Here is a 55,681-nt window from a genome sequence, read left to right on the forward strand (position 1 = left end):
CAACCCCTCCGCCTTGTGCAGCCGACGGATCTCGGCCCAGTCTTCCACTGAAATCATCCCTCCAGAATGACGAGGGGGGTCAACTTTCACCCGTCGTCTGGGGGTCAGTATTCACGCGTCGTCGACAGCACCCTTGTCTCGGTCTCGCCCCCTCAGCAACAAGGGCGAGAACGAGGAACGGGGCGGAGAGGGCGACGACTCGGAGTCGGGTGACTCTGATCCGGTCGTGCCGTTCCGGGCGTGGGCGTGGGCGTGGTCTCGACTCCGCGGGTCCTGAGCATGCGTGGCCGACCGAAGCGACGACACGCGGTCGAGGGGCGACCATCATGGCCGTCGCTCGACTATCGCAGGCTTCGCTCGACCATCGCGGCTTGGCTCGACCATCGCGGGCTTCGCTCGACCGTCATGGGTGCCGACCGTCATCGGAGTTCCGCACGGCCGGGATGGGTCTCGCCGTCGCTCGACGAGCGAGGGCCGCGCTCAAGGGGTAGATGGTGTCGCTCCGTGTCACGGAGGCCAGGCACCCATAGCTCGCTCTCGCCCCCTCGGCAGTGGGGGCGAGAACGAGCTACCGGGCGATGAGGCGAGGGGCCACGACACGGAAGATTCCGTGCCGGCAGGCCGGTGCTACGGGGTGAATGGGACCGGTCAGGCGGGCACGGGGTCGGTGGAGGCGCCGGCGTCCTCGACTGCCTCGGTGCGGGCAGCGGCGGCCGTCGTGCCACCGAGGACCGAAGAAAGAGCGAGCCGTCCCGGGCCGAAGAACACCAGAAGCAGGAGGGCCCAGCAGAAGAGTGCGGCCGAGTCGCCGTCGTTCTGGATCGGGAGCAGGCCGTCGCCCTGGTGCATCCAGAAGTAGGCGACCGCCATCGCGCCGGAGCCGAGGAACGCGGCGGCCCGGGTGCCGAGGCCGAGGACGATGGCCGCACCCGCGACGAACTCGATGAGAGCCGCCCACCAGGACGGCCAGGCGCCGATGTCGGCGGTCCGGCCCCCGTACGGGGTGACGAACCATCCGAACAAGGTCGACGCCCCGTGGCAGAAGAACAGGAAGCCGACGACCACCCGGAACGCCGCGAGGACCCACGGCTGCACACGATTTAATATGGTTAGCATTACCTAATGTTGACGAGTGATCGGGAATCGGCCAAGGGCATGTGACCGCTCTCACTGCTCGACCGCGAGCCGGTGGTCTCCCGGCCGAGGGTGCGTCGTGGCACCGGGCCTGCTCATGCTTAACTTTTGAGATAGCCGTGTCCTACCGGGAGGCGGGGGACCGAACTTTCGGAGGCGCAACATGTGGAGTGCTCTGGGCAGCACGTTCGGGCTGGCGATGGGCCTGGCGCTCAGTCCGCTGGCGATCACCACGGCCCTGATCCTGCTCCTCGGCGACCGCGGCAAGCTGCGCGCGGTCTTCTTCGCCGTCGGCTGGTGGGTGGCGATGTTCGGGATCACCCTGATTCCGATGCTGGTGACCGACGGCGCCGAAGAGGACGACCCCAGCGGGACCTCCGGTGGCATCGACATCCTGCACCTGGTGTTCGGTGTCCTGTTCTTCGTGCTCGCGGCGCTGACCTGGATCAAACGACCGAATCACGACCGGGCCGTCAAGGTCGACGAGGCCGAGGAGTCGGCCCTCGAGGTGGTCGAACAGGAGATGCTCGACGTCGAGCCGGCGGGCAAGCCGGGCATCCTCGACCGCCTCGACGGCCTCGGCGTCTGGGCCTGCCTGCTGGTCGGCCTGGCGCAGGGCGTGCTGATCATCAAGAACATCCCGCTGGGCATCAGCGCTGGCGCGCAGATCGGTCAGGCGCAGGTGCCGCAGGCCGAGCAGTGGGTGATCGTCGCGATCTTCGCGGCCATCGCCACCGCCGGCGCTCTCATCCCGCTCCTCACCGCGGTGGTCGGTGGTCGCCGTGTCGAAGCCGGCCTCTACGAGGCCCGGCACTGGATCGAGGCCAACATGACCGCCATCACGCTCGTGGTGCTCGTCGTGGTCGGCGGGATCTTCCTCGGCGAGGGCCTCGGTCTCGCCGACTGACGAGCGCTATCGCAGCTCGCGCTTGAGGATCTTCCCGGAGGCGTTGCGCGGAAACGCGTCGACGACGACGACGGATCTCGGGAGTTTGAAGTTCGCGAGGTGCTCGGCCGCAAAAGCCAGGATGTCGTGCTCGGTGACGCCGGCGCCGGGCAGCGTCGTCACATAGGCGCGCCCGACCTCGCCGAGCCGATCGTCGGGCACCCCGACCACGGCGGCCTCGGTCACCCCGGGCACCCGCGTCACGACCTGCTCCACCTCGGCCGGATAGACGTTGAATCCGCCGGAGATGTACATGTCCTTGAGCCGATCGGTGATCGTCAGGTTGCCGCGCGCATCCAGTCGCCCGACGTCGCCGGTATGCAGCCAGCCGTCGGCGTCGATGGTCTCGGCGGTGGCCTTCGCATCGTCCAGATAGCCGCGCATCACCATGGCGCCCCGGGTGAGCACCTCGCCGTCGTCGCCGAGCCGGACCTCCATGCCGTCGAAGGCCCGGCCGCAGGTGGTCGCGACGGTGACGGCGTCGTCGTCGGCCGTGCAGGTGGTGATGAAGCCGCTGGTCTCGGTCTGGCCGTACGCGGTGATCACGGTGTCGACGCCCAATTCGGTTTGCAGGCGCTCGATCAGCACGACCGGCACGATGGTCGCGCCGGTGACGATCAGCCGCAGGCTCGACAGGTCGTACGCGGAACGCCGCGGGTCGTCGAGAATCGTCTGGAAGATCGTCGGTGCACCCGGGAACACCGTGACGCGCTGCGCCGCAACCGCTTTCATCGCCTCGCTCGGTGAGTACACCGCGAGCGGCAGCATGGTGGAGCCGAACAGCACGCAGGGCAGGATCCCGGCCTTGTAGCCGAAGGTGTGGAAGAACGGATTGACCATCAGATAGCGGTCGTCGGGGCCGAGGCCGCCGTTCGCGCCCCAGGCCCGCGCCCCGGCGACGGTGTGCCGGTGCTCGGCCAGGACGCCTTTCGGCGCCCCGGTGGTCCCGGAGGTGAAGAGGATGTCGGACAGGTCGTCGGGCCGGACCCGCTCGGCACGACGGCGGGCGAGTTCCGTCGACTCCGGCGTGGCGGAGGCGAGGAAGCGCTGCCAGGTGAGGCTTCGACGGGGCTCAGCCGGCATGACGTCGCGCTCCGCCGGCGTGACGTCGCGCTCCGCCGGCGTGACGTCGCGCTCCGCCGCCGCGACGACGTCCTCGCCCGGCGGACTCAGCGGAATCCCGATCACGGTGCGATGCTCGGCGATCGGGGAGTCGAGGACCTCGGTGAGCCGGTCGACGCCGGCGAACTCGCCGGCCGCGACGATGACCAGTGCCCCCGACCGGTCCACGATGTCCTGCGCCTCGCTGACCGTGTACCGCGTGTTCAGCGGCACCAGCACCGCTCCGGCGCAGTGCGTGCCGAGTGCCGCGATCGGCCAGTGATAACTGTTCGGCGCCCAGATCGCGACGCGGTCGCCGGGTTCCACCCCGAGGGCCACGAGCGCGCCGGCAAAGGCCTCCACCTGCTCGGCGAGCGCGGTCCACGTCAGTTCGACGGGTGTGCCCCACTGCGCGTCGTGCACGGCGATCGCGTCCGGCCATTGCGCCCGGGCGCACGACAGGGCGGCGGGGGTGGTCATCGGGAGCGTCGTCATGATCAAAACCTAACAAATGCTTGGTAGGTTAAGCTAGCGATCATGACCCTTCCCCACGGACCGGGCGACGCGCCGGCGGTCCTCGCCGATCGCGGGCTCGACCTCGGCGAATGGGCCGCGTCCACGCCCGGCGCCGACGCGGTCTTCGCCGCCGCGGTACGCCGATGGCTCGACGACAACCTCACCGGCGAGTTCGCGCACCTGCGCGGGCGCGGCGGACCCGGCAGTGAGCACGAGTTCTTCGCCGAACGGCTGGCCTGGGATCGCCACCTCGCCGCCGCCGGCTGGACGTGTCTGGGCTGGCCGGTCGCCCACGGTGGGCGCGGGGCCACCCTCGCGCAGCGCATCATCTTCCATCAGGAGTATGCGCGCGCGAACGCACCGGCGCGGGTGAACCACCTCGGTGAGGAACTCCTCGGCCCCACCCTCATCGAGTACGGCACGCCCGCGCAGCAGGCGCGCTTCCTGCCGGGCATCGTCGGCGTCACCGAGCTGTGGGCGCAGGGCTACTCCGAACCGGGCGCGGGCAGCGACCTCGCGGGTATCGCGACGACGGCGGTACGCCGCGGCGACGACTGGGTGATCAACGGCCAGAAGATCTGGACCTCGCTGGCGCACCTGTCGCAGTGGGCGTTCGTGCTCGCGCGCACCGAGCCCGCCGACGGGACGTCGTCGCGTCACCGGGGCCTGAGCTTTCTGCTGGTGCCGCTCGACCAGCCGGGCGTCACCATCGTGCCCATCCAGCAGATCACCGGCACCAGCGAGTTCAACGAGGTCTTCTTCGACGACGCGGTGACCGAAGCGAGCCTGGTCGTCGGTGAACCCGGTGACGGCTGGAAGGTGGCGATGGGCCTCCTGCAGTTCGAGCGCGGGGTCTCCACGCTCGGGCAGCAGGTCGGCTTCACCCGCGAGCTCGACGACCTCGTCGGGCTCGCGAAAAGCAATGGCGCGGTGAACGATCCGGAGATCGCCAGCCGACTGCGGCGCGCCCGGATCGGTCTGATGGTGATGGACGCCAACGCCCGACGCACCCTCGCCGGGGACGTGGTCTCGGCGACCGGGGCGGCGTCGGTCGCCAAGCTGCTCTGGGCCGGCTGGCACCGCGATCTCGGTCAGCTGGCCGCCGACGTGGCCGGTGCCACGGTCCTGCTCGGCCCGGCCGCCACCTCCGAGGGCCGGCCGAACGACATCTACCGCCCCGATCACGTCGAACTCGACGAGTGGCAACGACTCCTGCTGTTCACCCGCGCCGACACCATCTACGGCGGTTCCAACGAGGTGCAGCGCAACATCATCGCCGAGCGCGTGCTCGGCCTTCCCCGAGAGGCACGAGGATGACCCGACCCGTCTCCCCGCTGGCGGCCGTTCCGGACGAGACCCCCGGGCACGGACTGCTGACCGGACGTCACGCCGTCGTCACCGCCGCGGCGGGCACCGGTATCGGCTTCGCCACCGCGCGGCGCCTGTTGCTGGAGGGCGCCGACGTGGTGGTCTCGGACTTCCACGCACGACGCCTCGCCGAGACCGCCGACACCCTCGCCGCCGAGTTCCCCGCGCGCCGGATCGAGGCCGTCGTCTGCGACGTCACCAGCACCGCGCAGGTCGATGCGCTCATCGCCGACGCGGCCGCCCGCCTCGGCCGGATCGATCTCCTGGTCAACAACGCCGGCCTCGGCGGGGAGACACCCGTCGCCGACATGACCGACGACCAGTGGGACCGCGTTCTCGACGTCACCCTCACCAGCTGCTTCCGCGCCACCCGCGCGGCGCTGCGCTACTTCCGCGACGCCTCGTGCGGCGGCGTGATCGTCAACAACGCGTCGGTGCTCGGCTGGCGGGCGCAACGCGGCCAGGCGCACTACGCCGCCGCGAAGGCCGGCGTGATGGCGCTGACCCGCTGCGCCGCGGTCGAGGCCGCCGACTACGGTGTCCGGATCAACGCCGTCGCGCCGTCGATCGCCCGCCACCCCTTCCTCGCCAAGGTCACCAGCGACCGGTTGCTCGACGAACTCGCCGAACGTGAGGCCTACGGCCGTGCCGCCGAGGTCTGGGAGATCGCGGCGACCATCGCCATGCTCGCCTCCGACTACTCCACGTACCTCACCGGCGAGGTGGTCTCCATCTCCAGTCAGCGCGCCTGAGCCGTCTTCCCTTCTCCCCGAGGAGCTTTCCCGATGTCCACACCCCAGGCCTACGTCGTCGACGCGATCCGCACCCCGGTCGGCAAGCGCGGCGGCTCGCTCGCCACGGTGCACCCCGCCGACCTCGGCGCCCACGTCATCACCGCGATCGTGGAGCGGACCGGCATCGACCCGGCGGTGGTCGACGACGTGATCTTCGGGTGCGTCGACACCATCGGCCCGCAGGCCGGGAACATCGCCCGCACGGCCTGGCTGGCCGCCGGGATGCCGCTGGGCGTGCCGGGCACCACCGTCGACCGGCAGTGCGGATCGAGCCAGCAGGCCATCCACTTCGCCGCGCAGGCGGTGATGAGCGGAACGCAGGACGTCGTCCTGGCCGGCGGTGTCCAGAACATGAGCGCGATCCCGATCAGCCAGGCGATGATCGCCGGCCGCGAGTTCGGATTCCCCACGCCCACAGCGGGATCCGTCGGCTGGGAGCGGCGTTTCGGCGATACCGAGATCAGCCAGTTCGTCGGCGCCGACATGATGGCCAAGCGCTGGAACCTCGGCCGGCGCGAGATGGAGGAGTGGGCGCTGCGCAGCCACGACCGCGCTCGCGCGGCCCTCGCCGACGGCACGTTCGACGCCGAGGTCGTCGCGCTGGGCGACTGCGTGGCCGACGAATGCCCGCGGGACACGAGCCTGGCGAAGATGGCCGCGCTCGATGTCCTCCTGGACGGCTCCGACCTCACGGCGGCGATGGCCTCCCAGATCTGCGACGGGGCGGCGGCCACGCTCATCGTCTCCGAGGGCGCCCTGACCCGCTACGGCCTGACCCCGCGGGCGCGCATCCACCACATGACCGTGCGTGGCGACGATCCGGTGATGATGCTGTCGGCGCCGATCCCGGCGACCGCGCATGCCCTCGACAAGACCGGCCTGTCGATCGACGACATCGACGTGGTCGAGATCAACGAGGCGTTCGCGCCGGTGGTTCTGGCCTGGCTGAAGGAGACCGGCGCCGATCCCGAGCGGGTGAATCGGCACGGCGGGGGCATCGCTCTGGGGCATCCCCTGGGGGCGACCGGTGCCAAGCTCTTCGCCACGCTGCTGAACGAGCTCGAGCGCACGGGCGGTCGTTACGGGCTGCAGACCATGTGCGAGGGCGGCGGTACCGCGAACGTCACCATCGTCGAGCGGCTAGGCCGCGCCTCCTGAGTCTCTTTCCGGTCCTCGGCGGCCCGCTGAACGCCTGGCGGCGTTGTCGTCGGTCGGCATAGCGCCGCCATGCCTCCGCCTTGCCGGCCGCCCAGCGGATCCACCGATGCCTTCGGAGAAGCCTCAGGAGACACGGCCTCGGCTGAATCGGCGCGTCGCGCCGATCGGGCGGTGCGCCGGGAGGTGGTCGGTGGCGCTGACGGTCAGCGCGGCCACCACGATCCCGACCACGATGCCGATCAGGGTGTCGGCGATCCGGTCGAGCGCGACGGTCGGGTCCAGTCCCGCGCCGAGGGCGGTCAGTAGCAGGGCCATCGGGGTCACCGCGATGCTGCAGAGCGTGTAGTTCACCGGTGCGGTGATCTCGGCGATGGTCTGGAAGACCACGATCGCCAGGACCGCACCCCAGTACCCCAGCGGCAGCATGAGGAGTCCGGCGGCGATACCGGCGCCGACCACGTTGCCGAGCAGCCGGGCGATCCCACGGGAGACGGTGAGGTGGAAGTCCACGCCCTGCAGCGCGGCGACCGCACCCATCGCCGCCCACATCGGATGCGCGAATCCGGCGGCGCCGGCGATCAGCGCGCTCGCCGCCGCGGCGGCCGTCATCCGCGCCGCCGTGGCGGCCAGATGCCGAGGCGGGATCCGGAACAGTGCCCGCCGGACCGGCTCGTATCCGGTCTCCTCCGCCGCGGCGGGGCCGCGGCCGAGCCGGTGCCGGGCGCGGGCGTACAGCCACGGGCTCAGTGCGGCCGCCATCCCGATGACCGAGCCGAGCGCCGTCGCCGTCGTCGCACGCGCGAGATCCCCTGCGCAGGAGACGAATCCGGCGCCCGCGGTGGCGGCGAACACGAAGACCACGGCCCCGGGACCCGCCGCCCGCAGGGCTCCGACGAGGAGCGCCGCGCAGCCGGCGAGCAATGCGATCACCGCGGTCTCGATGAGCAGGGAGTCGCCCGCGAGACCGACCAGTCCGCCGATCGCGACGGAGGCCGTGACGGCCACGCTCAGCGCCGCGAGGCGGCCGGCGCGCATCCGGTACGGATCGGGACGGCAGAACGCCGAGACCAGCGCCCCGAGAGCGGCGATACCCGCGACGTCCTTCGCGCCCAGCAGCCCACCGACCATCAGGACCAGGCCGACGGCCGCGCCGACGCGCACCGGCGCCCAGTAGCTCGCCTTGCTCGGATCCAGCGTGAGTGCGCTGCGCCAGCCGGGGCTGCGCAGCGGATAGGTGAGCGCGGCGGAGCGGGCCGGCGGGGTGCGGGAGTCGGACGGGATCACCAGATCATGGTAACAGTGTTTTACTAGTAAAATAAATAGCCGGAGAAGCCGTCGGCGTAGGCTCGGCCGCGTGTCCCAGGATCCGTCGGAGAGTGAGCGTGGTGACCTCGTCGACCGCATCCAGGCCGAATGGGCGCAGGCTTACCCGCAGTACGACGTCGCGCCCATCGCGGTGCTCGGCCGGATTCAGCGCGTCGCCTCGGTCGCCAGCCAGCGGCTCGATCGGCAGCTGGAGCAGCACGGCGTCACTCGTTCGGAGTTCGACGTCCTCGGCGCCCTGGCGCGCGCGGGGCGGCCGTTGCGGGCCAGCGAGGTCGTGTCCACCACCACGCTCAGCGGCGCGTCGATCACCAAGCTCACCGAGGCCCTGGTCCGGCGCGGACTGGTCCGGCGCGGCCGGTCGCCGGTCGACGGCCGGGTGGTGCTGCTCGAGGTGACCGATGCGGGGCGCGGCGTCGTCGATCAGGAGCTGCCGCGCCGACTCGCCGACGACGAGGCGGTGCTGGCCGGGCTGTCGCCGCGGGAGCGCGAGACGCTCGTCGTCCTGCTGCGGCGCGTGGCGCGGTCGCTGGAGGATTCGCCTCGGCCGTGAGAGTCGCGTAAGTTATCTTATGTGACGCGGGCAACGTCTGCTAGTACCGTAGAGACGAAGGCGTGTGTCCGTCCCAAGCGCCGACATCCGAACTCACGGGGAATGTGGAGAATCCGATGACCAAGCCAGCCGATGTGACCACCCGGCCCGGAGACAAGGTGTCTTCCGAGTCGCACACCCTGGGCGAACTGCTCGAGATCCAGAAGGCGGCGTTCCTGCGGGACGGCATCCCGGACGCGAAGACTCGCATCGACCGCATCAATCGCCTCGGGCAGATGCTGCTCGACAACGAGAAGGCGATCACCGAGGCCCTGAACGCCGACTTCGGCACCCGACCGCGCGAGCTGTCCATCGCCACCGACGTCGCGGGTTGCCTCATCGACCTCACCCACCAGCGCCGGCACGCCGCGGAGTGGATGCGCGAGACCAACGTCGCCAAGGTGCAGGGGCTCCTCGGCTTCAAGCAGCGCCTGCGGCACGACCCGCTCGGCGTCGTCGGCATCATGGGCCCGTGGAACTTCCCGCTGCAGCTGACCATTGTGCCGGCCGGCTCGGCGTTCGCCGCGGGTAACCGCGTCCTGATGCGGCCGTCGTCGATCACCGCGCGGACCACCGAGGTGATCGCCCGCGTCGCGCCCGACTACTTCTCGATCGAAGAGTTCGCGGTGGTCACCAGCAAGCACGGCGGTGGCAGCGACTTCGCCAAGCTGCCCGTGGACCACATGTTCTTCACCGGATCGCCCGAGGTCGGCGCGTCGGTCGCGCAGGAGGCCGCCAAGAATCTGGTGCCGGTCACCCTGGAACTCGGCGGCAAGAATCCGGCGATCGTCGACATCGACACCGACATCACCGAAGCCGCGAACTTCCTGGCCGACGCCCGGATGATCAACGGCGGCCAGGTCTGCCTGTGCCCCGACTACGTGTTCGTGCCCGAGGCGAAGGTCGGCGAGTTCACCGAGAAGGTGATCGCCCGCTGGACCAAGAACTACCCGACCATCGTCGACAACTCGCAGTACACCTCCACGATCAACGAGAAGAACTACAACCGGATCGTCGGCCTGATCGACGACGCCGTCGAACTGGGTGCCACCAAGCGCCAGGTGATCCCGGCCGGTGAGGATCTGCCGAACGCGGCGACGCGCAAGATCCCGCCGACCCTGCTCACCGGGGTCAAGGCCGGTATGAAGATCGAGGAGGACGAGGTCTTCGGGCCGGTCCTCACCGTGTACCCGTACCGCAACCAGGCCGAGGCCATCGACAAGATCAATGCCGCCGGGCACCCGCTCACCCTGTACTGGGTCGGCAAGGACAACGAGCGGCTGGCGCACGTCGCCGATCACACCCGCAGCGGCTCGATCAGCGGTAACGACTTCGCGCTGCACCTGCTCTCCGGCGGCCTGCCGTTCGGCGGCGTCGGCCGCTCCGGCATGGGCAACTACCACGGTCACTTCGGATTCGAGACGTTCAGCCACGCCCGCGCGGTGACCGTCTCGACCATGCCGATCAAGTTCGCCGAGCTGGTCTCCGCGCCGTTCACCAAGAGCGACACCCGCCTGACCGACGCGCAGATGAAGATGTGGCGCTTCCTCCAGGGTCGCGCTTCGCGAAAGTCCGCCAAGCGCTGACTCCCGCAGAACCCATGATGGTCGCACTTCGACCGCGCGTCGTCGCAGGCTCCGCCGCGCATGCTCAGCACCCGCGGAGTCACCCATGATGGTCGAGCGGAGTCACCCATGATGGTCGAGCGGAGTCGAGACCACACTCGTGTCGAGGCGGGTGATCTCGACTCCGCTCGATCAGCTTGACGGGTACGCTCGATCAGCTTGAGGTCCGGCTCGATCGGCTTGAGGTCCGGCTCGACCGGCTTGAGGGTCCCGCTCGACCAGGTTGAGGTCCCGCTCGACCGGCTTGACGGGTACCGCTCGATCAGCGTCTGGTTCCGCCCGGCGATTGCTGTGCCTGCCACGACCAAGCACTTGCTAGGGTGGAGCGGTGACAGCGAAGGCGCAGGTGCGCGCGGGATCCCGGCGCGACGAACTCCTCGGCATCGCCGGGGAACTGTTCGCCGAGCGCGGTCTGCGTTCGACGACGGTGCGCGACATCGCCGACGCCGCGGGCATCCTGTCGGGCAGCCTGTATCACCACTTCGACTCCAAGGAGTCGATGGTCGACGAGTTGCTGCGCGGATTCCTCGACGGACTCTTCGCGCGTTACCGGGAGATCGCGGATGCCGGCCTCGGTGCCGCGGACACGTTGCGGCAGTTGGTGATCGCTTCGTTCGAGTCGATCGACGCGCAACATACGGCGGTGGCGATCTACCAGAACGAGGCGCGGCATCTGGCCGGCGAGGAACGCTTCGCCTACATCGGTGAACGCAACGTCGAGTTCCGGGAACTCTGGGAGTCGGTCCTGCGTCGCGGTGTCGACGACGTCGAGTTCCGCCCGGATCTCGACGTCGACCTGGTGTACCGGTTTCTCCGCGACACCGTCTGGATCGCGGTGCGCTGGTACCGGCCGGGTGGCCCGAAGTCGGTGGACCAGATCGCCGACCAGTACCTCGCGGTGGTGCTGGAAGGCATCCTTCCGCGCTGATCGAACTTCGGTTAGTCGTCATTCACTGAATTTCCGGAATCGGCGTCGCCGTGGTGTGGCATGGCGCATACTGGCGCCATGAGTGAACAGTCGCGGGACATCGCGGACCAGATCCGGCAGTGGCTTGAGGTGTACGGGGCATCGGACGCGAGCGCGGCCCACCTGCTCGTCGACCGGCACGACCCGTCCCAGGTCGCCTTCACCCAGATCGACGTCGATCCGGCGGGCGGCCTGACCGGGGAGGACATCACCTACGGGCAGCTCGCCGATGAGTCCAGGAGGCTGGCGACCGTGCTGGCCCAGCGCGGGATCGGCCGCGGCGACACCGTCGGGGTGCTGATGAGCAAGCGCCGCGAACTCGTGGTCACCCTGCTCGCGATCGCTCGGCTCGGCGCCGTCTACATTCCGCTGTTCACCGCGTTCGCATCGCCCGCGATCGAGATGCGGTTGCGCGGCGGCGACGCCGCTCTGGTGGTCACCGAGCCGGGCCAGGCCGACAAGGTCGCCGGGATTCCGGAGGTCGACACCCTGGTGACCGGGCCGGAGTTCGACGCGCTGATCGCCGCGAGCGAGCCGTACGACCAGTCGGTCGCCGTCGGCGGCGACGGTGCGCTGATCCTCTTGTTCACCAGCGGCACCACCGGCAACCCGAAGGGAGTGCCGGTCTCCGTGCGGGCGCTCGCGTCGTTCCACGCCTACATGCACTACGGGCTTGACGTCGCCGCCGACGACGTCTTCTGGAATGCCGCCGATCCGGGCTGGGCGTACGGCCTCTACTACGGAATCCTCGGACCGCTGGCGACCGGCCGCCGGAATCTGCTGCTGCGCGCGGGCTTCTCGCCCGCCACCACCCTCGAAGTGCTGAAGCGGTGGGGTGTCACCAACTTCGCCGCCGCGCCGACCGTCTATCGCAGCCTGTCCAACGACCCGCAGTTCACCGGGATCCGGTTGCGGCACGCCTCCTCGGCCGGCGAGCCGCTGACACCCGATGTGATCGACTGGGCGGGCCGTGCGCTCGGGACCGAGGTCCGCGACCACTACGGCCAGACCGAGCACGGCATGTTCATCAACAACCACTGGAACGAGGCGTTGCGTGAGCCGGTGATCCCGGGCTCGATGGGCTTCGAGATGCCGGGATTCAGCTGCGGGATCGTCAACGGGGAGATCGCGATCGACACCGCGGCGAGCCCGCTGATGTGGTTCACCGGCTACCTCGACGCGCCGGAGAAGACCGCCGCGCGGTTCACCGGCCCCGACCGCTCGGGCTGGTACCTGACCGGCGACGCCGGCCGCCGGGACGACGACGGCCGCTTCTTCTTCACCGCCCGCGACGACGACGTGATCATCATGGCCGGCTACCGCATCGGCCCGTTCGACGTCGAGAGCGTCCTCATCACCCACCCGTCGGTGATCGACGTCGCCGTCGTCGGCCGTCCCGACCAGCTGCGCGGCGAGGTACTGGAAGCGTTCTGCGTCCTCGCCGACGGCGTGCCCGGCACCGATGAGCTGGAGAAGGAGCTGCAACAGCTGGTGAAGGACGGCTTCGCCGCCCACGCCTACCCCCGGACCGTGCACTGGGTCGACGAACTCCCGAAGACCCCGAGCGGCAAGATCCAGCGGTTCAAACTCCGCCAGCAGTGAGAACTCGTCCTCCGCGATATGCCGAGAACGGTACATCGCGGAGGACGAGTTCCACGGGGCTCACAGTGCGCGGATCAGGGGCGCGGTCCACCGTGGTAGGCGAGCAGGCCGCCGTCGGCGACGAAGGTGCCACCGGTGCAGTAGCTCGACGCGGGACTGGCGAGGAACAGCATCAGCTCGGCGATCTCGCGGGGTTGCGCGTACCGTGCCATCGGCGGCGCTTGGGCGAAGGCATCCATGACCGCCTGGGGATCCTCCGGGTTGGCGTCGGTGTGGAGTCCGCCCATCATGGTGGTGTCGGTCAGCCCGGGGTGAACGGTGTTCACCCGGATGCCCTCGGTGGCCAGTTCCACCGCGGCGTTGCGCATGATGCCGACCACCGCGTGCTTGGAGGCGGTGTACGGCGTGGAGCCGTAGTATCCGCTGAGTCCCTGCGTCGACGACGTGATCACCAGGCTGCCGCCCCCGCGCTCGCGCAGGTGCGGGACGGCCGCGCGCAGGCCGTACCAGACGCCCTTCATGTTGATGGCGATCACCCGGTCGAACAGCTCTTCCGGATAGTCCATCAGCGAGTACGACGACCCGAAGGTGCCCGCGTTGAGGATCACCGCGTCGAGGCCGCCCCATGTGTCCACCGCGTAGCGGGTGTACGCCTCCACCTGCTCGCGGTCGGTGACGTCGGCGGTGAAGACGTCGACCTTGTCGCCGGTCACCTTGTCGCGGGCCGCAGCGAGCGCCTCCTCATCGAAGTCGACCATCAGCACGGCGCTGCCTGCCTCGGCGAGTGCCTGCGCGGTGGCCGTTCCGATGCCGCCCGCGGCGCCGGTGACGATACTGACCTTGTCGGTCATCGTGTCCATGAGATGTGTCCTTACTTTCCGAGGTGGGTCTGGAACCAGTCGAGCTGAACGGGGGCGGAGGTCGCGAAGGCGTCGTCGATGTAGGCGTCGAAGTGCCCGCCGGGCAGGACCAGGAGCTTCTTCGGTTCGTGGGCCTCTTCGTAGGCGCCCAGCGCCAGGTCGCACGGGGTGAGGACGTCGTCGGTCGCGACCACCAGGAGCAGCGGCGTCGGTGAGATGCGGGCGATGAAGGCCGCCGGGAGGTATTCGGTGAAGAGCTCCACCGAGCGCAGGGTGATCAGGTTCTCCCAGTTGGTGGCGCGTTCGCGGATCGGTCCGAAGAAGAAGTCGTGGCTGTCCTGGGTCGGCAGGGCGCACGGCTCGTCGGCGGACTGATCGAAGGTGACCGGAATGGTCAGGGGGTCCTCGCCGCGCAGCCGTCCGGCGCGGTCGGCGTCGAAGCCCTGGCGGAGGGTCGGCCAGACGTCGGACCGGATCAGCCGGCGGGCGTTCTCCAGCCCGTCGACGAGCGGCACCTGGGAGACGACGCATTTCACGCGGCGGTCCAGGGCGGCGACGACGAGTACATGCGCGCCGCTGTAGCTCGACCCCCAGATACCGACCCGGCCGGCGTCGATGCCGTCCTGCCCGGAGATCCAGGTGATGGCATCCCGATAGTCGGACACCTGCTGCCACGGATCGATCTCCGCCGGACGCGGTCCGTCGCTCTCGCCGAGATTCCGGTTGTCGTAGACCAGGACGTCGAAACCGCCGTCGGCGAAGTAGCCGCCGAAGTCGTCGAGGTACATCTCCTTGGTGGCCGAGAAGCCGTGCGCCATGACGATCACCGGCCGGTTGTCGCCCTCGCCCCGATACCACCACCCGCGCAGGGTGGTGCCGTCCTCGGTCTGGAACTCGCAGTTCCGTCTTTCTGCCATTTCTCAACTCCCGATCAGGCCGCCCGCCGGGCGCGGTGGCGGCTGTGAATCGAGTCTGCGATGTGGGTCACACCGGCGGCTGTAGCGCCAGTGCAGAGATCTTGGTCGGTGTCTGCACAATGCGGCCGAGGTGTGAGCGGGCTCTCCGGAGTCCTCGGCAGGAGGCCGTTTCTATGCCACGATCGAAGGATGACGGTGGTCCAGCCAGCTGCGGCACCGAAGCGCGAGGCGCCCGGTGTGTCGACGGTCGGCGACTTGTCGTCGTTCATCACCCGGTGGCATCGGGGCTGGTCCGTGCATTCGGCGGGTGCCCCGCTGATGGAGCAGCCGATCCGTCGCTACGAGTTGGGCGGTCTGGACATCGTCCACTGCGTCACCGAGTCGTGCTCCGGGGTGCGGACGCGGTCATCGATCGATGCGCACGACGACACGGTCCTCGGCTTGCTCACCGTGCTGGAGGGCCGCGAGGTCGTCGAACTCGACGGTGAACCGGTCACCCTCCACGCCGGGCAGTCGTTGCTCTGGGACACCCGGTCGCAGGGTTCGTTCTCGGCGTCGGAGAACCTTCGCAAGTTCACCGTCTTCCTGCCCCGGGATCTGGTCGCGGCATGGACGCCCCACCTCGATGAACTGCTCGCCGCGGGGCCGATCCGGGCCGAGCGGACCCTCGCTCTGCGGGCGTTGGCCGAGGCGCTCGACCGCACACCCGAGCCGATCCTCGCCGAACAGCCGGCCGTCGCGCTGGGCAGCGCCTTCCGGGAGCTGCTGTTCGTCACGCTCGACCTGGCGCATCGCCCGTCGGCGGCGGACTGGGCCGACCAGCGCTGGCGTCGCGCCGTGGAATTCGTCGAAGACCGGCTCCCCGGCTCCACCACCGCCGAAGAACTGGCGACGCATCTCTCGCTCTCGGTCCGGGCCGTCTACCAGATGTTCGCCGACCGGGAGATCACGCTGCGGCAGTATGTGCGTGAGCGGCGCCTGTACCGGGCGCGCGCCGAGCTGGTGAGCGAACTGTCCCGGCCGATCGGGGAGATCGCCGGCACGTGGGGATTCGCGGACCAGTCCGCGTTCACCAAGGCCTTCCGGCGGATGTTCGGCGAGACGCCCGGCAACGCCCGCCGACGCTGACCGGCCGTGGCGGTCGAGCGGAGTCGAGATCATGACGGTCGAGCGGAGTCGAGATCATGACGGTCGGGCGGAGTCGAGACCACGCCTCTCGGTAGGATCGACGCCCTGCTGACAACGAGGGGGAGCTGTGTCCGTACTGGCCGACGACCTGCCGGAGATCCAATACCGCTACGAGTGCGTCGACGGCGACGTCTGGCGCTTCACCCGCGGCGGCATGCGGGTGTGGCCGGTGGGGAACTGGGGCTGGCGGTGACGGCGGTGTTCGAGGCGGTCTGCTTCATCGCTCTGTCGCTGGTCTTCGGCACCTGGTGGTTCCTGCTCGGCCTTCCCGCCGTTCTGGGGGTGATCGCACTGATCACGCTGCTCAAGAGTTACCGGGCGAATCGGAGACTCTTGTCGCCAGGAAGCGTCATGTCCGCCGGCTACAGCGATACCGCGCTCCGGCTCGAGGACGGCGGAGTCACGCTGACGGTGGCCTATTCGCGGCTGGAGCAGGTCACGAGGATGCGCGGCTTCGTGGTGGTCAAGGTGCGCAAGGGACGCCGGATCCTGATTCCGGAGGAGAACGCGCCGGCGGAGGCCGTGGCGAAGATCCGGGCCGGGATCGCGGCGGCATGACGGCGGCTGGGACATGCCGCCTGATCGGCATGTCCGCTCGATCAGCGTGCTCGCCGGGTGGACGCGGTGACGGTGAACTTCGGGTTCCGGGCGATCTGCCGGGTCGGGCCGACCAGGCGGTCCAGCGCCGGGCGGTACCGCAGGTGTGAGTTCCACACGCACCACAGCTCGCCGCCCGGGGCCAGGGCGCGCCCGGCGTCGGCGAACAGGTGCTCGGCGATCCCGGTCGACAGGGACGCATCGCTGTGAAACGGCGGATTGAGCAGCACCAGCTCTTGTGAAGCCTCCGGCAGCGTCTCCAGGCCGTCGGCGCGGACGACGTCGACGCGCTCGCCGACACCGTTGGCGGCCGCGGTCGCCCGGGCCGACGCCACCGCGGCGGCGCTGCGGTCCGTCGCGACGACGCGCACGTCTGGCCGCCGCGCGGCGAGCGCCGCGGCGACGATGCCGGAGCCGCAGGCCAGGTCGACGGCGGTCGGTGCCGCGGGCAGCGCGTCGAACTGCTCCAGCAGGAACCGGGTACCGATGTCGATCCGGGTCCCGGCGAAGACGCCGCCGTGTGCGACGACGGTCAGCCCGAGATCGGCGTGGAACTCGGTGCGCGGCCACTGTCCGGCTGATGCCGCCGCGTCGAGGGTCTTTGCGCCACTGGCGATCAGCACGCGGGACTTCTGCCGCGCGTGGGTGACGTCGACGCGCTCGAAGACGGCGCGCAGGACGTCGTTCATGGCCACCGACATGTGCTTGATCCGCCCGCCGGCGAACACCCGGACGCCCGGGTCGGCGTGCGCGGCGATCAGGGCGGCGAGTTCGGCGAGCCGGTCGAGGGAGCGTGGCAGCCGCAGCAGCACCGTCGTCGCCCCGGCGAGGAGTCCGGAATCGAGCGGGCGGGCGGTGAACACACCGGTCGTGCCGAGGCGTTCGGCGTTGGCGGACAGCGCGCGTTCGCCGGTCAGCAGATCCTGGTGGACGCGGATGTCGCGCGCACCCAGCTCGGCCGCGCCCAGCGTGAGCGCGCCGTAGGCGTCGTCGATCACCACCAGCGCGCCGTCGGGGGTGGCGGCGATCGCCGCGGCGGCCTCGTCGAGCAGCAGCCGGTCGGCGGCGTCGACCGCGGTCAGACCCGGCCCCTCGACGTCGGGGAAGCGCCGGAGAGCGGTCGGACGGAGCGCGGTGAGATCCACGAGTTCAGAGACTACCGATCACTTTCGGCCGGCCCGGTGGTCTATCTCTGTGACGGCACTTGACGGCAAGCGCCGCGGACGCGAGGAGAATCACCATGCACGACATGATCTTCATCAACTACGCCGTCGCCGATCTGGACCGCTCGCGGGAGTTCTTCACCGCGCTCGGCTACCGGTTCGACGACCGCTTCTGCGACGGCAACGCCGCCGCGCTGGTCCTGGGCGACCACATCGTCTGCATGCTGATGCGCCGCGAGTTCTACGCGGACTTCACCGACAAGCAGATCGTCGACGCGACCACGTCGAGTGAGGTTCTGGTCAATCTGAGTGCGGCCGGCCGGGAGGAGGTCGACCAGATCGTCGACCGCGCGGTGGCGCTCGGCGCGAAGGACGGCCGTACCGACGACCACGGCTTCATGTACGGCCGCGATTTCGAAGACCTCGACGGCCACGGGTGGGGCATCATGTGGATGGATCCCGCCGCGGTCGAGGCCGGGCCGGAGGAGTTCATGAAGCAGCAGCAAGGAGCGTGAGGTGCACGACGACGGCCCCTCGACCGGCGGCTTCGACGAGCTGACCGCCGCCGTGTCGCGCGCGGAACTGCTCGCCCACTGCTACCGCATGCTCGGTTCGGCGACCGACGCCGAGGACGTGGTGCAGGAGGTCTACCTGCGGGCCTGGCGGGCGTTCCACCGATTCGAGGGGCGGTCGTCGACGCGCACGTGGCTGTACAAGATCGCGACCAACACCTGCCTCACCGCGCTGGAGAGTCGTGCGCGGCGGCCGCTGCCGACCGGGCTGGGCACTGATGCGTCGGACCCGGCCGTCCCGGTGGTCGCCGACACCGAGACCCGCTGGCTGGGACCGCTGCCCGACGCCGCCCTCGGCGACCCGGCCGATGCCGCGACCCGGAAGGAGAGCGTCGGTCTGGCGATGGCGGCGGCGCTGCAACATCTGCCCGCGACGCAGCGCGCCGTGCTGATCCTGCGCGACGTGCTCGCCTTCTCGGCCGCCGAGACCGCCGGCCTGCTCGACGTCTCGGTGGCGTCGGCGAACAGCGCGCTGGCCCGCGCCCGGAAGACGCTCGCCGCGGTGCGGGCCCGGGACACCGCGATCGGCGAGGGCGCCCGCGCCGACCGGCTCACCGCGCACGAGCAGCGCGTCTGGGACGAGTTCTGTGCTGCCTTCGAGCGGTACGACATCGACGGCGTGGTGAGTGTCCTCGCGGCGGACGCCGTGTGGGAGATGCCGCCGTTCCCCGGCTGGTATCGGGATGCCGAGCGGATCGGTGAACTCAGCCGCGCGCAGTGCCCGGCCCAGCGGCCCGGCGACCTCGCGATGGTGCCGACCACGGCGAACGGGCTGCCGGCCGCCGGGATGTACCTGCGCGACGGCGACGAGTGGCGCCCGTTCCAGCTCGACGTCCTCACCATCTCCGGTGGCGCGGTGACGCACGTCGGAGCGTTCTTCGAGCCGGCGCTGTTCGCGCTGGCCGGTCTCCCTGATCGGCTCACCGATCCGGGCGCGCCGACGGCTATCCTCGGGAGGGTCGAGTCCACCGCGACGGAGTGAAGGAGGGGCCGTGCGTGCATCGAGATCGCGAGCCGCCGCGCTCGTGATGGTCGCCGCCGGGGCCGTCGTCCTCGGCGGGTGCACGGTCGACGGGACCGCGGTCAAGGCCGGTGGCCCGGCCGGAACGACGACACCGACGGTTTCCGTGACGTCGTCCGCGGCGCCGTCCTCGACGTCGCCGTCCACGAGCGCGCACAGCACCGCTCGGTCCACCTCCGCGAGCACGACCCCCGAGAAGTCGTCCACGACTACCAGCAGCGCGGCGTCCGGCATGGCAGCTCAGGCGTGGACCATGACGTGCCACACCTACCGTCGTCTCACCCCCGACGAGCAGAAGGAGGTGACGGCCGAACTCGGCCGTCGCCTGCATAAGAAGCAGCTCATCGACAACGACCGGTCGTTCGCGATCGTGAACTCGTTCTGCAACGACGGACTGGTCCGGAACAGCCAGGGCGTCCGGGACTCCGAGTAGCGGGGGCTTCGACACCGGCTCGTTCCTCGCCGGGCTCAGCCGGCGGGGCAGATCGGCCCCCATGCCGGTCGAGCGGCGTTCATGCCGGTCGAGCCGCCCTCATGCTGGTCGAGCGGAGTCGAGACCATCCACCTGTGGTAGGGGTGTGATCTCGACTCCGCTCGATCGTCGTGTTGGGCGGCTCCATGCTGGTCGAGCGGAGTCGAGACCATCCACCTGTGGTGGGGGGTGTGATCTCGACTCCGCTCGATCGTCGTGTTGGGTGGAGTCGGGTCCGCCCCGCCGGCTGAGCCTGCTCAGCCGACGGAGAACTCGGACAGCGCGGCGAGTCGTGCGTGCGCCTGAGTCATCACCGACTGGATCAGCTCGTCGCAGCTGGGCAGATCGTCGAGCAGTCCCACCACCTGACCGGAGGCCAGCACGCCCGCCTCGGTGTTGCCGTCGACCAGCCCGGCCCGCAGCAGCATCGGGGTGTTGCCTGCCATGATGATCTGCTGCCAGGTGCGTTCCCCCGAGCGCTTCATCGCGCGCCCGTCGCGGAGCATGGTGGTCCAGCGCATGCCGGTCAGCTGCTTGAACTCGTGCGCGTTGCGGGCGGCGGCCACCAGAGCCTTGGTGCGCGAACCGCTTTCGAGCGCGTCGACCAGTTCGGTCCGCAGCACGCGGTGCGGAACGCCGTCGACCTTGGTGGAGACGACGGTGTCGGTGAGTCCGCGCTGCAGGTATTCCCGTTTGACGCTGTCGGGCACCGCGGAGTCGCTGGTGAGGAGGAACCTGGTGCCCATCGCGATCCCGTCGGCACCGTAGGCGAGGGCCGCGACCAGGCCGCGCCCGTCGAAGAAGCCGCCGGCGGCGACCACCGGGATCGAGGTCGGTCCGGACCGGCCGCCCAGGGTGGTTCCTGAGCGGAGCCGAAGGGCGTCGATCACCGACGGCAGCAGCAGCGAGGTGGCGACCGGCCCGGTGTGTCCGCCGCCCTCGCCGCCCTGCACGATCACCGCGTCGGCGCCCCACGAGGCGACCTTCACCGCGTGCCGGGCCGCACCGATCGACGGAATCACCACGGCCCCGGCATCTTTCAGACGCGCGATCAGCTCGGCCTTCGGGGCGAGCGCGAACGACGCGACCTTCACGCCTTCGCGGATCATCAGATCGACGCGCTGCGCCGCGTCGGTGGCATCGGCCCGCAGGTTGACCCCGAACGGCTTGTCGGTGAGCGCCTTGGTCTTGGCGATCGCCGCTTCGAGTTCGTCGTAGGTCATGGTCGCCGACGCGAGGATGCCCAGGCCACCGGCGTTCGCGGTCGCGGCGGTGAGTGACGGGCCGGACACCCATCCCATGCCGGTCTGGACGATCGGATAGTCGATCCCGACCAGCTCGGTGAACCGGGTGGACAGCGGTGCGGCGGTCACGCGCGAACCTCGCGATCGCGAATTCCCTTGGGGTCCAGTACATCCCGGATCAGGGCTAGCTGCTCGGCGGTGGGTGCCGCGGTCGTCGGAGCGTCGTCGAGGCCGGCGACGGGGAATCCGGTGTTCTCGGCGACCTGCCCGGGCGTCACCCCGGGATGCAGCGAGAGCGCGCGCATGGTCCCGCCGCGACCGCCGAAGTCGAACACGCCGAGGTCGGTCACCACCCGGTGGATGTGGACGTCGTCGAAGGCCGGGTTCGACGCGTCGAGGGCGTCGGTGCCGATGCCGCAGACGATGTCGACCTTCTCGACGAAGACGCGTGCCGAATGCCTGCCGACCCAGTAACTGGTCGGGTGGTTGATCGTGTTGCCGGGTGACCCGCGCGAGCCGAACATCTGCCGCGCCGGGTGCTGGAGCGGGCCGAATGCGGAGAGGTTCTGGTTACCGTGCCGGTCGAGCTGGTTGGCGCCCATCACCACGTGCCGGCGACCGGAGGCGACGACGTCGAACACCTGGCGGAACGGCAGCCAGCCCTCGATCGGTCCCGTCTGGCCGATCGGCGGGGTGCCGGCCAGGATCTGGGCCTCCCCATCGGTGATCAGCAGGTCGGGTTCGGTGGTGAGGCGGGCCAGTCGCGCGCCGAGCAGCGGTATCGGGGCCATCGGGGAGGCCATGATCTCGCCGGCGCCGGTGAAGATGTCGGCGCAGGCGGTGACGCAGTATTCGGCGCGGGTCGGGGTCCCTTCGACGGAGCTCAGGGGGCGGCGAGCGGTGCTCATCGGGTCTCTCCGTTCCATGCGGTCACTTCGGCCTGATAGGTCTCCTCGTCGACGTCCAGGAACCGCGTGCGGAACGCGGCCCACTTCTCCTCGTCGCCCGCGGACTCGACGTAGAACCGCTGGAAGGCCTCGTCTCGGGGATAGCTCCCGGAGAAGGTGAAGTGCGCGCCGTTCGGGGTGTGGACCACGCGGTCGACGTTCATCCGGTTGAGCAGAAGACGTTGGGGGACCACGGCATCGGCGAGTTCTTCGGTGGTGACCAGGCGGTCGGTCTCCAGATAGCGGCGGTCGGCGGCGGCGAAGAACAGGTCGTCGAAGTACGGGTCGATCCCGGTGTAGGCCGCGTTGCCGTGGACATCGGCCAGATCGAGGTGCACGAACGCCGCGTCGAGCGTCAGCGCGGGCATGGCGATGAGCGTCTGAGTCCGCCCGTCGCCGTCCGGGTAGGGGGAGACGACGGTCTTCAGCTCGCCGTCCCAGAAGTCCGGCACCGAGGAGCCGAGTCCGGCCCGGATGGGGAGGAACGGCAGGCGCGCGGCGGCGGCCTCCAAACCGCACTTGACCATGCCCTCGTCCATCTCGCGGGCCTCGATCGCGCCGCTGGTGCGGGCGCGGGCGAACCACGGGTCGTAGAACGGCGGCGAGTCGAGCGAGACGAAGCCGTAGTACGCGCGCTTCACTTTGCCTGCGGCACAGAGCAGTCCGAGGTCGGCGCCGCCGTAGGTGACGATCGTGAGGCCGGTCAGTGACGACCGGGCGAGGGCGCGGACCAGGGCCATCGGCTTGCGCCGTCCGCCCCATCCGCCGATACCGATGGTCATGCCGTCGGCGAGTTCGCCGATGACCTCGTCGAGGGTGCTGGTCTTGTCGGTCGCCATGCTCAGTGCTCCCGCTCGCTGCCGCTCCCGGCGACGAAGGCGTCGCGATGCTCGTCGGCGACGCCCGCCAGGTTCAGCTCGTAGGTGTATCGCTGTTCCAGCAGGTAGCTCTTCTTCACGTCGACCGGGTCGATGGTGTTGATGGCCTGTTTGGCCGCGCGGATCACCCGGGTGTCCTTGGCGGCGATCCGGTCGGCCACGTCCAGGGCGGCGTCGAGCACGTCCTCGCGCGGCACCACCCGGTAGACCGAGCCGAACCGCTGAAGCTCGCCGGCGGTGATGTTCTGCGCCGTGTAGTACAGCGCGCGCATCAGATGGGGCGGGACCAGCCGGGCCAGGTGGGTCGCCGCGCCGAGCGCGCCGCGGTCCACCTCCGGCAGCCCGAAGACGGCGTCGTCCGAGGCGACGATCACGTCGGCGTTGCCGACCAGCCCGATGCCGCCGCCGACGCAGAATCCGTGGACCGCGGCGATCACCGGGACGGCGCAGTCGTACACGGCGGAGAACGCCGCCGCGCAGCCCAGATTCGCATCGACCAGCGCGTTGAAACCGGCGGTCGCCTGCATCTCCTTGATGTCCACGCCCGCGTTGAAGCCACGCCCGGCGGCGGTGAGGACCACGGCGCGGGTGGCCGGGTCGTCGCCCGCCGCGAGGATCGTCCGGGCCAGCTCGAACCAGGCGGCGCTGGGCAGTGCGTTGACCGGCGGGTAGTCGACCGTGACGACGACGACGCCGTCCCGCGGCCGTGCGGTGCTGATGGGCACGTTCCGGGCTCCTTCCGAAGCACTTCCTACTTGCCCAAGCAAATGCTTGGTTGTTTGGTAGGGTAGCACCATGACGGAATCCGCGCATGCGTCCGGGCTGGGCCTCGCCGGCAAGATCATCCTGGTCACGGGTGGTGTGCGCGGTGTGGGAGCGGGCATCGCCGGGGTGCTGGCCGGTCTCGGCGCGCACCCGGTGGTCTGCGCGCGTCGTCCCGGCGAGCGCGACGATGGTCCCGAATTCCTCCCGTGCGACGTCCGTGACCCCGACGCCGTCGAACGACTCGTGGCGCGGATCGTCGACCGGCACGGGCGGCTCGACGGGGTGGTCAACAATGCCGGGGGCTCGCCGTTCGCGCTCGCCGCGGACGCGTCGGACAACTTCTCGGCGAAGATCGTCGGGCTCAATCTGCTGGCGCCGCTCACCGTCGCGCGCGCCGCGCATGCGGTGATGGTGAGTCAGCCCGGCGGCGGCGCGATCGTCAACGTGTCGAGTGTGAGCGGGCATCGGCCGTCGCCGGGCACCGCGGCCTACGGGGCGGCGAAGGCGGGCCTCGACAGCCTGACCGCGTCGCTGGCCGTCGAGTGGGCGCCCGCGGTGCGGGTCAACTCGGTGGTCGCCGGTCCGGTGCACACCGAGGCCTCGCACCTCCACTACGGCGACGACGAGGGCATCGCCGCGGTCGGGCGCACCATTCCGATGGGCCGCCTGGCGTCGCCCATCGACATCGGGAACGCCGTCGCCTTCCTGCTGTCACCACTGGCGTCGTACGTCACCGGTGCGGTCCTCGCCGTGCACGGCGGCGGCGAGAAGCCGGCCTTTCTCGATGCGGCCACCGCGGGCAATGAACTGTGACCTCCGACGAAGAGAGTGAAAAGCGTTGAGCGATAAGGGAAATGACGGACGCGTCGTCATCGTGACCGGGGCCGGGCAGGGTATCGGGCGCGCGCATGCGCACGCCTTCGCGGCCGACGGGGCTCGCGTGGTGGTCAACGACTACGACGCGGCCGCCGCGGGCGCGGTGGCCGGCGAGATCCGGGAAGCCGGTGGGGAGGCCGTCGCCGCACCCGGTGATGTGGCCGACTGGGCGACCGGCGAGGCGATCGTGCGGACGGCGGTCGACGAGTTCGGGCACCTGGACGTCCTCGTCAACAACGCCGGCTTCGTGCGGGACCGGATGCTCGTCTCGCTGTCCGAGGACGAATGGGATGCGGTGGTCCGCGTGCACCTGAAGGGGCACTTCGTGATGCTGCGCCACGCGGGTGCGCACTGGCGCGCGATGGCGAAGGCGGGGACCGTGCCACGGGCCCGGATCGTCAACACCTCGTCGGGGGCGGGCCTGTTCGGGTCGGTCGGCCAGGGGAACTACTCGGCGGCGAAAGCCGCGATCGCCGAGCTCACCATTCAGGCCGCCGCCGAGCTCGGGGGTTACGGTGTGACGGTGAACGCGATCGCGCCGGCCGCACGCACCCGGATGACGATGGGTGCCGGTGAGGCGATGGCCGCGCAGATGGCCGCGCCCGACGACGGCTCCTTCGACGCGATGGACCCGGCGAACATCTCGCCGCTGGTGGTCTGGCTCGGATCGCCGGCGTCCGCCGCGGTCTCCGGCCGCGTCTTCGAGGTCGAGGGCGGCCGGATCACGGTGCTCGACGGCTGGCAGCGCGCCGCCACCGTCGACAAGGGCGAGCGGTGGAATCCGGCCGAGCTGGGGCCGGTCGTCGCCGATCTGATCGACCGATCCCCGAAGCAGGTGACGCCCTATGGTGCTCGATGAATCCGCGATGGTCGCCGCGGCGAAGACCTACGTCGACGCCCTGGTCAGCCACGATGCGACCGTGGTGCCCCTGCACCCGGAGTGCACGCGCACCGAACTCGGTGTGAAGACCGGGCGCAACGGCGGGCACATCGCGCGCAGCCTCACCTGGGGCCCGCAGTTCCGGCTGATCCACACGGTCAGCGACTTCACCGCCGTCGTCGACGGCCATGCCGTGCGGACGTCGTACCTGGTGCACGTGCAGCCGCGGTTCCTGCGTCTGGCCGCACGGGTGACGGAGACCTTCACGGTCGACGACGCCGGCCGCATCACGAAGATCGTGGCCGGCTTCTCACTGCCGCATCGCGTCTGACCAGCGGCGTTTCGACACCGGCTCGGCCGGCGCCTCGCCGGGCTCAACGGGCTTAGAGGGCGGCAGAACAGCCGGTTGAGCCCGCCTCGCCGGGCTCAACCGGCTGCGGGGCTGCGGGCGAGGCGGTGTCGAACGGGGCCTACGAGCTGGGGGCGCGGACGACCATCGGGACGCCGGGGAAGGCGATCGCCATCTCCGAGCGCGACTTGCGCAGCGCCGCGGTGCCGTAGCCGTGCTTGCGCTTCTCCGGACGGATCCAGATGCGGACGTCCACCTCGCTGCCGTTCAGTTCACCGAAGACCAGACCGATCTTGGCGTCGCCCTCGACGGCGACCAGCCAGACGGCGTCCTCGTCGTCGACGCGCGCCAGACCCTTGGCGATCTCGTCGTTCAGGGCGCCGGCCTGCTCGCCGGAGCCGTCGGCCGCGAGGCCGAGCTCTTCGGTGCGCTCGGAGATCAGGTCGGTGTCCTCGTCGGGGGAGAACGGTCGGAGGCCGACGCTGTCGCCCGCGGCGGCCGGGCGATCGGCGGCGGTGAAGGTGATCGCGGCGTTGAGGTCGTCGAGTTCGGCCTGGTTGCGTCGGCGCTCGGCCTTGGTGAGCTGATGGAACGACATGTTCAGGATGGCCTCGACGCCGAGAGGCGAGGCGCCGAGCAGGTCGGCGACCGCGGTCACCGCGGCGGCGCGGTCCTCGGACTCGACGATGGCGTCGAGAACCTCGTGCCGCCGCTCCAGAGCGACGAGCAGTGCTTCGGTGATCTCACGGCGGGCGGCGGCCTTGTCCACATCAGTCATGGTGTCGATGGTAGGACGGAATCGTTTGTCGCGCCGGTCTTGTCGCGAGATGATTCGTATTGGACTGTCTCACAACTGAAACACGTTCTAGTCTGGATGTATGGCGGAAACAGTGACGGACGAACATCTCCGGACCGGTGTGCATCTCGGCGATCTGATGGTGGCGGCGCTGACACGCCATGCGGACCGACCCGTGCTGCGGATCGGCGACGTCGAACTCACCGGGCGCGCGATGGCCGACGAGATCAGCCGGTACGTGCAGGCCTTCGAAGCCGTCGGGGCGGGCACCGGGACCGCGGTCGGGCTCCTCGCCCTGAACCGTCCCGAGGTGCTGCTGGTGATCGGTGCGGGCCAGACACAGGGCTGGCGGCGCACCGCCCTGCACCCGCTCGGATCGCTCGACGACCACGCCTATGTCCTGAACGACGCCGGCGTCACGACACTGGTGATCGACCCGGTGCCGATGTTCGTCGAGCGGGCGCTCGGCCTGTTGTCGAAAGTGCCCGGGCTGACCCGGATCCTCACGCTGGGGCCGGTACCGGAGGAACTGCGGGAGGTGGGGATCGACATCGTCGCCGAGGCCGCCGCCCGCGAGGCGCGGCCGCTGACCGCGAAGATCCTCGACCCCGATCACGTGGTGTCGGTGACCTACACCGGCGGCACCACCGGCAAGCCGAAGGGCGTGATCGGCACGGCGCAGGCGATGGCCACGATGACCTCGATCCAGCTGGCGGAGTGGGAATGGCCCGAGCGGCCGCGCTTCCTGATGTGCACACCGCTGTCACACGCGGGTGCCGCGTTCTTCGTGCCCACCCTGATGAAGGGCGGCTCGATGGTGGTCCTCGGCCGGTTCGACCCGGCTCAGGTATTGGAAACCATCGAGCGCGAACGCATCACGGCCACCATGCTGGTGCCGTCGATGCTGTACGCGCTGCTCGACCATCCCGACTCCCGCACGCGCGACCTGTCGTCCCTGCAGACCGTCTACTACGGTGCCTCGGCGATCAATCCGGTGCGGCTGGCGGAGGCGATCGAGCGCTTCGGGTTGATCTTCGCGCAGTACTACGGACAGTCCGAGGCGCCGATGGTGATCAGCTACCTCGCCAAGGGCGATCACACCCCGGAGCGGCTGACCAGCTGCGGCCGGCCGTCGGCGTTCCTGCGCACCGCGTTGCTCGGCGCCGACGGCGCGCCGGTCGTCTCGGGCGAGCCCGGTGAGATCTGCGTGTCCGGTCCGCTGCTGGCCGGTGGCTACCTCGGCCTCCCGGACCAGACGGCCGAGGCCTTCCGCGACGGCTGGCTGCACACCGGCGACGTCGCCCGGGCGGACGCCGACGGTTTCTGGTACATCGTCGACCGCACCAAGGACATGATCGTGACCGGTGGTTTCAATGTCTTCCCGCGGGAGGTGGAGGACGTGATCGCCGGGCATCCGGCGGTCGCGCAGGTCGGCGTGATCGGCGTGCCCGACGAGAAGTGGGGCGAGGCGGTCACCGCGGTCGTCGTGCTGCGGGAGGGCGCCGGTGCCGCGGAGTCGGAGAGGGCGGTGGTCACCGCCGAGATCCAGGCCGCCGTGAAGGAGGCCAAGGGGGCGGTGCAGGCCCCGAAGACGGTGATCTTCGCCGAGTCGCTGCCGCTCACCGCGCTGGGGAAGCCGGACAAGAAGGCCCTGCGGGCGCAGTTCGCGTGACGGATGCGGCCGGCCGTCCGTCAGACCGTCGCAGAAGTGGGAATAGTGACCGCATCCGCGACGGTCTGCGCCGCGGCGCTACGCGTGCTGGGCGCGCGGACTGTTGACGCCGAGCGGATTGCCGTTCGCTTCCAGCCAGTCGGCGATGGACTCGACCAGTTCTCCGGTGAGCATCCGGCACATCGAATACGCGATCCGCGCACCCTGCAGCTTGGCGAGGTCGGCGTGCGGCCCGGCGAAACGGTCGTCGATCGTAGTGTGCCACAACCCGAGCCACCGCTCGAAGTGCTGCGGCTGTAGACCGGCGATCTCGTGGAGGTCGCGGTGCGGGGCGAACACGTTGCGTCGGTACTCGCCCTCCTTGAGGACCGCCTTGCACCAGAAGTCGGTGATCCTCGGCAGATGTACGGCGAGGTCCATGTGTGCGATGTCGACGAAGACGGGTCGCAGCAGGGGGTCGGCGAACGCGCGGTGGTAGAAGTCGTCGAGCACCTCGGCGACGTCGTTCCGGTCGGCGAGGTCCGGGAGTTCCGGTCCGCTCATGCCTCGAATCTACCGGCGGCACAGGGGGACCGGCGACGGGCCTTGGGCCCGGTTCCCGCCGGTGCGACGACGGCGCGGTCGTGACACAGTGAACTCATGACGAATCCGGAGCCGACCGTCTCGGCCGACATCACCATCGACGCCGGCGCCGACGCCGTCTACGCGCTGATCACCGACCTCGATGTGCTGGCCGGGCTCGCCGCAGAGACCACGGCGATGCGATGGACCAAGGGTGACGCCGCCCGTGTGGGTGCCCGGTTCAAGGGCAGCAACCGCAACGGCGGCAAGACCTGGTCCACCGCCTGCACGGTCACCGCGGCCGAGCCCGGCCGGACCTTCGAGTTCACGGTCACGAGCATGGCGATCCCCATCGCGCGATGGCGGTACGACCTGGAGCCGGTCGACGGCGGGTGCCGCGTCACGGAGAGCACCTGGGACGCGCGTCCCGGCTGGTTCCTTCCGGTCGCCAAGCTGGCCACCGGTGTCGGCGACCGCACCGCGGCGAACGCCGAGCACATCCGGGAGACGCTCGCTCGGCTGAAGGCCCGCGCCGAGGGGTGAGTCCGCCCGTCAGATCCGCTCCAGGATCGTGGCGGTGGCGAGGGCGCCGCCGGCACACATGGTCACCAGTGCGGTCTGCCGATCGCTGCGCTCCAGTTCGTGGAGTGCGGTGGTGATCAGCCGGGCGCCGGTGCTGCCGACGGGATGGCCGAGGGCGATCGCGCCGCCGTTGACGTTCACGATGTCCAGGTCCGCGTCGTGGACGCGCGCCCACGACAGCACGACCGACGCGAAGGCCTCGTTGATCTCGACCAGGTCGATGTCGGCCATGGTCATCCCGGCCTTGGCGAGCACGGTCTCGGTGGCCTGAACCGGACCGTCCAGGTGGTAGTACGGCTCGGCGCCGACCAGCGCCTGCGCGCGGATCCGGGCACGGGGGCGCAGCCCCAGATCGCGGGCGCGCGCGGCGTCCATCAGGAGTACGGCCGCGGCGCCGTCGGAGATCTGGGACGAGTTGCCCGCGGTGTGGATGCCGTCGCCCAGCACGGGCTTCAGGCCGGCCAGCGACTCGGCGGTGGTGTCACGCAGCCCCTGATCGCGGGTCACGGTCAGCGTCTCGCCGGTGAGTTCACCGTCGCGGGTGCGCTCGGGGGCGGTCACCGGCAGGACCTCGCGGTCGAATCGTCCCTCGTCCCAGGCGCGTCGCGCATGGGTCTGCGAGCGGAGGCCGAGCGCGTCGACGTCGTCGCGCGTGATGCCGCGCCGCCGTGCGATCCGCTCGGCCGCCTCGAACTGGTTGGGCATGTCGATGTCCCACGACGCCGGGCGCCGAGGTCCGGCGTCGGTGCCGACGTTGGCGCCCAGCGGCACGTGCGACATGCACTCGACGCCGCACGCCACACCGACGTCGATCGCGCCGGTGGCGATCAGCCCGGCGATCAGATGGCTCGCCTGCTGCGCGGAGCCGCACTGGCAGTCCACGGTGGTGGCACCCGTCTGCCAGGGCAGGCCGGCGTGCAACCAGGCCGTGCGGGTCACGTTGTTGCCCTGCTCACCGACCTGCATCACGCAGCCGCCGATCACCTGCTCCACGAGTGCGGGGTCGATGCCCGCGCGCTCGATCACGCCGACTTGCGCGGCGCCGAGGATCTCGGCGGCGTGGAGGCCGGAGAGCCATCCGTTGCGCTTGCCGATTGGAGTTCGGGCCGCTTCGACGATCACCGGGTCGCCCATGTATCTGCCTTTCGTCACGACATCTCACCAGCAAACTGAAACGAGTTCTTGTTTGCGTCTCACCAGTGTGGCACAGTGGGAAGTACCAAAACTGTAACCGGTTCTCATTTTCCGTGAGCCGCTGGAATCGCGAAGAAGAGGTGGAGGCGTGACGCAGATGATGCAGAATGCCGCGGCATCCGATTCGACGGGCAAGTGCCCGTTCATGCACCAGGAGGGCTGGGACTTCACGAGCCCGGACCTGCTGGAGAAGGGCATCCCCGTCAAGGAGTTCGCCGAACTCCGCCAGACGGCGCCCGTGTGGTGGAATGCGCAGCTACCCGGCAAGGGTGGAGGCTTCCACGACGGCGGCTACTGGGTCATCTCCAAACACTCCGACATCCGCGAGATCTCGAAGAACGCCGAGGACTGGTCGGCCGCCGACAACGGCGTCATCATGCGCTTCGACGACGAGATGACGCAGGAGCAGATCGACGTCACCAAGGCGCTGCTGATCAACCACGACCCGCCCGAGCACACCCGGATGCGCAAGGTGGTCTCGCGGGCGTTCACCCCGAAGGCCGTGCACGCGCTGGAGTCCAAGCTCGACGACGCCGCGCGCGCGATCGTCGCCAAGGCGGCCGCTGAAGGGCGCGGGGACTTCGTCCACCAGGTGGCCGTGGACCTGCCACTGCTGGCCATCGCCGACCTGCTCGGCGTGCCCGAGGAAGACCGGATGAAGCTCTTCAACTGGTCCAACTCGATGATGAACGCCGACGATCCGGAGTTCTCGGCGGACCCGCAGGTCGCGTCCGCGGAGATCCTCGGCTACGGCTACAACATGGCCGATGCCCGCCGGAAGTGCCCGGCCGAGGACATCGTGACCACGCTGGTCCACGCCGACATCGATGGTCATTCGCTCGACGAGGCCGAGTTCGGGTTCTTCTTCATCCTGCTCACCGTCGCCGGCAACGAGACCACCCGCAATGCGATCACCCACGGGATGAACGCCTTCCTCGACAATCCTGAGCAGTGGGAACTGTTCAAGAAGGAGCGTCCGGCGACCGCGGTCGATGAGATCGTCCGCTGGGCCACCCCGGTCAACTGTTTCCAGCGGACCGCGAAGAACGACACCGAGGTCGGCGGGCAGAAGATCAAGAAGGGCGAGCGCGTCGGCATGTTCTACGGTTCGGCCAACTTCGACGAGGACGTGTTCGACGACCCGTTCACCTTCGACATCACCCGCGACCCGAACCCACACGTCGGCTTCGGCGGGAACGGCACGCACTTCTGCATCGGCGCCAACCTCGCCCGCATGGAGATCAACCTGATGTTCAACGCGCTGGCCGACATGGTTCCGGACATCACCAAGCTGGAGCAGCCGCGCCGGCTCCGGCACGGCTGGATCAACGGCATCAAGGAACTCCAGGTCGACTACGGGACCGCGTAGTGGGCGAGTCGCCGCCCTACCTGAACATCGACCGGGAGCACCATCCCGCGGTGCTGGCGGGACGTCGTTCCCGCGACGCGGTGATGGCTCGCGACAAGGAGGCGTGGCTCGCGAACTTCGCGGCCGACGGGATCGTCGAGGATCCCGTCGGGCCGTCGATGTTCGACGAAGCCGGTGCCGGACACCGCGGGGCGCGGCAGCTCTCGGAGTTCTGGGACAAGACCATCGGCACCACCGAGCGGATCGACTTCGTCTTCGACAGGGAGATCATCTGCGGTGACGAGGTGGCCTACACCGGGAAGATCGTCACGCACATCGGCGGGTACGTCTCCGAAGCCGAGGGGGTCTTCACGTACAAGGCGGACGCGGACGGGAATCTCGTCGCTCTGCGGGCCTTCTGGGAGATCGAGGCGACGATGAAGTCGTTGCGCCCGGCCTGATCCGGACGCTGGTCGAGCGGAGCCGAGACCTCGACCGCCATGCGCTCCGCTCGGCCGCCGTGGATGCTCCGCTCGACCGGCATCGCGGTCGAGACCACCGGGTCAGCGGCGTCGGCGTGCCAGCAGATTGCCGTCGACGGACAGGACTCCCTGGTTCGCGACGGCGATGCCGATCAGGCCGGCGATGAGGGCGAGCGGCAGTTCGTAGCCGCCGTTCGACGCCCAGAAGCCCTGGTCGATGTGCGCGGTGAAGATCGCGCCGATCATGTCGATGATCAGCAGCAGGGCGACCAGCGGGACCGCGAGCCCGACGATCAGCGCGGCGCCGCCGACGAGTTCGACGATCCCGGCGAACCATGCGGAGAAGGTCGGTGCGGGCACGCCCATCGCTTGGAAACCGTCGGCGACATTCCCGATGCCGTTGGTGACGAACTTCTGCCAGCCGTGGGCGAAGAAGATGATGCCGAGAATCACCCGGGCGATGGTGGTGGCGACGGACTGGCCTTGCTGGGCGCGGGTCATGGAGTTCCTCCTGGTTCGCGAATCGGACGTTGCGAGACTAACCGGACCATGGTCCGAATGAAAAGCTAGACCTCGCTTTTCTTAGGTGGGCCTTAGGCATGGTGTGCGGCACGTCGCTTGGCGGTCCGGCCCATTGCTGCCGTTACGCTGGGCGTATGCGACGACTCTTCCTGGCGGCCGTCTCCGCCGCGGCCCTCGCGTCCACTCTGACCGCCTGCGGCGGTGACTCGTCGGAAGCCTCCAGTGCCTCGGTCTCCCTGGCCGGATCGGAGAGCGCGACGGCGGCACGGACCCCGTCGTCGACGACGCGCTCGGCACCGGGTCGCGCGGCTTCGAGCGTCGTGGCCTCGAGCGTCGTGACGAGTCCGACGACCCCGAGTCCGGCCGCCGGGAAGCCGCCGGCCGACCGGGTGGTGCCGGGCGAGGTGGTCTCCGGCGAGGGATTCCTGCGGACGGGGAGCGATGTCGACTACCGTTTCGCCGCGGGTGGCGGCCGGTGGGTGTGCGACATGACCCGGGCGACGGTCGTCTGTTCCGGCGAACTCGCACCGGGCACGCAGCCGAAGGGTGCCGGTTCGGTGGAGCTGACCGCCGCCGGTGCCGTGACCTTCCCGGGTTCGTCGGCGCCGGGAGACAAGCACGGGCCCGCGCGCCCGAAGGAACTGCCGACCGGCCGCTCGCTGCCCAACGGGGTCTTCGTGTGCGCGGCCTTCGCGGGCGGTGTGCAGTGCGAAACCCCGTCCGCCGCGCACGGATTCAAGCTGACCGCGACCTCCACCACCCGCTGGTAGCGCCTGCTCCTCTCAGTCTCGCCGGTCGGCTGCTGTTCCGTGGTGGTCCAGGACCGTGGAACAGCAGGCGAGCAGCCGGGAATGAGAATCGGGCGCGCCGGTGGTGTGCTCCGGTCGGGTCTGTGCCGTCGACTGCTGTCTCGTGGCGGTCGGGCAGCCACGGGACAGCAGGCGAGTGGGCCGGCTGGAACCGGGCGGGCCGGCGGTAGGTGTCGGCGGGGTGCCGGGCGCACCTGCCCGTCGGCGGGGCGGCTTCCGTCCGGCCCGGTGTCCGCCCGCCGAGGTTCCTTCGGTCGGGTTGCACGACCGGACTCGTGCCCGCCGGCTGGGGAGCTTCGAGGCCCCTGGGGGCGTCTCGAAACCGCACCTCGAGCTACGGCCGGTCCGCTCCGACGAGCCACATCGAGAAGTACTGCGAACCGCCGCCGTAGGCGTGGCCGAGGGCCTTGCGGGCGCCCGCGACCTGGTGGTCGCCGGCTTTGCCCATCACCTGGATGGCGGCCTCGGCGCAGCGGATCATCCCGGAGGCGCCGATCGGATTGGAGCTGAGCACCCCGCCGGAGGCGTTGACCGGGAGCTTTCCGCCGATCTCCGTCTCCCCGGCCTCGGTGAGTTTCCAACCCTCGTGCTGCTTCGCGAAGCCCAGGTTCTCCAGCCACATCGGCTCGAACCAGGAGAAGGGCACGTAGATCTCGGCGGCGTCGACCTCGGTGAGCGGATCGGTGATCCCGGCGTCGCGCCAGAGCGCCGCGGCGGCGTCGCGCCCGGCCTGCGGGCTGACGACATTGCGGTGGCTGTAGGCGAGCGGCTCGGTGCGCATCGCCGTCGCATGAATCCAGGCCACCGGCCGGCCGTCGGCGACCGCCGCGTCGGCCGCGGCCTCGTCGCCGATCACCACCGCGCAGGCGCCGTCGGACGACGGGCACGTCTCGTCGAAGCGGATCGGATCCCACAGCATCTGCGAGCTCATCACCTTCTCGACCGTCTGGTCGGGCTGGTGGAGGTGGGCGAGGGGATTGCGGGCGCCGTTGCGGCGGTCCTTGGCGGCGACCATCGCGCCGATGTGGGCGGGGGCCCCGGAGTTGTGGATGTAGGCGCGGACGTGCGGGGCGAAGTAGCCGCCCGCACCCGCGCCGACGGGCATGGTGAACGGGACCGGGATCGAGAGCGCCCACATGGCGTTGGACTCGGACTGCTTCTCCCAGGCGACCGCGAGCACCCGGCGGTGCACCCCGGACGACACCAGCGACGAACCGACGATTGCGGTGGAGCCGCCGACCGATCCGGCCGTGTGGACACGGATCAGCCGCTTGCCCACCGCGCCGATCGCTTCGGCCATCGCGAGCTCCGGCATCATCGATCCCTCGAAGAGATCGGGCGCCTTGCCGATCACGATGGCGTCGATCTCGGCCATCTCCACCTGGGCGTCGGCGAGAGCACGGTCGATCGCCTCGCGGACCATCCCGGCCATCGTGACATCGGTGCGCTTGGCGACGTACTTTGTCTGCCCGGTACCGAGCACCGCGGATCTGTTGCGGCCCATCAGTTCTCACCTCCGGCGAGGGTCACGACCATGTTCTGTTGGAGCAGCGGTCCGCTGGTCGCGTGGGCCACCGCGGTGCCCGCTTGCCGGGTGAGGATCGCGTGGGCGGCGTAGCCGATCCGCTGGAGTCCGCCGGAGAACAGGGCGTTGCCGGTCAGAGCGCCACCCGACGGATTGATGCGTGTGGTGTCCGGCAGCCGGAGAGCCTTCCGGAGGATCAGTTCCTGGTGCGTGTACGGCGCCTGGAGCTCGGCGACGTCGACCATGCGGCTACGCGACCCGAACGCGGTGTCGCCGGCGAGGACGGTCGACGGGGATTCGGTCAGATCGCGGGCGCCGAAATTCGGCGAGTCGATCCGGTGATCCCACCCGGTGACGAAGGCAGGGTTCTCGGTGAGTTCCCGGGCGCGTTCCTCAGTGGCGATCACGACCGCGGCGGCGGCGTCGGCGTATGGGGCGATGTCGTGCGCGCGCAGGGGATCGGCGACGTAGTCGGCGGCGAGCAGGTCGTCGGGGTCGTCGCCCGTGGTACGTGCGGCGACCTCGGCCATGTCGCGCTCGGTCCATGCGCCGGCGTCGAGTCCGGCGCGGGCCTGCAGCCCGGCGAGGGAACGGGCGTCGGGCAGGAGCGGGGCGACGGTGTACGGGTCGGTCTGCAGGGCGAGAGTGGCGTCGGCGTTGCCCGCGGAGGCCTTGCCGAACCCGTAGGCGAGGGCCACGTCGACCTCGCCGGTGAGGATCTTGACCCAGGCCTCGTAGAGCGCCCAGGCCCCGTCCATCTCGACGTGCGACTCGTTGATCGGTGGCACGGCGCCGATCGCGTCGATCGCGGAGATGAAGGAAAAGGCCCGTCCGGCAAGGTAATCCGACGATCCGCTGCACCAGAACCCGATGTCGGAGCGCGTGATGCCGAGTTGGTTGTAGAGGCGGTCGAAGCAGGGGATCAGCATCTCGACGCCGTTGGTGGTGCCGGTGGTGGCCGGGACGTTGCGGCTGTGGGCGAAGCCCACGATGGCGACGCGCGGTGGCGACTGTGTCATGGTGCGTTCTCTCTACAGGTGGTTCCGGTACGACTCGAACGGGGCGTCCGGCTCGCCGGTCGGCGCGAAGTGGCTGATGTTGCGGAGCGTGTGGCCCCACTCGTCTTCGGGCCGCCAGACGGCCCGCACGCGCATGCCCATGCGGACCTCATCGGCCGGGCAGTCGAGGATCAGGTGCAGGAACGGGATGTCGGCGCCGTCGAGCAGCACGTAGGCCGCCACGTAGGGCGGGGTGATCTGCTGACCGAGGAACGGTACGTTGACGATGCAGAAGGTCGTGATGATGCCGGTGTCCGGGAGTTCCACGCGCGACGCCGTGCGCGACCCGTCCGCGGGGCTGGCCTGGCGGGGTGGGAAGTACACCTCGCCGGTGGCGACTCGGCCGCCGATGAGCCGGCCGTTCTTGAGCCCGTCGAGGTACCAGGACTCCTCCTCGGTGGCCGAGTGCCGGATGTTCAGGGCGACCGGGGTGGTGAGGGTGACGAGCTCGCTGTCGTCCGCGGCGGGATGGATGATCTCGGTGGTGCGGGTTTCGTCGTCCGCCCCCTGAGCTCCGTCGTCCGCCCCCTGAGCTCCGTCGAAGGGGACGAAGCACTCGATGTCGTCGATGCGCCCGGTCCGGGCGGCTCGCCAAGTGGCGCGTACCCGCATGCCGGTCGACATCTGCTCCGGGCCGTCGACCGCGACGGCGTGCAACAGTGCGCTGTCGGCACCGTCGAGCCGGATCAGGGCCCAGGCGAAGGGCTGTGAGAGCGGTTGTCCGGCAAGGGGTTCGGGCTGCCACGACCAGGTCGTCACGGTGCCGTCGGTGGACACCTCGATCAGTTCGGTGGTCGGTGCGCCGGTCACCGGGTCGAACTCGACGGGCGGCACCAGGACTCGGCCGTCGCTGGTGCGGCCGCCGAGGATCCGGCCGTCGCGCAGGGCCAGCGCGAACGGCGAGAGTACGGGTCCGAGTGAGCGCGTGTAGTCGAACGAGATGGCGAGATCGGCTTCCAGGATCGCCGTCTCCGGTACGGGAACCTCGACTTCTGGGCTGATGGTCACACTGAAAAGTAGAACAGGTTCTAGTATTGGGCGCAACCATTGTGCGGTGGAGGATGTCGATGAAACTGGGTCTGCAACTGGGCTATTGGGGCGCGGGACCGATCGCCGGTGCACCGGAGCTGATCCGTGCGGCCGAGGAGGCCGGTTTCGATGCGGTGTTCACCGCCGAGTCGTGGGGGAGCGACGCCTACACGCCGCTGGCGTGGTGGGGTGCGGCGACGTCGACCGTGCGGCTGGGCACCGCCGTCGCCCAGTTGTCGGCGCGACCGGCGGAGTCGTTGGCGACGGCCGCGCTGACCCTCGACCGGCTGACCGGCGGACGGCACATCATCGGCCTCGGCGTCTCCGGGCCGCAGGTGGTCGAGGGGTGGTACGGGCAGTCGTTCGCCCGGCCGTTGGCGCGGACCCGGGAGTACGTGCGGGTCGTGCGCGAGGTGCTGGCCCGGGAGGGGGCGGACATCCCGATCTGGCTCGGGGCGGAGGGGCCGCGGAACGTCGCGCAGACCGCGGAGATCGCCGACGGCTGGCTCGCGATCTTCTTCTCGCCGCGGATGGCGCCGATGTTCGGCGAGTGGCTCGACGAGGGTTTTGCGCGGCCGGGGGCGCGCCGTGCGCGGGACGACTTCGAGATCGCGGCGACCGCGCAGTGCGTCGTCACCGACGATGTGCCCGCCGCCCTCGATCGCTACCGGCCGTCGACGGCGCTGTACGTGGGTGGCATGGGTGCGAAGGAGCGCAACTTCCACGCCGATCTGTACCGGCGGATGGGGTACGGCGCCGTCGTCGACGACGTGACGCGGCTGTTCCTGTCCGGCCGCAAGGCGGAGGCCGTCGCGGCGGTGCCCGACGAGATGGTGCGCGAGACGATGCTGGTGGGCACGGCCGAGGAGGTGCGAGCGCAGTTGGCGGACTGGTCGTCGGCGGGGGTGACGACCCTGATGGTCACCGCGCGCGACGCCGGCACGATCGCCGAACTGGGGGCTCTGCTGTGAGGCGTCAGTCCGCCGGCCGCGGCTCCAGGATCAGGAGTGGGATCTCGCGGTCGGTGTTGCGCTGGTAGCCCTCGTAGCTGCGGTAGGCCTTGACGGCGCGGGGCCACAGCTCGGCCCGCTCGGCCGGCGTGGCGGTGCGGGCGTGCATCGCTCGGGTCGTGCCGTCGACCGTCACCGTGATGTCCGGCGTCGCGATCGCGTTCTTGTACCAGTCGGGGTGGTCGCTGTGCCCGCCCTTGGAGGCGACGACCACGATCCGGTCGGCGTCCTGTACCGGCGACGTCAGCAGGGTGGAGTACAGCTTGCCCGACTTGCGGCCGACCGTGTGCAACTCGATCGGGAGCATTCCGGCGACGGTTTTCGGGAAGCGGCCGCCGGTGAGGGCCAGGAGAGTGCGGTGTCCGTTCTCCAGTAGCCAGGCACCGGCGGCGACGAGTCGGTCGGGCTTACGCATGCCCCGACGCTATCGGCGGGCCGCCCCGGGGTCCAGTCTCACGGCGCGACGACGGTGCCGCTGCAACTGCGCGCGGGGATCGCCCAGAGGGCGTTGCGGTTCACGGTGCTCAGCGTGACGTTGACCTTGCCCGGGCCGAACGTGCTGCGCTTGATGGTGAAGTTGTGGACGCCCGTGTTGGGTGGGCGGACCACGCTGTGGTCGACCAGGGTGCCGCGCTTGTTGGTCTTGAGGTTGTGCCAGTCGAGTCGGGCGACCGAGTCGTACCCGACGCCGATCCAGAGGCTGCTGTAGTCGACCTGCATGTAGGTGGTGCCCGCGTACTCGGAGATGATCACGCGCGAGGGCATGTACGGCATGTCGACGATGTTCGGGCTGACGTTGATGCAGTCGTGGAGCGGATACTCCTTGGTGGCCGCCTCGGCCGTCCCGGTCCCGGCGACGAGTGCTGCCGCGGCCGCGGCTGTTGCCACCGCGGCTGCCGCGATCCGGGTCCGAGCGGGCAGGCGGCGAGTTGATCGGTCCGACATGAGACTCCTCCTTGAGTGCGGTGTCGCGGGTGCGTCCTGTCTCGTATGTCGGTTTGGTCGTGGTAGGTGTTAGTCGGATCGGAGGAATGGGACGCATTCGGGGATGTGTCTCAGGCGGGGCTCATCTCGATGGCGGTCCGCCGATTGCGCCGACGCGGCGAATCGTGCGTGTCGGAGGCGAATGCCGTCGGGGTGATTCGACGTGCGTGGTTGCTGGTGCTCGGGTGCTAGTCGTGCTGGCCGCCAGAATGCCGATTCAGTGCTCACTGCGAACCCCGGCTTGGCACTATCCGGACCGGGCTGCCCGGATCGCCGCGCCCGCCCCGCGTGCGCGGGGCGGACGCGCAGGCCACCGCCGACGTGTGGGCGGCGATGGGACGACCCCCGCGTGCGCGGAGAAGACACGCTCCGCTGGACCGGGACGAACTCGAAATGGGGACGACCCCCGCGTGCGCGGGGAAGACGAGCCCCACATCATCCGCAACTTTCAGCATGAGGGACGACTCCCGCGTGCGCCGGGAAGACGGCGACGAATCCGACGGCGACCGCTCGATCACGGGACGACCCCCGCGTGCGCGGGGAAGACGCGGTTCTATGACTGGGCGTACGGCGATGACGCGGGACGACCCCCCGCGTGCGCGGGGAAGACCGAGACTGGAACGCCCTGTACCAGGGCGTCCCGGGACGACCCCCGCGTGCGCGGGGAAGACTCGCCGCGGCGCCGGGCCTGCAACAGCGGATAGGGACGACCCCCGCGTGCGCGGGGAAGACCGCACCATGGTCAACCCCGACTACGCCGCCGTGGGACGACCCCCGCGTGCGCGGGGAAGACCTAGCGTTCACTCTGCCTTTACGCTCATCCCCAGGACGACCCCCGCGTGCGCGGGGAAGACTCAGCGTTGTGGTAGGCGCCCAGGACCAGCTTGGGACGACCCCCGCGTGCGCGGGGAAGACGTGACTTTCTCTCCGACGAGGAACGTCGACCCGGGACGACCCCCGCGTGCGCGGGGAAGACCACTGATCGACCGCCGACCGCCGGTAGAGAACCGGACGACCTCCGCGTGCGCGGGGAGGACCGGTGGTGACGGCGGTGCGCGGCCCGCGCGAGGGGACGACCCCCGCGTGCGCGGGGAGGACGCGTCCATCATCTCCCACATCTGTTCACGGGCCGGACGACCCCCGCGTGCGCGGGGAAGACGTACCGGTCTGGTCCGACGGCAGCCCCGGCACGGGACGACCCCCGCGTGCGCGGGGAAGACCTTTGATGTTGGGGCCGGTGGTGGCTCCGGCTAGGACGACCCCCGCGTGCGCGGGGAAGACCTGCCGCAGCGCATGGTCGACGGCCTCGAAGCGGGACGACCCCCGCGTGCGCGGGGAAGACGAGCGGACACCCAAGGTCCTCATCCTGCCCGAAGGACGACCCCCGCGTGCGCGGGGAAGACCGCGCCCCGCTGGTAGTCGACGGTCAGGGCGGGGGACGACCCCCGCGTGCGCGGGGAAGACAAGGACGACGAGCCAGATGAGTCGCGAAAGGTGGGACGACCCCCGCGTGCGCGGGGAAGACAATTGCATCGTCAATATCCTGGCGCAGTCCCATGGACGACCCCCGCGTGCGCTGGGAAGACGCGCAGCTGATGTACCACGGCGCGCCGGCCCGGGGACGACCCCGCGTGCGCGGGGAAGACTCGGGGTCGTGCTGTCTCCGAGCGCTCCCTGAGGGACGACCCCCGCGTGCCCGGGGAAGACGACGCGAAGGGCCAGCGGCTGCTGGTCGTCACGGGACGACCCCCGCGTGCGCGGGAAGACCGAGTGGCCAAGCCGAGCCTTGCGCGCGAGGAGGGACGACCCCCGCGTGCGCGGGGAAGACCAACGGATGAAGATCGACTGGAATCAGCAGGCAGGACGACCCCCGCGTGCGCGGGGAAGACCTGTCGGTGCTGGAACGACTGCGCGGCCAGGGGGGACGACCCCCGCGTGCGCGGGGAAGACAACTCGGAGGCGCGCAAGTTCGTGCTGAGCGTGGGACGACCCCCGCGTGCGCGGGGAAGACGCGACGTCGATGTGGAAGACGATCAAGGGTCAGGGACGACCCCCGCGTGCGCGGGGAAGACCTGATGACGATGCGGTCGAAGCGCAGGGCCGGGGGACGACCCCCGCGTGCGCGGGGAAGACCCAGATACAGCTTCCGCCGGAAGGTGCCGGTACGGGACGACCCCCGCGTGCGCGGGGAAGACGTCCTCGCCCCACGCGTCGAAACCGGGGCCGAGGGACGACCCCCGCGTGCGCGGGGAAGACCCAGCTCTGATTTCTTCCCAGCCATGTTCGCCAGGACGACCCCCGCGTGCGCGGGGAAGACGCGGCGGGCGAGGTCGAATGCTTCGGTTCGGCCGGACGACCCCCGCGTGCGCGGGGAAGACGGTCGTCTCCCGCATCGTCGTCTCGTACACGACGGACGACCCCCGCGTGCGCGGGGAAGACCTGCCGCCGCAGGGGCAGATGGGCGCGCGTGGACGACCCCCGCGTGCGCGGGGAAGACATAGCGGCTATCGGCCGGTCCCGGAAGCTCGCGGGACGACCCCCGCGTGCGCGGGGAAGACTCGGCCGGTGTCGGGGTCATGCTGCGGTGTCTCGGACGACCCCCGCGTGCGCGGGGAAGACACTTCTTGACCTGGCCGAATGCGGCGACACCAGTCGTTCCGCTATGAGTTCCGTTCCGGGCGCCGGGCGTATTCGACGTTCCAGCACTTCTCGTACTTCGTGGGCTGAATGATCTGGCCGTGAAGGATCCATTCGCAGTCGATCGCGGACCAGGCCCACCGAGGTTGGGCGCCGAGACGGGTGAGGGTGCGCAGTGCGGCGAGAGTGGTGAATCGGCCCGGCAACGGCAGCGTCAGGGTTCTGCGGGAAACACCGTGGCCGCCGGCGGGCGGCATGCCCAGTGCGGCGAATCCGTTGAGGATGAACGGCGCCAGGAAACCGCGGCTCTGCCGTTTCCCGTGTTCGCCGATGCCGTTGACCAGCGGCTGGATCGCAGTGGGGCGGTCGAAACCGCCGTCGAAGTTCTCGTCGATGTAGCCGGCGGAGGTGTCCGTCAGTGCGGCGAAGCCGTCGGCCGACGGAAATTCGAGGACTCGGCGCGTGATCGGCCCGAACGACGAGTTGTTTGCGATCGCCGGGATCGCCAGCTCGAACTTTGGGACGGCGCTCACCGTGTCGTTGATGACGCCGGTGACCAGACTGGTACTCGCGTCCGCCTCGCGCAGGAGGTCGCCGACCTCGCTCGGATCGGCGATCTTGTGCGACTTGACGAACAGGGCCTGGTCAAGATGTCCGCGGACGAGTTTGTCCGCCGACCAGAACCAATCGCCCGACCAGATATCCGCGACGAGATCGGCCAGCTCGGCGTCGAGCCGGAGCACAGGAAGCGACGGACGATCGTCGGCCCCACCCACCGGCCGCCAGCAGACCGCTGCCCGGATCCCGCGCCGCTCGGCGGCACCGAGCAATCCCAGGACGGAGAACCAGCCGGCCGTCGGCGTCGACGTCAGCCCGGTCAACTCGATCTCGTTCCGGTAAGGCTCGCCGGATACGGGTGCTTGCTCCGTCGACATCGACTGAGTGGCCTGCACGGGCTCGGCCGAGGTGCTCTGCTTCGCCGGGTATTCCGAAGCCCGCCAATCGGACAGTCGCAGAACAGCTTCCAGGTACGCCAGGCCCCAAGGCCCGAACTCCGAGTTCAGTGCCGCAAACGTGTCGGAGTAGTCCGCGCCGAGAAGTTGTGACTGTTTCTCGGCGTCGGTAAGCAGATCGCCAGGCCCGTCTGCGGGCCGAACGAACGGCCGGAACCAACCGTGGTGGCTGCCGATCAGATGGCAGGCCAGCGGTGAAAGGCCGTACAGGACGCCGAGTAGGTAACTCAGTGACTCATGCCGCCAGCCGAGTGGAAAACCGAGACTGCGAGCGACCGAAATCCAGCGCCCCGCCGGAACACGGTAGGAGTACTTCGCCGTTGGCTGATCCGGCACTCGGCCCCGGTTCGCGATGCGCTGCCACACCGCGGCCGCTTTGCCGATGTCGTGGAAGCGACCTGCTGTGGCGATATCGTCGACGAGGGGCTTGGGTAGCCCGATCGCCGTGGCATCTTCGCGGGCCCACTCGCCAACCTGCGCCAGGTGGTCGTCGAGGAGCTGGGACCTGCCGTCGATCGTCTTGTTCGTCGCTGCCGCGATCTGCGCCAACAACTGACCGCTCTGTTCCAGCACGACATCCGAAATGCGTGCCCGTTTGGGGCCGTCCGTATCGAACCGGTCGAGTTCGTCGTTGATCAGTGCCTTCAATGCCGCACGTTCAGTGGGATCGAATTCCTCGGTGTCTTCGATCCGGCTGAGCAACGAGGCGACGAAATCCGTACTGATCCAGCCCCTCTCGACGACGGGCAGCAGGGTCGCCTCAATGAGCGGAAATGCCAGAGTCCGTGGTGGCGCGACCTCGCCGAGCGCACCGACCGCCGACAGATCGTCGACGGGCGATCTACTCGACGGGTTCCAGCCGTCCGGGGTGTACCCGCCGGCGTCGGCGTCGATCACGACGTCGCGCCCCGGCGCGAGAGATCCGTATTGGAGCCATGATCCGTCGACGCGCACGTAGTAGTCGGGAATCGGTCCGGACTGTGGGGCCTGCTCCTCGGGCACACTTCCGCCTGCGTCCGACAGGCCCACAGCGGACCGTCGACTCCCTTCGAGGATCGGGCGCAGCGCACCGATCGGAACACTGACGAACTCGCCGTTGAGAGGTCGGCAGTCGGCCAGTTCGTCGGTGCCGAGGATGGCACGCCAAGCCACCCGGACATCGGTGTTCGGCCGCGCGTCCGGCCCGAGGATGAAAGCGTCGACCAACACGTCCGGCCTCACTGGCGGGTTCGTGATCGTCAGGCCGTTCACGGTCGCGTCCGTGAGGGTGGCGCACCGGTCGCCTTCTGGCCAGAACCGGACATCCTCCGACCACTCCTGCTGTGCACGCAGCGACGCGTCGATCACGCCATCCTGGGCGACCTCTCCCAGATACTCCACGGTTTCGACCACCGGGCCGGGGCCGTACACCGCGGCTGTTCCGTCGCGAACCACAGCCTTCTTGTTCGTCTGCCCGGTCACCAAGAACCCGGTGCCCGGAGAGTCCGGGCTACCGAAGCGATTAAGCCGCCCGATCCGCTGGATGAAAGACGGCATCGGACACGCCTCGGTGATCAGGTGATCGAAGGACAGGTCGACGCCGACTTCGATGCACTGCGTCGCCACCGTGACGCGAGCGAGATTCCCCGCGTGCTCGGGCAGTCGTGCTTCGCGGTCGATCGGCCGCACCCGTGAGGTGATGAGGTCTGCAGGCAGCCCGAGTTCGCGCAGTCGGCCCGCAACGTTCTGCGCCATCGCCACGGTGTTGACGATGACGCCGATCGATGCGGAGGGCTCGTCCGCGCAGTAGTCACGTACATGGTTGACGATCTGCTTGGTGAACGTGCTCTCGCCTTTTCCGGTCACCATGGACAGCGTGATATCGCGTCGCGCGTTGAACCGGCGTTCGGCCGCGCTGGCTCGACCGGCGCCGGGCTCGTACGCGAAGACGCTGCTCGGATCTGGAGCGCGCTCGTCTTTCCGGGGAGGCCGGCGCGTCGCCCCGAGCGTGACGACCTGCAGACCGGGGAGGCCGATCCGCGTCGTCGGTCCTTGTAGCCGGGTGATGTCGGCGAGCGCGGACAATGACGGCTCACTGAGATGCGGCTCATCGAAGAGGACCAGACTGTCGACCCCGGTCAGGCCGGCGTCGATCGAACGGTTCTTCGCGCCGACGCCGAATCCCCGGAACAGGATCCGGGACATGAACTGGTGCGCGGTCATCGACGTGATCATGCAGCCGAAGGTGCGTTGCGGATCACCGACCCGGAGCGTGCCGTCGTAGCGTGCGCGAGCCACTGCCGCATGGTGTTTCACCGCTTGGTGTCCGGGCTTCTCCGACGGGTGCAACGGCGGGAGGGCAGTCGCGAGCGCCGCCGCGACGGGTTTCAGCACGCCGTCGGCCCGATCGTTGAGCGCCTTCGCGAGAACAGTCACATCATCGGCGGATTGGAGCACGACGCTGTTGCGGTCGATCACGTGATAGATCCGGAGCGGGGCCGTCCGCGGGCACTTCGTATGAAGTTGACGCGCGAGTTCGTACACGGCGATGTGGATGCACGACGTCTTGCCGAGCCCGGTCGGCACGTCGATGGCGCTCGGCCATCGCCCGGTGGCCCTGACCCGCTCGGCCAGGTGGGACTGCCAGGCGAACGGTGCGTGGTCGGTGACGGCGGAGAAGAACTCGTCGAACGAAGGAAACGGCGTCATCGGTCACCTCGTGAGGGCGGGATCGGAACGCACAGACCGAAACCCAGTTCGGTGCATGCGCCGACCATCGTGGGGGCGGGATTCTTCTCGGTGGTGGTGAATCGGACGAACCACTGACTCAGGCCGTCGGTGAGGTCGAGATTCGGGAGCCGCTGTTGCCAACGGTCGAGCGGCGCGGTCGACAGCTCCATGATGCGTACGTCGCCTGCAAACGCCTCGGATAAGGCTCGCTGCAGCATCAAGGGATGGCCGAAGGCCCGAATGGGCGTCGCGGTGATCCAGTGCTCTCCGGTCGTCATCACCGCGTACCGGTGGAAGAGGGCGCTGTCGGCGCCGGTCTCATCGGAGGCGAGGCTCCCGAGCCGATCGCGGATCCGGGAGACGGTGTCCAGGCGTGTGGCGAGTGGCCCGGAAACGGCGAAGCCGTAGCACTGACTCTTCGGCTGGTTGAAGTTCACCAGCGGGATGACTGTCGTGTCGGCGACTTCACCGATCTTCCGCAGCAGCCGGGGGATGTCGCCGGGCCGGACTCCGCGGTTGAGCATCACCGCGGACAGTTCTCCGTGAGACGGTTCTGGTGCACCTCGCGAGGTCTGGAGACTGTCCGAACGGCGTTCCGCGTATTTGAGTCGAGTGAAGGCACCCGCATCGGACGGCAGTGGGCTTCCGGGATTGGTCATGATCGCCTGATGCCGGGCCTCGAACCAGGCCACCGACGAGCTGGTCCAGCCGCGCTGGGGTCCGCTCGGGTCCGGGTGCGGATCGAACACGTGCTTGAGTGCGCCGGGGCCGGGCGACCCTTCGCACACCGAGATCACGGCATGGTCCTGAGACCGGCCGAAGTACCCGACGGCCGCCGCCGCGTTCCGCAGCGGTTGTATGTCGTCATCGCCGATCGATCCCAGATCGAAGATGATCGTGGGCTCGGCCAGGAGGATGCCGCGGACAGGCTTCGCCGTCCTCGATGCCGTGGACATGCCGGTGTGGGTGAGGTCGAGGAAGTCCTCCAGGGATCCCGTGGTGGCTTTGGCGCCGGCCGGTGCGGACTTCTCCGTGTAGGTGTCGGGATGATCCAGCCGGACCCGCTCGGGCGCGTGGATGACCGGCGGCACGGTCACGGCGAGACGTTCGAGCGCGGCCAGGGACTCGGTTCGCTCGGCCGGGTCGGTGCGGGCGAATGCTCCGGAGATCAGTGCTCCGAGCAGGCGCAGCGGGCTGGGCGGCCATTCTTGACGACCGTGGCCATCGAGGCCGTGGAACTGTGGTCGCGCCAGGTAGTCGACGCGGATGTGCACCATGACTACTCGTCGGAACCGGTCGACTTGGCGGTCTCCCGGGCCACCCGCTCGGCGACGACGGCGGCCTGCACCGGAGACATCTGGACCGTGATGGGATCGGCGAATTGCAGCCCCACCTCGGCCGCGGCCTCGACCGCGGCGAGGAGGGCCGCCGCCGCGGTATCGGCGTCCGGAACGTCGAGCTCCTCGATGCCGGAGGCGCCGGTGGCGGAAGCCCGGCGCCACCCCCAGCGCGCGGATTCGCGGACCAGGTTGCACTCGGAGCGGAGGAAGCCGCTTTCGGCGGCGAGTTCATGGCCGGTGATGGCGAGAAGGGTGAACACCGCGGCCGCGGCGGACTGCTTGCGGCGGTCGCGATCGTCGCCGAACTGGAATGAGCGGAACACCGGCAGGGAGATGGATCCCTGCTGTAGGACCGAACCGCAGGCGAACGCCGCGTCGTGCGGCGAGGTCGGCACCGGGCCGAACCCCATGTCGGAGGGCTTGTGCCCCTTCGCCTCGACCAGTTCACCATCGACGGTGTTGAGTGCGGTCTCCCTGGCCGCACCTCCCGCGACGTCGAGCTTCGTCGCGGCCCGCTGGATGGGCCGCGCCTCGAAACCGACGATCTCGGAGCTGTAGGCGCGCGGAATCCGGTGGCGGCGGGCGACGCCGGAGGACAGCCACATCCCGAACGTGCCGGCGTTGACGAAGTTCGAGTACAGCGTGTCGCCGTCGCTCGCACCGGCACGGGTGATCAGTTCGCGGATCGTGCCGCCCTGCCAGATCTGCTTGCCGCCGGGATCGTTCGCGTACTTGATCCAGGCGTCCGCCTGACGATGAGCGAGGGTCCACGTGGAGACTTCGAACTCGTCGAAGACATCGAGTGCTTCGGCGCGGATCCGCTCGGCGGTGTCCGATCCAACCTTGGTCTTCGTGATCGCGGCGTCGATCGCCGCATTGATGATCGCCTGTGCGGGCTTGGTGACGGTGATTCCCGGCCACCTGAACTCGGGATCGATACGCCGCTCGAACATCCACGCGGCTTCCTCGGCGCGGCCGGACTCGGCGGGGGTCGAATTCACGACGACCTGCGGCGCCGTGACCGGTGATCCTTGCTCATCTCGCCGGATGCGACTGTGCCAGCCTCGCTCATCGGCGACCGGGATGAAAGCCGCGTCGGTGTACGCGAATCGGGACTTGCCGGGTTCGTCGCCCGCGTACGTGGGTGGAGCAATCGGCTTGCCGGGGCCGCTCGCCGGGGTGTACCCGGACTCCGTGACCAGGGCGGCCGAGCGCGGGTCGTCGATGATGGCGCGGATGTTCTCGTAGAGGTCGGACACGATCGCTCCTAGTGCTCGATGGGGAAGGTCTGGATGAGGCCGAGGCCGAAGTTCTTGCCCTTGCCGATGCCGTTGGCCAGGGCTGCGTTGAACTTCTCTTGATCGGCCGGGATACCGGTGGCGGTGATCTCGACGTAGGGGATCGCGCCGCCGCGTCGTGGTCCGAGGTCCGCCCGGTACTTCGGGGAGATACTGAGCGAGCCCGCGTCGACGGCGAATCCCGCCGATCGGAGGAGACGTCGCGCAGCCCAACCGGGTCGTTCGTGTTCGGGAACCACGACGAGCTTCGAGCGGAACGCCTTGCCGCTCGCCGCTTTCAACTCGGCCTGAAGGTCTGGCGGAATCCTGGTCGGCGGAGTCTTCTGGACGTTCATCGCCAACTCGATGCGGAGATGCCCGGTGCCGACGACCTCACGGATCTCGGTGATCACCCCGAGGTTCGTCGCCCCGGCCGGTACCTGCGGATAACGGACGACGAGCCGCTCTCCTTCCCGGTCGATGTGCCAGAGGACCCCTGCCTCGTGTCTGGGAGCCGGACCGAGCTCCAACGAGACCGTCGACATGACGTGGCTGTGACCGAGTTGCCGGTCGCGCTCGAGCGAGCGTAAGAGCGGGCCGCTCAGTGTGACATGGACATCCGTTGGAGGCACGTTCCTTCTACCCTTCGTTCCGGTCGCTTCACCGTATGCCTAGCCTCGGACATGTTGACGGGTTTCGGGTATCTAGAAGATCAGCATCCACCAGTAACAAAAACAACTACAGTTAGGTTTGACCCACGATGCCCGTGGGGTCGGCCCTGTAGCTGCTTCGTTCCAGGAGGCGCGCCAGGCGCGCTACGCGCATGCGTAGGTGACTAGGAGGTGGAGATGGACAGTCGTCGGTCCGGGCCACGCACCCCGGCGTTCAAGCGGGCGGTGGTCGGGCATTTCTGGGCGCACCGAGGTGGCTTCGACACTGACGCGGCTGCGATCCGTGACACGGCTCGCGCATTCTCGGTGGCTGAGCAGTCGGTCCTTCGGTGGCTTTGGTACGACGCTCGTGGCCGCCGGTGGATCGCATCAGAACCATGAGTTGATCCACGGCGGGCGTAGCTCACTCGCCCGTGAAAACCGGCTTCTCCTTGTTCGCGAAGGCCCGGGGGCCGATCTTCGCGTCGGCGGACTGGAAGACCTTCGCGCCCAGTTCGGCGTCGATCTTGAAGGCCTCCTCCTCGTGCAGGCCCTCCGAGTCGCGGATCGTCTTCAAGATGGCCTGGACGGCGAGGGGGCCGTTGGCGGCGATCTGGTCGGCGATCGCCAGCGCTTTGTCCAGCGCGGCGCCGTCGGGCACGACATGCCCGATCAGCCCGTACTCCTTGGCCTCGGCCGCGGTGATGTGGCGGCCGGTCAGGAGGATGTCGCAGGCGACGGTGTAGGGGATCTGCCGGACCAGGCGGACCGCGCTGCCGCCGAGCGGGAACAGGCCCCACCTCGCCTCGGACACCCCGAACCTCGCACTCTCGCCGGCCACCCGGATATCCGTACCTTGCAGAATCTCCGTGCCGCCCGCGATGGCCGGGCCCTCGACCGCGGCGATCAGCGGTTTGGTCAGCCGCCGCCCCTTCAGCAGGGCGGGCAGACGCGTGAGGTCCCAGCCGCCCTTGGCGAACGCGTCACCGGGGGCGGAGCGGTTCATCGCCTTCAGGTCGGCCCCGGCGCAGAAATAGCCGCCGGCTCCGGTGAGGATCGCGACGCGGATCTCGGGGTCGTCATCGACCCGGTCCCACGCCTCCTCCATGATCGCCATCATGTCCCCGGACAGGGCGTTTCGCGCCTCCGGCCGATTCATGGTCACGATCAGGACGTGGCCGCGCTGCTCGACGAGGCACTCGGGTTCGGACATGGCGATCCTCCTAGAACACAGCCGGGTCTTGCCGCAGAACAGTAACACGTTCTAGTTTTGACGCATGACGGGAATTCACACCGGCCTCGCCGAGCGCTTCGGCATCGACTATCCGATCTTCGGCTTCACACCGAGTCAGGACGTGGCGGCGGCGATCAGTCGCGCCGGCGGCCTCGGCGTCCTCGGCTGTGTCCGGTTCAACGATCCCGGCGAACTCGACGAGGTCCTCGAATGGATGCACGAGAACACCGACGGCAAGCCGTTCGGCGTCGACGTCGTGATGCCGGCGAAGATCCCGACCGAGGGCTCCAAGACCGACCTCGACTCGCTGATCCCGCCCGAGCACCGGGCCTTCGTGGAACGCACGCTCGACGACCTCGGGGTCCCGCCGCTGCCCGCCGGCCAGGACCGGGTCAACACCGGCGTTCTGGGCTGGCTGCACTCGGTGGCGCGGTCGCACGTCGACGTCGCGATCGAGCACACCCGCAAGTACGGGCAGATCAAGCTCATCGCGAACGCGCTCGGCTCCCCGCCGGACGACGTGATCGCGCAGGCGCACGACAGCGGCCTCGCCGTGGCGGCACTGGCCGGCACCGCCGACCACGCGCTGCATCACCTCGACGCGGGCGTCGACATCGTCATCGCCCAGGGCTACGAGGGCGGCGGGCACACCGGCGAGGTGACCTCCATGGTGCTGTGGCCGGAGATCGTCGACGCCGTCGGCGACCGCGCGCCGGTCCTCGCGGCCGGGGGCGTCGGCAGCGGCAGGCAGATGGCGGCCGCGATCGCGCTCGGCGCCCAGGGCGTCTGGATGGGCACCGCCTGGCTCACCGCCGCGGAGTACCGGCTCGGCAGCACCGGCGACGGCCCGTCGACCGTGCAGCGCGCCCTGCTCAAAGCCACCTCGCGCGACACGGTCCGCCGTCGTGTCTACTCGGGGAAACCCGCGCGTCTGCTCAAGACCCGATGGACCGACGCGTGGGACGCGCCCGGGGCGCCCGAACCGCTCCCGATGCCGCTGCAGAATCTCCTGGTCGGCGAGGCGCACGCCCGGATCTCGGCCAGCGACGACGCCGAGGTGGTCGCGATGCCGGCCGGTCAGATCGTCGGCCGCTGCAACGAGATCGTGCCGGTGGCACAGTTGATCGACGGCCTGGTCGCCGAATACGAATCGGCCGTCGCACGGCTCGGGGCGACGCTGAGCTGAACCTGGACTCGGAACTAGGCCTCGCCGCGTTCGACGGCGATCTGCGCGCGGATCTCGTCCAGGATCCGCCCGGCGGCACCCGGCTCGCCGAACAACTGCCGCACATTGCGCCGCTGCACCTCGGCGAGCGGGTCGTCGTCGAGGATGTCGCCGAACCGCGCCCTGGCCTCCTGCGCTGACGACACCAGATGCACCCCCTCGGCGAGGATCTCGCCGATCTCGTTGAAGGGCACGTGGCCCGGCCGCTCGACGAAGAGGACCGGCTTGCCGAGGATCTGGCTCTCGGACAGCATGCTCGGACCGTCGGTGACCACGACGTCCGCAGCGGCGGCCGCCGAGGCGTAGAGGCCCGTCCAGTACGCGGTGTTCGGCAGCGCGTTCCACCGGGCCAGCCAGTCCTGGAACTCGGCGGGACTGACCGGGCTCTTCGGCCGCTCGATGGTGTCGATGAGCAGCGGGTGATGGAAGAACGCGAACTCGACGTCCGGGGTGTCCGCCGCCCACTCGAGCATCCCCTCCCGCATCTCGGGGAACACGCCGAAGTCGTTCCAGCCGCTGAGGATGGAATGGTGGGCCGACCACGCCACCCGGGGCCGTCGTGCACCGTCACGTTCGGGGACCGGCCACACGGGCTCCACCTCGCGGACCGCATCGGCCTTCGGGTGGCCGAGCGCGCGGAACTGCCGGCCGCCGGTCAGGCTGTCGCGGCGGGCGATCCGCAGGACGGTCTCGTTCGCGACGAACACCAGCCAGCACGCGCGATGCCAGGCGGTGTCGACGGCGCTGTTGACCGGCGGGTCGCCCCACGGCACGTTCTGGATCACGTTCAGCGTGCCGTAGGGCACCAGGATGGTGCGGGCCCAGGCGAGCGCATCGGTGCTGAACGCGTCGTCGACGTCCTGATCCCATTGACTCTGCCGGATGACGATGTCGGGATCGAGCGCCCGCAGCAGCGCCGTCGCGGAGCCGATGGCCGCGTCGGGCAGCCGGACGTGCTCCACGCCGGCGGCCTCGAGCACGCCGTGCACCTCGGCTTCGCCGTGATTGGGCCCGAGGCCGGAGTAGTGATGCGGGATCGACACGACGATCGGCTCGAAATCGGGTGCGTCGTCCATCAGCCGGACCAACTCGTCGAGACTCGACCACACGGTCGGGTTGTGCACCAGCACGACGACGCGGGCGGCGGCCCGGCGCAGGCTCGCGCGACGGGCGGCGATCGCGGCAGCGGTCTCCGTGTGATCCAGCGATCGTGCGGTCTCGTCCCGGAATTCCCGGAGCTCGCGCTTGATGTCCCCGATGCTCAGGTCCATCCGGCGGATGCGTTCGATGTAGTTGTTCAGCTTTGTCACGACGACCTCCGGCCTGCACACTACTGGGGCGCCGGGCCGGACCGTCGATTACACGCAGGGGTACTTAAACAGAACGCCGGCCGTACTTGCGGTGGAACTTCTCAACTCGCCCAGCGGTGTCCATAACGCGCTGATTACCCGTCCAGAACGGGTGTGAATCACTGCTGACCTCGACGGTGATCAGCGGATAGACGTTGCCGTCCTCCCACTCGATCGTCGTCTCGGAGGTGGCGGTGGAGCGGGTGAGGAACTGGGTTCCCGTGGTCGCATCGCGGAACACGACGGGGGCGTAGGCGGGGTGGATGCCGGATTTCATCGGGTGGTCTCCTCGGAGTCGATGGGGGTCAGGGTGCGGTCGGGATCGCACGGGTCGTGGTGGTCGTCGCCGAAGGGCGACTCCAGGGTGGCGAGGTAGTCGCTGCCCCGGGCGAGCTCGTCGTCGGTGACGAGGGCACCGGTGAGCGCGCGCTCGATCTCGGCGGCGTCTGCGCGATGGGTCACGGCGACGATCGACGAGTGCCGATCGCCGTGCCGGGCGTCCCACCGGAGGGCGGCCATCGCCCGTACCTGAGGCGCGATGTCGTCGAGCTCGGTCTCGTCCCGCGCCGCCAGCCAGCGGCCGGCCTTGGCGATGCCGAGGGACTCGCCCGCGCTCTCCAGCCAGAGGACGTCGTCGTTGCTCGACGTGAGCCAGACGCGGCCGCGGGAACAGATCACGCCGTCGAGCAGCACGTCGAGAGCGCCGTGCAGGCGCCCGGGATGGAACGGGCGGGCGGCCTCGAAGACGACGATCTCGATCCCGCAGTCCGCGTCGAGCGGTGGGCAGCCGTCGAGCAGTGGATCGAAGATGGTCGAGACGCGGCCCCGCCGGGATTCCGGCCGGACGGCGGCGAGCGAGATCAGCATGTCCGCGATACCGAAGGCGCCGCCGTGGGCGACCGGATGCTGGATCGCGGCGGGGTTGATCCGGCGCAGCGCGGCGGAGAGCCGCGCCTCCTCGTAGTGATCGGGCGACGGGGCTCCGGTGATCACCAGCACGTCGCCGAACCGCACCTGGGCGATCGCGATCTGGGCGAGGGTGCGCTCGTCCTCGACCTCGGAGATCCCGGCTTCGCAGACGGTGAGGTCGCCGGTCGCGTCGTTCAGCCAGCTGTCCGCGGCGACCGCGGTGACGCAGCTGATCACCTCGACGTCGTCGCCGGCCGTGCCCTCGGGAAGGTCTTCGGACTCGACCAGCGTGTGCGCGATCTCGTCGACCACCGGCTCGGGTTCGAACGCCGGGTCGAGCACGACGACGATCCGCTCGACACCGGGCGTCCGGTGCAGGGTGCGCAGCATCGGCAGCAGGTCGTGCCGGAGGGTGCAGGTGGCGCAGCCGTGTTCCAGCTGGACGCCCTCGATGGCGAACAGGTCGGCGTCGCCGATCACGTTGCGGGTCTGCCGGACCACGTAGCCGAGGGGCAAGGCGCGCAGGTCATGCGAGATGAGCGCGGTGCCGGAGACGGCGAGGGTGTTGGCGATGCGGGCGGTGGCCTCGCGGTTCAGGCCGGTGACCAGGGTGACCGGGGTCTTGCCGGATGCGGTGGGCACACGTGCCTCCTTGTTGGTAACGATTGCCATCTTGTTGAGACGTACGGTACCGTCGCCTCCGTCTTAATGCCAATCGCTATCAATAAGGAGGAATGATGTCCGCTCGCTGCCAAGTGACCGGCAAGGTTCCCGGCTTCGGCAAGCAGGTCTCCCATTCGCACCGCCGCACCAACCGGCAATGGCGGCCGAACCTGCAGCGCCGCCACTACTGGGTGCCCAGTGAGGGCCGCCGGGTGACCCTGCGGGTCTCGACCGACGGGATCAAGATCATCGACCGCGACGGAATCGACGCGGTGATCGCGCGACTGCGCGCCGCGGGGGAGAAGGTCTGATGGCCGGCAAGGGCACCGATGTGCGGCCGATCGTGAAACTGAAATCGACCGCCGGAACCGGATACACGTACGTGACGCGCAAGAACCGGCGCAACGATCCGGACCGCATGACGCTGCGGAAATACGACCCGATCGTGCGCAAGCACGTCGAGTTCCGCGAAGAACGCTGAGGAAGAAGGCATGGCCAAGAAATCGAAGATCGTCGCCGACGCGCGACGGCGCGAGACCGTCGCGCGCTACGCGGAACGACGCCGCGAACTGAAGAAGATCATCGTCGACCCGGCGCGCTCGGTCGCCGAGCGCGATGCGGCACAGCGAGAGCTGGCGCGGCAGCCGCGGGATGCCAGCCCGGTGCGGCTGCGCAATCGCGATGCCGTCGACGGCCGCCCGCGCGGCTACCTGCGAAAGGCGGGCGTCTCGCGAATCCGGTTCCGGGAGATGGCGCACCGCGGCGAACTGCCCGGCATCTCGAAAGCGAGCTGGTGATGGCGCGGCGCAAACCGGCGGGGAGCAAGTCGGCCGCGCGCAAGCGGCCCCCGAAGAAGGCCGATCCCGCGCTGGTCTTCGACTACAAGGACACCGCCTCGCTGCGGCGATTCCTCAGCGATAAGGGCCGCATCCGATCCCGGCAGGTCACCGGCCTGTCGCCGCAGCAGCAGCGGCAGCTGGCGACCGCGGTGCGCAACGCGCGGGAGATGGCGCTGCTGCCGTATGGGCCGTCGTAGCGCGCGGATCCGCGGCAAGCGGCAACAGTTCCGCGGCAGTCGTGCACGTCCGAGTCGGTCGCGATCGACTCGGATGTGTGCGGCTGCCGCGTTCGTCGTGATCGCCGATGGCGCAGGACGTGGCGCGAGACGGCGTCGCACGGCTACTCGAGTGCGCCGGTGCCGATCAGACCGCCCAGTTCGTCGAGGACCGCGGGGGCGGTGCCCAGGGT

General features: G+C 69.6%; 56 protein-coding genes and 1 CRISPR repeat array (1 of these 57 cut by a window edge). Of the genes, 28 read left to right on the plus strand and 28 right to left on the minus strand.

Annotated features, from left to right (window positions below):
• Positions 1-648 precede the first annotated feature (648 nt).
• Positions 649-1,116 (minus strand): DoxX family protein, encoded by a 468-nt coding sequence (locus ACSEEN_RS12685; protein ID WP_440713372.1) that lies wholly within the window; start codon positions 1,114-1,116, stop codon positions 649-651.
• A 181-nt stretch (positions 1,117-1,297) separates the two neighbouring features.
• Between ACSEEN_RS12685 and ACSEEN_RS12690 the strand changes: the two genes are divergently transcribed.
• Positions 1,298-2,041, plus strand: a complete 744-nt coding sequence (locus ACSEEN_RS12690) for a GAP family protein (RefSeq protein WP_298442899.1) — start codon at positions 1,298-1,300, stop codon at positions 2,039-2,041.
• 6 nt (positions 2,042-2,047) lie between these two features.
• On the opposite strand, the gene ACSEEN_RS12695 is transcribed toward ACSEEN_RS12690, so the two are convergent.
• Positions 2,048-3,676: a FadD3 family acyl-CoA ligase gene (locus ACSEEN_RS12695; RefSeq protein ID WP_440713373.1), complete on the minus strand. Its 1,629-nt coding sequence runs from the start codon at positions 3,674-3,676 to the stop codon at positions 2,048-2,050.
• A gap of 42 nt (positions 3,677-3,718) precedes the next feature.
• On the opposite strand from ACSEEN_RS12695, the gene ACSEEN_RS12700 reads away from it, so the two are divergent.
• The 3 genes from ACSEEN_RS12700 to ACSEEN_RS12710 are packed head-to-tail and all read left to right on the plus strand — an operon-like array spanning position 3,719 to position 7,017.
• On the plus strand, positions 3,719-5,014 hold the full coding sequence (locus tag ACSEEN_RS12700) for an acyl-CoA dehydrogenase family protein (protein WP_440713374.1): 1,296 nt from the start codon (positions 3,719-3,721) through the stop codon (positions 5,012-5,014).
• On the plus strand, positions 5,011-5,817 hold the full coding sequence (locus ACSEEN_RS12705) for an SDR family oxidoreductase (RefSeq protein WP_247866204.1): 807 nt from the start codon (positions 5,011-5,013) through the stop codon (positions 5,815-5,817). Before ACSEEN_RS12700 ends, ACSEEN_RS12705 begins: the two co-directional genes overlap by 4 nt.
• A 33-nt stretch (positions 5,818-5,850) precedes the next feature.
• Positions 5,851-7,017 carry an acetyl-CoA C-acetyltransferase gene (locus ACSEEN_RS12710; protein ID WP_440713375.1) on the plus strand — a complete coding sequence of 389 codons (1,167 nt, stop codon included), beginning with the start codon at positions 5,851-5,853 and terminating at the stop codon, positions 7,015-7,017.
• 123 nt (positions 7,018-7,140) lie between these two features.
• Here ACSEEN_RS12710 and ACSEEN_RS12715 read toward each other — a convergent pair whose 3' ends face one another.
• On the minus strand, positions 7,141-8,301 hold the full coding sequence (locus tag ACSEEN_RS12715; RefSeq protein WP_440713376.1) for an FUSC family protein: 1,161 nt from the start codon (positions 8,299-8,301) through the stop codon (positions 7,141-7,143).
• A 70-nt stretch (positions 8,302-8,371) separates the two neighbouring features.
• On the opposite strand from ACSEEN_RS12715, the gene ACSEEN_RS12720 reads away from it, so the two are divergent.
• The 4 genes from ACSEEN_RS12720 to ACSEEN_RS12735 all read left to right on the plus strand — a co-directional run bounded on the left by ACSEEN_RS12720 (position 8,372) and on the right by ACSEEN_RS12735 (position 13,126).
• The gene (locus tag ACSEEN_RS12720) at positions 8,372-8,893 is read left to right on the plus strand and encodes a MarR family winged helix-turn-helix transcriptional regulator (protein WP_298442887.1); all 522 of its coding nucleotides are present in this window, start codon (positions 8,372-8,374) and stop codon (positions 8,891-8,893) included.
• A 116-nt stretch (positions 8,894-9,009) separates the two neighbouring features.
• The gene (locus ACSEEN_RS12725; protein ID WP_440713377.1) at positions 9,010-10,518 is read left to right on the plus strand and encodes an aldehyde dehydrogenase family protein; all 1,509 of its coding nucleotides are present in this window, start codon (positions 9,010-9,012) and stop codon (positions 10,516-10,518) included.
• A gap of 367 nt (positions 10,519-10,885) precedes the next feature.
• Positions 10,886-11,485 (plus strand): TetR/AcrR family transcriptional regulator, encoded by a 600-nt coding sequence (locus tag ACSEEN_RS12730; RefSeq protein ID WP_440713378.1) that lies wholly within the window; start codon positions 10,886-10,888, stop codon positions 11,483-11,485.
• A 78-nt stretch (positions 11,486-11,563) separates the two neighbouring features.
• The gene (locus ACSEEN_RS12735) at positions 11,564-13,126 is read left to right on the plus strand and encodes an AMP-binding protein (protein WP_247866210.1); all 1,563 of its coding nucleotides are present in this window, start codon (positions 11,564-11,566) and stop codon (positions 13,124-13,126) included.
• Positions 13,127-13,200: 74 nt separating this feature from the next.
• Here ACSEEN_RS12735 and ACSEEN_RS12740 read toward each other — a convergent pair whose 3' ends face one another.
• Together ACSEEN_RS12740 and ACSEEN_RS12745 are read right to left on the minus strand one after the other, a co-directional pair.
• Complete coding sequence (locus ACSEEN_RS12740) at positions 13,201-13,986, minus strand: SDR family NAD(P)-dependent oxidoreductase (RefSeq protein ID WP_440713379.1); 786 nt, start codon at positions 13,984-13,986, stop codon at positions 13,201-13,203.
• 11 nt (positions 13,987-13,997) lie between these two features.
• The gene (locus tag ACSEEN_RS12745) at positions 13,998-14,903 is read right to left on the minus strand and encodes an alpha/beta hydrolase (protein WP_440713380.1); all 906 of its coding nucleotides are present in this window, start codon (positions 14,901-14,903) and stop codon (positions 13,998-14,000) included.
• A gap of 195 nt (positions 14,904-15,098) precedes the next feature.
• On the opposite strand from ACSEEN_RS12745, the gene ACSEEN_RS12750 reads away from it, so the two are divergent.
• From ACSEEN_RS12750 to ACSEEN_RS12760, 3 genes are all read left to right on the plus strand, one after another.
• Positions 15,099-16,031, plus strand: a complete 933-nt coding sequence (locus tag ACSEEN_RS12750) for a helix-turn-helix domain-containing protein (RefSeq protein ID WP_247866213.1) — start codon at positions 15,099-15,101, stop codon at positions 16,029-16,031.
• 127 nt (positions 16,032-16,158) lie between these two features.
• Positions 16,159-16,284 carry a hypothetical protein gene (locus tag ACSEEN_RS12755; protein ID WP_283255266.1) on the plus strand — a complete coding sequence of 42 codons (126 nt, stop codon included), beginning with the start codon at positions 16,159-16,161 and terminating at the stop codon, positions 16,282-16,284.
• Positions 16,281-16,649, plus strand: a complete 369-nt coding sequence (locus tag ACSEEN_RS12760; RefSeq protein WP_247866214.1) for a hypothetical protein — start codon at positions 16,281-16,283, stop codon at positions 16,647-16,649. The genes ACSEEN_RS12755 and ACSEEN_RS12760 overlap by 4 nt, the downstream gene beginning before the upstream one ends.
• Positions 16,650-16,690: 41 nt before the next feature.
• Here ACSEEN_RS12760 and ACSEEN_RS12765 read toward each other — a convergent pair whose 3' ends face one another.
• A complete protein-coding gene (locus ACSEEN_RS12765) occupies positions 16,691-17,833 on the minus strand; it encodes a class I SAM-dependent methyltransferase (RefSeq protein WP_298442870.1) in 1,143 nt (380 codons plus the stop codon).
• 95 nt (positions 17,834-17,928) lie between these two features.
• Between ACSEEN_RS12765 and ACSEEN_RS12770 the strand changes: the two genes are divergently transcribed.
• The 3 genes from ACSEEN_RS12770 to ACSEEN_RS12780 are packed head-to-tail and all read left to right on the plus strand — an operon-like array spanning position 17,929 to position 19,877.
• Positions 17,929-18,366, plus strand: a complete 438-nt coding sequence (locus ACSEEN_RS12770; protein ID WP_247866216.1) for a VOC family protein — start codon at positions 17,929-17,931, stop codon at positions 18,364-18,366.
• Between the two features lies 1 nt (position 18,367).
• Entirely contained in the window at positions 18,368-19,405 is a 1,038-nt protein-coding gene (locus ACSEEN_RS12775) for a sigma-70 family RNA polymerase sigma factor (protein ID WP_440713381.1), read from the plus strand.
• A gap of 10 nt (positions 19,406-19,415) precedes the next feature.
• Positions 19,416-19,877 carry a hypothetical protein gene (locus ACSEEN_RS12780; RefSeq protein WP_440713382.1) on the plus strand — a complete coding sequence of 154 codons (462 nt, stop codon included), beginning with the start codon at positions 19,416-19,418 and terminating at the stop codon, positions 19,875-19,877.
• 296 nt (positions 19,878-20,173) lie between these two features.
• On the opposite strand, the gene ACSEEN_RS12785 is transcribed toward ACSEEN_RS12780, so the two are convergent.
• The 4 genes from ACSEEN_RS12785 to ACSEEN_RS12800 are packed head-to-tail and all read right to left on the minus strand — an operon-like array spanning position 20,174 to position 23,710.
• A complete protein-coding gene (locus ACSEEN_RS12785; protein WP_247866219.1) occupies positions 20,174-21,289 on the minus strand; it encodes an NAD(P)H-dependent flavin oxidoreductase in 1,116 nt (371 codons plus the stop codon).
• On the minus strand, positions 21,286-22,068 hold the full coding sequence (locus tag ACSEEN_RS12790; protein WP_440713383.1) for a CoA-transferase subunit beta: 783 nt from the start codon (positions 22,066-22,068) through the stop codon (positions 21,286-21,288). The genes ACSEEN_RS12785 and ACSEEN_RS12790 overlap by 4 nt, the downstream gene beginning before the upstream one ends.
• Positions 22,065-22,946 carry a CoA transferase subunit A gene (locus tag ACSEEN_RS12795; RefSeq protein ID WP_247866221.1) on the minus strand — a complete coding sequence of 294 codons (882 nt, stop codon included), beginning with the start codon at positions 22,944-22,946 and terminating at the stop codon, positions 22,065-22,067. The genes ACSEEN_RS12790 and ACSEEN_RS12795 overlap by 4 nt, the downstream gene beginning before the upstream one ends.
• A gap of 2 nt (positions 22,947-22,948) precedes the next feature.
• Entirely contained in the window at positions 22,949-23,710 is a 762-nt protein-coding gene (locus tag ACSEEN_RS12800) for an enoyl-CoA hydratase family protein (RefSeq protein WP_247866222.1), read from the minus strand.
• 70 nt (positions 23,711-23,780) lie between these two features.
• Between ACSEEN_RS12800 and ACSEEN_RS12805 the strand changes: the two genes are divergently transcribed.
• The 3 genes from ACSEEN_RS12805 to ACSEEN_RS12815 are packed head-to-tail and all read left to right on the plus strand — an operon-like array spanning position 23,781 to position 25,837.
• A complete protein-coding gene (locus ACSEEN_RS12805; protein WP_440713384.1) occupies positions 23,781-24,563 on the plus strand; it encodes an SDR family oxidoreductase in 783 nt (260 codons plus the stop codon).
• A gap of 25 nt (positions 24,564-24,588) precedes the next feature.
• Positions 24,589-25,485, plus strand: a complete 897-nt coding sequence (locus tag ACSEEN_RS12810; RefSeq protein ID WP_440713385.1) for an SDR family oxidoreductase — start codon at positions 24,589-24,591, stop codon at positions 25,483-25,485.
• The gene (locus tag ACSEEN_RS12815; protein ID WP_440713386.1) at positions 25,472-25,837 is read left to right on the plus strand and encodes a DUF8021 domain-containing protein; all 366 of its coding nucleotides are present in this window, start codon (positions 25,472-25,474) and stop codon (positions 25,835-25,837) included. Before ACSEEN_RS12810 ends, ACSEEN_RS12815 begins: the two co-directional genes overlap by 14 nt.
• Positions 25,838-25,976: 139 nt before the next feature.
• On the opposite strand, the gene ACSEEN_RS12820 is transcribed toward ACSEEN_RS12815, so the two are convergent.
• The gene (locus tag ACSEEN_RS12820; RefSeq protein ID WP_440713387.1) at positions 25,977-26,633 is read right to left on the minus strand and encodes a GNAT family N-acetyltransferase; all 657 of its coding nucleotides are present in this window, start codon (positions 26,631-26,633) and stop codon (positions 25,977-25,979) included.
• 100 nt (positions 26,634-26,733) lie between these two features.
• Between ACSEEN_RS12820 and fadD8 the strand changes: the two genes are divergently transcribed.
• Positions 26,734-28,323, plus strand: a complete 1,590-nt coding sequence (gene fadD8 / locus ACSEEN_RS12825; protein ID WP_440713388.1) for a fatty-acid--CoA ligase FadD8 — start codon at positions 26,734-26,736, stop codon at positions 28,321-28,323.
• A 78-nt stretch (positions 28,324-28,401) separates the two neighbouring features.
• Here fadD8 and ACSEEN_RS12830 read toward each other — a convergent pair whose 3' ends face one another.
• Positions 28,402-28,866 (minus strand): group III truncated hemoglobin, encoded by a 465-nt coding sequence (locus tag ACSEEN_RS12830; RefSeq protein WP_298441930.1) that lies wholly within the window; start codon positions 28,864-28,866, stop codon positions 28,402-28,404.
• A 96-nt stretch (positions 28,867-28,962) separates the two neighbouring features.
• Between ACSEEN_RS12830 and ACSEEN_RS12835 the strand changes: the two genes are divergently transcribed.
• On the plus strand, positions 28,963-29,427 hold the full coding sequence (locus ACSEEN_RS12835; protein ID WP_440713389.1) for an SRPBCC family protein: 465 nt from the start codon (positions 28,963-28,965) through the stop codon (positions 29,425-29,427).
• 9 nt (positions 29,428-29,436) lie between these two features.
• Here ACSEEN_RS12835 and ACSEEN_RS12840 read toward each other — a convergent pair whose 3' ends face one another.
• Positions 29,437-30,600 carry a steroid 3-ketoacyl-CoA thiolase gene (locus ACSEEN_RS12840; protein WP_440713404.1) on the minus strand — a complete coding sequence of 388 codons (1,164 nt, stop codon included), beginning with the start codon at positions 30,598-30,600 and terminating at the stop codon, positions 29,437-29,439.
• A 157-nt stretch (positions 30,601-30,757) separates the two neighbouring features.
• Here ACSEEN_RS12840 and ACSEEN_RS12845 point away from each other — a divergent pair, with 157 nt between their 5' ends.
• Both ACSEEN_RS12845 and ACSEEN_RS12850 read left to right on the plus strand, forming a co-directional pair.
• Positions 30,758-32,029, plus strand: a complete 1,272-nt coding sequence (locus ACSEEN_RS12845; protein ID WP_247867906.1) for a cytochrome P450 — start codon at positions 30,758-30,760, stop codon at positions 32,027-32,029.
• Positions 32,029-32,469 carry a nuclear transport factor 2 family protein gene (locus ACSEEN_RS12850; protein ID WP_440713390.1) on the plus strand — a complete coding sequence of 147 codons (441 nt, stop codon included), beginning with the start codon at positions 32,029-32,031 and terminating at the stop codon, positions 32,467-32,469. The genes ACSEEN_RS12845 and ACSEEN_RS12850 overlap by 1 nt, the downstream gene beginning before the upstream one ends.
• Before the next feature lie 102 nt (positions 32,470-32,571).
• On the opposite strand, the gene ACSEEN_RS12855 is transcribed toward ACSEEN_RS12850, so the two are convergent.
• On the minus strand, positions 32,572-32,991 hold the full coding sequence (locus ACSEEN_RS12855; RefSeq protein WP_440713391.1) for a DoxX family protein: 420 nt from the start codon (positions 32,989-32,991) through the stop codon (positions 32,572-32,574).
• Positions 32,992-33,146: 155 nt separating this feature from the next.
• On the opposite strand from ACSEEN_RS12855, the gene ACSEEN_RS12860 reads away from it, so the two are divergent.
• Positions 33,147-33,782 (plus strand): hypothetical protein, encoded by a 636-nt coding sequence (locus ACSEEN_RS12860; protein ID WP_247866232.1) that lies wholly within the window; start codon positions 33,147-33,149, stop codon positions 33,780-33,782.
• 373 nt (positions 33,783-34,155) lie between these two features.
• Here the strand turns inward: ACSEEN_RS12860 and ACSEEN_RS12865 are convergent, their stop codons facing one another.
• The 3 genes from ACSEEN_RS12865 to ACSEEN_RS12875 are packed head-to-tail and all read right to left on the minus strand — an operon-like array spanning position 34,156 to position 37,412.
• Positions 34,156-35,325: a thiolase family protein gene (locus tag ACSEEN_RS12865; RefSeq protein ID WP_440713392.1), complete on the minus strand. Its 1,170-nt coding sequence runs from the start codon at positions 35,323-35,325 to the stop codon at positions 34,156-34,158.
• Positions 35,325-36,365 carry a thiolase family protein gene (locus ACSEEN_RS12870; protein ID WP_298441921.1) on the minus strand — a complete coding sequence of 347 codons (1,041 nt, stop codon included), beginning with the start codon at positions 36,363-36,365 and terminating at the stop codon, positions 35,325-35,327. The genes ACSEEN_RS12865 and ACSEEN_RS12870 overlap by 1 nt, the downstream gene beginning before the upstream one ends.
• Positions 36,366-36,377: 12 nt before the next feature.
• Positions 36,378-37,412 (minus strand): Zn-ribbon domain-containing OB-fold protein, encoded by a 1,035-nt coding sequence (locus tag ACSEEN_RS12875; protein WP_298441919.1) that lies wholly within the window; start codon positions 37,410-37,412, stop codon positions 36,378-36,380.
• Positions 37,413-37,471: 59 nt separating this feature from the next.
• Here ACSEEN_RS12875 and ACSEEN_RS12880 point away from each other — a divergent pair, with 59 nt between their 5' ends.
• Positions 37,472-38,404 carry an LLM class flavin-dependent oxidoreductase gene (locus ACSEEN_RS12880; protein ID WP_298441917.1) on the plus strand — a complete coding sequence of 311 codons (933 nt, stop codon included), beginning with the start codon at positions 37,472-37,474 and terminating at the stop codon, positions 38,402-38,404.
• 4 nt (positions 38,405-38,408) lie between these two features.
• Here the strand turns inward: ACSEEN_RS12880 and ACSEEN_RS12885 are convergent, their stop codons facing one another.
• The 7 genes from ACSEEN_RS12885 to ACSEEN_RS12915 form a co-directional block, all read right to left on the minus strand.
• Positions 38,409-38,858 (minus strand): nitroreductase/quinone reductase family protein, encoded by a 450-nt coding sequence (locus ACSEEN_RS12885; protein WP_298441915.1) that lies wholly within the window; start codon positions 38,856-38,858, stop codon positions 38,409-38,411.
• A 38-nt stretch (positions 38,859-38,896) separates the two neighbouring features.
• Entirely contained in the window at positions 38,897-39,388 is a 492-nt protein-coding gene (locus ACSEEN_RS12890) for a hypothetical protein (RefSeq protein ID WP_298441913.1), read from the minus strand.
• Between the two features lie 375 nt (positions 39,389-39,763).
• Positions 39,764-42,046: a CRISPR direct-repeat array (repeat unit 28 nt; unit sequence GGACGACCCCCGCGTGCGCGGGGAAGAC).
• Positions 42,047-42,087: 41 nt separating this feature from the next.
• The gene (cas3g, locus tag ACSEEN_RS12895) at positions 42,088-45,765 is read right to left on the minus strand and encodes a type I-G CRISPR-associated helicase/endonuclease Cas3g (RefSeq protein ID WP_440713393.1); all 3,678 of its coding nucleotides are present in this window, start codon (positions 45,763-45,765) and stop codon (positions 42,088-42,090) included.
• On the minus strand, positions 45,762-47,063 hold the full coding sequence (gene csb2, locus ACSEEN_RS12900; RefSeq protein ID WP_440713394.1) for a type I-G CRISPR-associated protein Csb2: 1,302 nt from the start codon (positions 47,061-47,063) through the stop codon (positions 45,762-45,764). Before csb2 ends, cas3g begins: the two co-directional genes overlap by 4 nt.
• 2 nt (positions 47,064-47,065) lie before the next feature.
• The gene (locus ACSEEN_RS12905; protein ID WP_440713395.1) at positions 47,066-48,385 is read right to left on the minus strand and encodes a type I-G CRISPR-associated protein Cas7; all 1,320 of its coding nucleotides are present in this window, start codon (positions 48,383-48,385) and stop codon (positions 47,066-47,068) included.
• An 8-nt stretch (positions 48,386-48,393) separates the two neighbouring features.
• The gene (locus tag ACSEEN_RS12910) at positions 48,394-49,035 is read right to left on the minus strand and encodes a type I-E CRISPR-associated protein Cas6/Cse3/CasE (protein ID WP_440713396.1); all 642 of its coding nucleotides are present in this window, start codon (positions 49,033-49,035) and stop codon (positions 48,394-48,396) included.
• A gap of 442 nt (positions 49,036-49,477) precedes the next feature.
• Positions 49,478-50,266: a crotonase/enoyl-CoA hydratase family protein gene (locus ACSEEN_RS12915; protein WP_440713397.1), complete on the minus strand. Its 789-nt coding sequence runs from the start codon at positions 50,264-50,266 to the stop codon at positions 49,478-49,480.
• Between the two features lie 73 nt (positions 50,267-50,339).
• Here ACSEEN_RS12915 and ACSEEN_RS12920 point away from each other — a divergent pair, with 73 nt between their 5' ends.
• A complete protein-coding gene (locus ACSEEN_RS12920; RefSeq protein WP_440713405.1) occupies positions 50,340-51,473 on the plus strand; it encodes an NAD(P)H-dependent flavin oxidoreductase in 1,134 nt (377 codons plus the stop codon).
• A gap of 14 nt (positions 51,474-51,487) precedes the next feature.
• Here ACSEEN_RS12920 and ACSEEN_RS12925 read toward each other — a convergent pair whose 3' ends face one another.
• From ACSEEN_RS12925 to mrf, 3 genes are all read right to left on the minus strand, one after another.
• A complete protein-coding gene (locus ACSEEN_RS12925; RefSeq protein WP_440713398.1) occupies positions 51,488-52,822 on the minus strand; it encodes a hypothetical protein in 1,335 nt (444 codons plus the stop codon).
• Between the two features lie 64 nt (positions 52,823-52,886).
• A complete protein-coding gene (locus tag ACSEEN_RS12930) occupies positions 52,887-53,138 on the minus strand; it encodes a type B 50S ribosomal protein L31 (RefSeq protein ID WP_298442208.1) in 252 nt (83 codons plus the stop codon).
• Positions 53,135-54,412, minus strand: a complete 1,278-nt coding sequence (gene mrf, locus ACSEEN_RS12935) for a ribosome hibernation factor-recruiting GTPase MRF (protein WP_440713399.1) — start codon at positions 54,410-54,412, stop codon at positions 53,135-53,137. The genes ACSEEN_RS12930 and mrf overlap by 4 nt, the downstream gene beginning before the upstream one ends.
• A gap of 95 nt (positions 54,413-54,507) precedes the next feature.
• Between mrf and rpmB the strand changes: the two genes are divergently transcribed.
• The 4 genes from rpmB to rpsR are packed head-to-tail and all read left to right on the plus strand — an operon-like array spanning position 54,508 to position 55,469.
• Positions 54,508-54,744: a 50S ribosomal protein L28 gene (rpmB, locus tag ACSEEN_RS12940; protein WP_247866243.1), complete on the plus strand. Its 237-nt coding sequence runs from the start codon at positions 54,508-54,510 to the stop codon at positions 54,742-54,744.
• Entirely contained in the window at positions 54,744-54,914 is a 171-nt protein-coding gene (rpmG, locus tag ACSEEN_RS12945) for a 50S ribosomal protein L33 (protein WP_247866244.1), read from the plus strand. The genes rpmB and rpmG overlap by 1 nt, the downstream gene beginning before the upstream one ends.
• Before the next feature lie 10 nt (positions 54,915-54,924).
• A complete protein-coding gene (gene rpsN / locus ACSEEN_RS12950) occupies positions 54,925-55,230 on the plus strand; it encodes a 30S ribosomal protein S14 (protein WP_247866245.1) in 306 nt (101 codons plus the stop codon).
• Positions 55,230-55,469: a 30S ribosomal protein S18 gene (gene rpsR, locus ACSEEN_RS12955; protein ID WP_247866246.1), complete on the plus strand. Its 240-nt coding sequence runs from the start codon at positions 55,230-55,232 to the stop codon at positions 55,467-55,469. The genes rpsN and rpsR overlap by 1 nt, the downstream gene beginning before the upstream one ends.
• A gap of 143 nt (positions 55,470-55,612) precedes the next feature.
• On the opposite strand, the gene ACSEEN_RS12960 is transcribed toward rpsR, so the two are convergent.
• Positions 55,613-55,681: the final stretch of an acyl-CoA dehydrogenase family protein gene (locus ACSEEN_RS12960; protein WP_371307598.1), read on the minus strand. The gene runs 1,026 nt beyond the window's last position; 69 of the gene's 1,095 nt are visible here — the last part of the coding sequence; its start codon lies off the right edge, out of view — the gene reads right to left on this strand; the stop codon is at positions 55,613-55,615.

The sequence above is a fragment of the Gordonia marina genome (assembly GCF_052036135.1).
Taxonomy (GTDB): domain Bacteria; phylum Actinomycetota; class Actinomycetes; order Mycobacteriales; family Mycobacteriaceae; genus Gordonia.

Coding starts and splice junctions, on each gene's coding strand:
- ACSEEN_RS12685 (WP_440713372.1), bottom strand. CDS start 1,116: ATGCTAACCATATTAAATCGTGTGCAGCCGTGGGTCCTCGCGGCGTTC.
- ACSEEN_RS12690 (WP_298442899.1), top strand. CDS start 1,298: ATGTGGAGTGCTCTGGGCAGCACGTTCGGGCTGGCGATGGGCCTGGCG.
- ACSEEN_RS12695 (WP_440713373.1), bottom strand. CDS start 3,676: ATGACGACGCTCCCGATGACCACCCCCGCCGCCCTGTCGTGCGCCCGG.
- ACSEEN_RS12700 (WP_440713374.1), top strand. CDS start 3,719: ATGACCCTTCCCCACGGACCGGGCGACGCGCCGGCGGTCCTCGCCGAT.
- ACSEEN_RS12705 (WP_247866204.1), top strand. CDS start 5,011: ATGACCCGACCCGTCTCCCCGCTGGCGGCCGTTCCGGACGAGACCCCC.
- ACSEEN_RS12710 (WP_440713375.1), top strand. CDS start 5,851: ATGTCCACACCCCAGGCCTACGTCGTCGACGCGATCCGCACCCCGGTC.
- ACSEEN_RS12725 (WP_440713377.1), top strand. CDS start 9,010: ATGACCAAGCCAGCCGATGTGACCACCCGGCCCGGAGACAAGGTGTCT.
- ACSEEN_RS12735 (WP_247866210.1), top strand. CDS start 11,564: ATGAGTGAACAGTCGCGGGACATCGCGGACCAGATCCGGCAGTGGCTT.
- ACSEEN_RS12740 (WP_440713379.1), bottom strand. CDS start 13,986: ATGGACACGATGACCGACAAGGTCAGTATCGTCACCGGCGCCGCGGGC.
- ACSEEN_RS12745 (WP_440713380.1), bottom strand. CDS start 14,903: ATGGCAGAAAGACGGAACTGCGAGTTCCAGACCGAGGACGGCACCACC.
- ACSEEN_RS12770 (WP_247866216.1), top strand. CDS start 17,929: ATGCACGACATGATCTTCATCAACTACGCCGTCGCCGATCTGGACCGC.
- ACSEEN_RS12790 (WP_440713383.1), bottom strand. CDS start 22,068: ATGAGCACCGCTCGCCGCCCCCTGAGCTCCGTCGAAGGGACCCCGACC.
- ACSEEN_RS12795 (WP_247866221.1), bottom strand. CDS start 22,946: ATGGCGACCGACAAGACCAGCACCCTCGACGAGGTCATCGGCGAACTC.
- ACSEEN_RS12805 (WP_440713384.1), top strand. CDS start 23,781: ATGACGGAATCCGCGCATGCGTCCGGGCTGGGCCTCGCCGGCAAGATC.
- ACSEEN_RS12815 (WP_440713386.1), top strand. CDS start 25,472: ATGGTGCTCGATGAATCCGCGATGGTCGCCGCGGCGAAGACCTACGTC.
- ACSEEN_RS12820 (WP_440713387.1), bottom strand. CDS start 26,633: ATGACTGATGTGGACAAGGCCGCCGCCCGCCGTGAGATCACCGAAGCA.
- fadD8 (WP_440713388.1), top strand. CDS start 26,734: ATGGCGGAAACAGTGACGGACGAACATCTCCGGACCGGTGTGCATCTC.
- ACSEEN_RS12830 (WP_298441930.1), bottom strand. CDS start 28,866: ATGAGCGGACCGGAACTCCCGGACCTCGCCGACCGGAACGACGTCGCC.
- ACSEEN_RS12835 (WP_440713389.1), top strand. CDS start 28,963: ATGACGAATCCGGAGCCGACCGTCTCGGCCGACATCACCATCGACGCC.
- ACSEEN_RS12840 (WP_440713404.1), bottom strand. CDS start 30,600: ATGGGCGACCCGGTGATCGTCGAAGCGGCCCGAACTCCAATCGGCAAG.
- ACSEEN_RS12845 (WP_247867906.1), top strand. CDS start 30,758: ATGATGCAGAATGCCGCGGCATCCGATTCGACGGGCAAGTGCCCGTTC.
- ACSEEN_RS12855 (WP_440713391.1), bottom strand. CDS start 32,991: ATGACCCGCGCCCAGCAAGGCCAGTCCGTCGCCACCACCATCGCCCGG.
- ACSEEN_RS12860 (WP_247866232.1), top strand. CDS start 33,147: ATGCGACGACTCTTCCTGGCGGCCGTCTCCGCCGCGGCCCTCGCGTCC.
- ACSEEN_RS12865 (WP_440713392.1), bottom strand. CDS start 35,325: ATGGGCCGCAACAGATCCGCGGTGCTCGGTACCGGGCAGACAAAGTAC.
- ACSEEN_RS12870 (WP_298441921.1), bottom strand. CDS start 36,365: ATGACACAGTCGCCACCGCGCGTCGCCATCGTGGGCTTCGCCCACAGC.
- ACSEEN_RS12880 (WP_298441917.1), top strand. CDS start 37,472: ATGAAACTGGGTCTGCAACTGGGCTATTGGGGCGCGGGACCGATCGCC.
- ACSEEN_RS12885 (WP_298441915.1), bottom strand. CDS start 38,858: ATGCGTAAGCCCGACCGACTCGTCGCCGCCGGTGCCTGGCTACTGGAG.
- ACSEEN_RS12890 (WP_298441913.1), bottom strand. CDS start 39,388: ATGTCGGACCGATCAACTCGCCGCCTGCCCGCTCGGACCCGGATCGCG.
- cas3g (WP_440713393.1), bottom strand. CDS start 45,765: ATGACGCCGTTTCCTTCGTTCGACGAGTTCTTCTCCGCCGTCACCGAC.
- csb2 (WP_440713394.1), bottom strand. CDS start 47,063: ATGGTGCACATCCGCGTCGACTACCTGGCGCGACCACAGTTCCACGGC.
- ACSEEN_RS12915 (WP_440713397.1), bottom strand. CDS start 50,266: ATGTCCGAACCCGAGTGCCTCGTCGAGCAGCGCGGCCACGTCCTGATC.
- ACSEEN_RS12930 (WP_298442208.1), bottom strand. CDS start 53,138: ATGAAATCCGGCATCCACCCCGCCTACGCCCCCGTCGTGTTCCGCGAT.
- rpmB (WP_247866243.1), top strand. CDS start 54,508: ATGTCCGCTCGCTGCCAAGTGACCGGCAAGGTTCCCGGCTTCGGCAAG.
- rpmG (WP_247866244.1), top strand. CDS start 54,744: ATGGCCGGCAAGGGCACCGATGTGCGGCCGATCGTGAAACTGAAATCG.
- rpsN (WP_247866245.1), top strand. CDS start 54,925: ATGGCCAAGAAATCGAAGATCGTCGCCGACGCGCGACGGCGCGAGACC.
- rpsR (WP_247866246.1), top strand. CDS start 55,230: ATGGCGCGGCGCAAACCGGCGGGGAGCAAGTCGGCCGCGCGCAAGCGG.